Raw genomic sequence first — 57,671 nt, 5'->3', positions numbered from 1 at the left:
TCTTTAAATTTATCTATTTATTATTACTGAATGAGGTTGGCGTTTAAAACCTCAGCCATTATTACGAAAAAGTATGTGATTTGTTGGCTTGATCACTCATTCTTGGGTTCTAATAAAACTATTTTATATCCAAATTTGATAGCTGCAAGATCATAAATTATAGGTTGCTTTAACGTCTTTTGAATAAACAATGTGTCTTGTTTTATAAATACACTATCAACAGAACCGTCATTGGCCTCAAGTATCCGTTCAACCTTATTCCGGCTTTTATCAATGATGTCAATAAATTGATGGATTGTGCTTATTTCACTTACTCTATACTTCTCAACACGTATTTCTTCGTTTTCTATGGTTGTTGTATCTAGCTTTTTATCACATGATGTAAGTATAAGAAAAGGAAGCAATGCCAAAAAGCGAATTATCTTTTTCATTGTGTTTTTTTTAAGGCTGTTGCCAGAAGTTCGTTGTATTGGGGGAGCGTTAGCCTAATCTCCATACAAATATAAGAGGTGAGATGAATTTTATCGCATCCGCAAATTACTTCATTTTGTACTATTTTAGTTAGTGGGGCCAAGTTAATTGATTAAACTTAAGTAGATTTGCCCAAACGGCATACCTTTTAGTATAGGTGCCAAATTATTAGAAAGATAAATCCATGAATATAGAAATACGCAAGCTAACTATAGCTGATTATAAAGATTTGAGAGAGTCGATGGTACAGGCTTATGACGCTAGCGGAAATGGCATTTGGAGTAAGGCAAATATCCAAAACCTATTAAATATTTTTCCAGAGGGACAGCTTTGTATCGCGGTTGATGATAAAGTAGTAGCCTGTTCACTATCGATTATTGTAGATTATGGGATTTTTGGAGACGACCATACCTACGAAGACATTACGGGTAAGTATACATTTTCTACCCATACTTCCGGTGGCGATGTGCTTTACGGGATAGAAGTTTTTGTGCATCCCGAGCATCGCGGCCTGCGTTTGGGCAGAAGGATGTACGAAGCAAGAAAGGAGTTGTGCGAGCGCCTTAATCTAAAGAGCATTATAGCCGGTGGCAGGATTCCCGGTTACCATCAACACGACGCTACCTTAACCCCTCGGCAATATATCGATAAGGTAAAGGCAAAAGAATTGTTTGATCCTACCCTGACCTTTCAGATTTCCAATGATTTCCACGTTCGTAAAATACTGAAAAATTATCTTCCCGGAGATACGGAATCAAAGGAATATGCAACATTGATTGAGTGGAACAATATCTATTATCAGAACAATGATTCGGCACGGTCTGCAAAAACTATTAGAATTGGATTGGTGCAGTGGCAAATGCGCCTGTTCCCAAACATGGATAGTTTTTATGAACAGGTAGAGTTTTTTGTGGACGCGGTGAGTGGATATAAATCAGACTTCATCATGTTCCCTGAATTCTTTAATACTCCACTGCTTCAGCCTTACAATCACCTTCCGGAGATGGAAGCAATGCGTAAGCTTGCCGAAAAAACTGAGGAAATCGTGGCTAAGATCCAGCAATATGCGGTGTCTTACAATGTGAATGTCATATCCGGCAGTATGCCGATCCTTGAAGATAACAAACTATACAACGCCTCTTATCTGTGCCACCGTAACGGGCTAACGGAAGAATATAGAAAAATACATATCACACCGAACGAGCAGAAATACTATGGTATGGTTGGCGGCGATAAAATTGGTGTGTTCGATACCGATTGCGGAAAAATTGGCATACTGATCTGCTACGACGTTGAATTTCCAGAACTGAGCAGGATCTATGCTGATCAGGGAATGCAAATTTTATTTGTGCCCTTTTTAACAGATACCCAGAACGGATATACCAGAGTAAGGCGTTGCGCCCAGGCTAGGGCCATTGAAAATGAGTGTTATGTGGCTATTGCCGGATGTGTGGGCAACCTTCCAAAGGTGAACAATATGGATATACAGTTTGCTCAATCTGCGGTATTTACTCCATCTGATTTTGCTTTCCCCACCAATGCAGTAAAGGCAGAGACCACACCAAACACCGAGATGATGCTTGTGGTTGATGTTGATCTTCACCTCTTGGATGAGCTGCACCATTTTGGAACGGTTAAGATTCTTAAAGATAGACGAAAGGATTTGTATGAAGTTAAACTGTTTGATAAGGGTTCGAAGCCAAATTAGGAAGGAAGATAGCTAAGGTTGCGCGATAGTTCTATATCACTCAGAAAGTTTATAAATATATTCTTCAATCTCTTTTTGCCTGGCATTTGCATATCCTTTATCTTTTCCTATCCTTTTGAAGCCGCATTTCTCTAAAACTTTTTGTGAGCCATAGTTGTCGAATGCTACACCCGCGAATAGTGGTCTGGTGCTTTCCGTTTTTAAAAAGTGTTGAAGTGCAGTTGTAGCAATACCCTGACCCCAGAAATCCCTGTCGATCCAGTAAGTAATCCCAGCTTCGTTGTGCAGCATAAATTTTGCTATGCTACCAGCTATTACATTGTTTACTTTTATGGTCTGCATATTTATGGTAGGATCAGCTAAATGCTTGGAATACTTTTCAAGGTAAGCAACTTTGTCTGTTGGGTCTTTAGCGGTGAACGCGGCTAAAAAATTTGCTTCTTCATTAAGCTGAAATTGAAAAAAGGGGTTTAAATCCTCTATTTCTGTTTCAGTTAATGTGATATCGCTTTTTGTCATTTTATAAATTTATTGTAAGTAGCTATCCTGTTCTCAATGCCCGCCTTCGAACCCGTCTAATATTGCCGCTTGAAGTATATCAATGTTTATATCTTTCAGTGTTTTAAACTTAATGCAATACCCGGTTACACTTGCCTTCCCGAGGGTTTCTCCATAGGTTTTGGCTAAGTATGTTTTATCTTTGAGGCCTAGGATGTAAACAGAAATTCCGGTGGTGTTTGCACTTAAGCCAATTTGATAAAACTCTTTGGTTGTTCCATCCGCATAGGTTATGGTGTAAAGTCCATATCCTATATTAGGGTTAGAAACAGTTTTGCCTTTATCGTCCTTCCCGTCTAAGAACCACAGTTTGCACGCCGGTGAAACTTGAAGCGTTAGCTGGTGCAACGTTTGCATTTCACTTCGTTTTGGTTCAGGCTGACTGGAAATATAGTCTTTGATTTGTTCTTCTATTGTGGTTAATTTTTCTTCTGCCATCGAAGTATATTTTATGGTTAAATCATTTTCATTTTATGCAGCTCTATTAACTGGGTTTTGTTTCGTAATGAAGAGCAATTACTCCACAAGAAAATGTTTTCGTTTCTATAAGTTTTAGCTTTGTTGTTTCCTTCACATCTTTAAATAGCGGGATGCCCTCTCCAAGTAACACCGGATTAACAAACAACCAAAATTCGTCAATCAAACCTTCACTTAATAAGGAGTGAGAAGCGGTAGGACTTCCAAAAATTAAAATATTTTTTCCTTTTTGATTTTTTACCTCGTTTATGTTTTCTACAAGCTGGTTGCTAATAACTCTGGTGTTGGTAAGGCCTTTTTCGCTAATTGTTTTTGACAAAACTACTTTCGAAACCTTGTTGTACCAAGCCGAGTGCTCTTTATCGTGTTTGGATGCGTTTGGTTGTTCGCCGGCATCTGGCCAATAATTTTGCATCATTTCATAAGTTACACGTCCATAAAGCGCAGCGTCGGCTTTATCGGTCATCGTTCCCACAAAATCAAATAGCTCTTCGTCTATATTTATCCAGTTCATTTCTCCCTTCAATCCAGCCACAAAACCGTCAAGTGAGGTATGCATAAAAAATATTAATTTTCTCATTGGTTAATGTTTAACTATTACGGTCTTCCAACACCTATTGCGATGGAGTTAAGATAAAATTACTAAAAAACTAGAAAGGTGGAAATGGATTTTGTGCCGATGTAAGCCCCGTGGATGATCATGAAGAAATGGTGATCTATTCAACTCTAAACATTCCGGTTAAGCTGGTCTCACTAAGTATATGTCCTTTCATCGCATCCAGCAGTTCATCTTTTGTAATGCTCTGCGTTGGAGCCAACGTCATATCCAAGGCATATAATTTGAAAATATAATGATGAGTTCCACCTGGGGGGCAAGGACCATTGTATCCCTTTTCATTCCAACTATTTAAGCCATCTATTGCGTTAATTTCTGAGGCAATTTTTTTCTCTTCAAGGCTAGTAACTGTGTTAGGTATGTTATAGATTACCCAATGTACCCAGGTTCCCATTGGTGCGTCTGGGTCATCCATAATGATGGCAAAACTTTTCGTTTTTTCTGGAAATCCGGTCCAGCTAAGCGCGGGGGATACATTAGCGCCATCGCAAGTATATTTATTAGGAATAGGCTTCCCTTCTTCGAACGCAGAGCTGATTAGTTTAAAGTTACTGGCAGTTTGCGACTTTGATGTAGCGGCCATAACAATAAAAATCAATGAGATAAAAGTTGCTTTGAACTGTTTTTTAGTGGACATGTTGTATTTACTAATAGTTAAAATTACTAATTCTGGGGAGTTAAAATAAATTTACTAAAAAACTGGAAAGGGTTATTTTAGATATTCTACTGTTTTTGCAACATCCGGTGGATTAAACGCTTATTTGTCCGGCGCACTTTTCCATTCATGTTCTACATTTGTCATGAGTAGTGCATTGTCAAAAGTTACCGAACCTTTTGGAAAAATTTCTTCATTCTCAAAGAAACTTGATTTTACCTTCAACACCTCAAGTGGTTTAACTTCCCATTGGTATGCTTTTAATCTTAGGCCATCAAATTTGTCCTTATTAGGTGAATATCCAAGATCCCCATTTTCAAAAAAGTTGGATGCATCGGATAGTGTTTCAAAAATTGATTTATCGCTAAACACGTTTGTTTCCGTGGCATTAATTCCTATTTCGGTATTGTCAGAACTTTTAAAGGCAATATCATAATTTCCATTTTCCTCTTTAACACTAAATTTTGCGTGATGATGTCTGCCAGGAAATATTCGTCCGCCAACCAGTGCATTTAGTTTTAACGAAGTGTCCCTGCGGGGAATGTAAACTCCTGATTTTATCTCCCCATTTTCGTCCCATTCTACTGCAATTCGATGTGCACCATTTTCGGAGTTTACGCCTATAAAGTCTGGCCATCCTTTTGGTTTTATTTTCTTCAGTCTGATTAGGCAGATCCCAACGATAGCTTTATCCTTATAAATTTTGGGCCTAAAAGGAAACGGTACAATTTTCTCCACCGATTTTGGGTCAGCGGTGAAGTTGATCAAAATTCTTCGGTCTATATATCCGTGGATGGTTGGGATTTTCATTGATGAATTTTATTGTTTCGGATTCCAAGACCCCAAAGCTGAGCGACTTATGTTGCCTTGGGACTCACTTCTTTAACTTTTAAAGTTGATGACAGCTCTAAAAGGAGTAAACTTTATTTTATGCCCATGTCATTGGCTAAGGCATCCATTACTTCACTGTATGATTCTTTTATTCGTTGTGTAGAGGCAATATCTGAAGGTACATCGGTGAATAGTTTTTCCCATTCTGTTTTCCATTCCTCACCAAATGAACTCTTCCGTCTATCAAAGTCGGTCAATAACTTAGCATCTACACCCCAACCTTGGTGGGATTTAAAGCAATTATCAATAAAGGCCATTGATTTTGAGAAAAATGTTTCTGAAAAAATTGCTTTTGACAAATATATTTGCTTGTCTAAAGCTCGCTTCATTTTTACAATTTCAATAGGTTCACATTTTTTCCAGTCGCCAACGTAAGTATAATAACAAAGCATCGCATTAAAGTAAGGGGCAATCTGGTCATAGATTGCAATGCGCTTTTCAATCAATTTTTGATTTCGCCATTGTTTATGCTCAAATTGTTTAAGTTTTCGATTTAAAAAAAGCCCAAATAAAATAACAATAATTGGGGTTAAACCACCAATCAACAATTTCATTACTTCCAGCGAATTCCAAGGATTTTCATCCAAGAGTGTGGTCATCATGTTTAAATTTAAAAATATTTGCGTTAATCCCGAAATCGCAGTATTAATTTTTAGAAAGTTATTAAAAATTTTATCTTTGCAAGATACTGATAGATAGAATTTTACGAAAACTTACCCGTTATTTTTTTAAATTGAACACCAATTTATACTCTGCATAATGGATTTACGATCAAATTTCACAACGGATGATTTAATTGCGGCAAGTAAAGATATGTCAATCAGTCAAATCATGGAGCTATTTCATTATAAACTGTTGCAAATTCCAGATTTCTATTTTTTGAACAATCCATACACTCAGATACCCGGATTTTTTAGAGGAAGAAATCATAATCATGAACTTGGAATGCTTGGCAAAGAATTCACTACTGAAACTGAGTTTTGGAATCCTCCGATAGATCTTGTCAAAACCATGGGAAGATGTAATAACATTGGAGAAAGTTTTTTGTATTGCTCTAATAAATTGAGTACTTCTATAATTGAGACAAGGCCTACTGTTGGCCAATATATTACAGTAGCTAATTTTTCTGGAATAACTGATGAAAAGGGCGAGTTGAATGCATTAGATATCGCTCATGTAGGCGTTGATGATTTAAAAAAGATGGCCCCATTTGACGAAAGTTTGAGCGACATTGATCTGTCAGATCAGTCAGAAGAAAGCAAAGAGTTGGATGGGGTGATCAATGAAATTTTTCAGCATAAAATAGATTTGGGATACGAACATATTTACAAGCTAAGTATTGCCCTTACACGTTTTTATTTAGATATGTTTTCTGGGGAAATGCCTTTGCATGGTATGATTTATCCCAGTGTTTTGAGGGATAAAAAAAGCTACAACATTTTACTTTGGCCTGGAGTTGCTCAAAAAAACTTTATAATAACTGACGTGATTACCTATAAGGTTTTAGACCTTCATAAAAATGCAATTGATTTAGAAATAATACGAAGAGGTGAAATATCATCTGATTTTTCGCCGGGACAATGCTTTAGAAGAATTGATTGGGATCCAAAAGAATTTCCAACAACTAAAGTTCGCATTGAAATATTTGATCACCCAACTCGAGCCGATTTTTTTACTTTGTTGCAATAGTGATAGTCTAGAATGCTTATATAAGCGGAGACATTTACCTAGTAGCTGTGGGCAATATTTGGGGAGGTAGCACAAACATTCCTAAACTAAGTTTATTGAACGTGTCGATTTATGCGATAGTTCATTCTCATACCAATTCCTAAACTAAGTTCATTGAATGTATCGATTTTGTAATAGTTCAAGAAACAAATAAATTTTTTGTTTCCACCTACGATAGAGGCCTCATATTCGATTCTGTTTTTATAAAGAGAAGCCTGAACCGTTGCAGTCGGATGAAAAGGCATATTGAGATATTTTCCCAGGCCAACAAGCAGGCCAGGTAAATTTTCAGTATTGGCCTCGTCAAGTCTGTGAAGATTTAGATGGCCATATCCTGCGATCCATTTAATATTTTTAATATTTAAGTCTGCCTCAATTGAATTAGATCTCGTGTTCAGCATGTTTTTTGAAGACACTTGCTTATTGTTCCAAATGAAGTCGATATTAAGATCACAATTTGAAATGAAATGGCTTAATTCTACAGTAGTATGCTGAAAGTTGTTTTTTTGACCGTTGGTTTGATAACTATATGAGGCTTTAATAACTCCTCCAAAAAACACGTATGGAGAACTGATATCAAGTTGACCACCAAAGGGATTTGCAATAAGACCACTTTTTGCGTAGATATTTAATTCTTGGGCGTCGAAGAAATCTATGTTGCAGTCTTCTTTCATTGCGATGGAAAGATGTTCTTGTCCATTTAATTTATATTCCTGCGTTCTCATGCCAATGCCTGAGAATATTAACGTAGAATTGGGGTTAATCAGCTTTAGGGTAAAAAGGCCGTCCGCATTTGTTGTGGTTTTATTTGCTGTTCCCTTTTCTAAAATCCATATTCCGGGTATCGGTAAATTGTCAGATTTTAGAACAACAGTTCCATCAATAGTTGTTTGGCACCATGCATTAAAAAAAGAAAGGGCTAAAAATATCGTCGTAAATGTCAATTTTTTAGTAAAAATCATCTTATTTAATAACCTTCAACGAAATGTAAATATATGGATTTTTAGGTTTGGAACATGGTGGGTACGCGGCCTGCATTTACGCCCTAACGTTCCGGGGCTGGGGGACAGGGGGCTGTTAAGTTAAATTTGGTATACTACATAAAAGGTTAAAATTGCCTTAACAACTATTGGGATTCAACCAATTTTTACCGCCTAGCTTTCGGTTTTCAGCTCTGGTTCCAATCTTTTTTCGTGCCAGCTACAGGTCGATGTCTTCAAAAATTAATTTATTAGTTTTTTATCGATTTCTATTTTTCTCCAAATTGGTGCGTATCCTTTTCCTTTCGGTTCGAAAAGTTCTCTAATGAACTGGTCCTCTGTTTCATAATTTTTTATCCTTTTGGGGCCGATATAATAATTTTCGTCGTCGTTTACATAGCTTTCTGATTGATCGCCCTTTAAGAAATTAGAAGAATTTTTTATTTCATTTATAATTCTTTGTTTATCCTCTTCGCTAATGCTTAAGGTAAATGTATGATAATAATCACCAGGCGAAAATGTTGATTCGTTTTTCTCCAAATTGAAATTGTCTTTTAATTGGATGCCCTGCTCCATCAATAGTTTATGGGCATCTGATTTAGAGAAAAGGTCATCTTCAACGAATGCATAAGTAATCATTCCAGAAATGGATAGTGTTAAAAATATAGCGATATATTTTCCAGTTTTTGGATAACCCAGTGTCTTTAAGAGCCAATACGAAGAGTAGATAATGCCTAGTGTAAAGAAAATGAGTATTAATCCGATTGCAATCATTATTACGTTTGTGTTTTAAGTATTTTTTCTTCGCAAAGTATGCCACCAACTTCCCAGGGCCTGGAGATCCCGAAGCCCGTCTTTTTTTAAACTCAAAGGAGCCAGGATTTTTCAGAATTACATGCGAAAAGTAAAAAGACCGACTTGTTTAGAGATCGGCCTTTTTTAATAGAGAGAATTGCGATTAAACTTTTCCAAAGCTTTGCCGATTGTTAAGGCATGTTTTATTTACTTTTGGCACCACCGTAGATATCACTAAAATTACCTTTTCTCCAAGCCCTGTTATAAAAATCGTTGTTGAGGATGAACGCTCCGGTTCTCGTATCTAAAATTATCACCCCACTCTCGGTTACGGAGGTACTGAAGCGTCCATCTCCCTCTATATTACCATTTTTAAAACTGAACGCCACCATCATTAATGCTGCGCCAAAAAATCCGATCAAAACTGATCTAATGTCTACCTGAAATTTCATATGTTTTTAGATTTAAATGTGTGTAAAGCTAAAATACAAATTTGGGCGTTAATGCAGAGTAACAATTTGAAGGTATTAGTATTACCCCTAACGCCCCGAGGCTTGCCGACGTTGGTGGGCTTGCGTTAATTTCCGAAGCAATATAACTGGTTGAAGATGTCCCAATAGCTATCGGGATCCCAGCAATTTACTGGGCAGCTTTCGGCTTGCTGCCTCAGGTTGCAAAATCTTTAGTGTTGATTGACACTGTCTTAATTTTCTATTTTCAATTCTTGGTTTTAGCTCGGTTTAGTATTGCTTCTTTTAAAACTTCTAAATTAATATCCGTTATAGATTTAAAGGTGATGCCATAACTACCAACTTTAGCTTTACCTATAGTTTTTCCATAGGTGTCTATTAAGAATTTTCTGTCATCAATGCCCATTATATGAACTGCAAGACCTGTTGGATTAGCTAATAATCCGATCCTGAAAAAATCTCTAGTGCTTCCGTCTTTATAGGTTATCGTGTAATTACCATAACCAATGGTAGGGTAAGCTACTTGTTTCCCATCTTTATTTTTACCATCAAAATACCATTGTTTACAGTTAGGCATCAATTTAAGAATGAGATTATGCAATTCTTGCATTTCACTGCGTTTTGTTTCCAGCTGGCTATTTATCAGCTCATTGATTTGTTCTTGCGTGTTCATTTTTTTTGAAGGCACCAAATGTCCAATTTATTTTTTTTCGAGCCATTCATTAAGACACATCATTTCAAATCAGCTTTATATTTAGTTTTTATCTTAATAAATTTTACCAAGGCTCAGTAATTCAATAATTTTCTTCTCATTATTATTTACTTTGCATAAAGCATAGTCGGCAAAAACGCTTTTCACAGTCAGGTCCCCCTTACTATTCTCTACGTTAGGCTCATCTATAATAAATTCATAACCTTGGTTCACCCCATCGTTTGAGCCCCTGTTTATCTTTACAAATTTCGCTTCATCACCTTTTTTGTTTTTTTCGGTGATTTCGACAATTTCGCCTTTAATTGGAAAATTCCCTATTATGAATTGATGGATAGGGTCTTTTATATAATATGATATTAGGTCTCTGTTTGCTTGGATTTTCGTGGGAAATCCCTTAGATAAAATGCTATAGTTTGAAATGGAGTAACTATTTGTATAAAGTACGCTCTTTTCTTTTGTAGTAATTAGAGAAATACTTAGAACTGCACTGGAAAAATATGTAGGTGCATCATTTCTAATCATTTCCTTATAGGCTACTTTAGCCTTCACAATTAATTCGACACTTTCATTGGCATCTGTCAATGTTGAGTTGGATAATCTGTTTGTAGCCGAAAAGACCTCAAGAGTTTTCTTTTGGAATTCTGAAATGTTGTTTAGCTCATCTTCAATTTTGATATCTGCTATTTTTATAGCATAATTTTTATTATCATAAAAAAATAGTCCTTTAAACTTGGAAAAGTCTACAGCCTCATTTACAATTGGTGGAGGGGGAGGAGGTGGTGGAGAAACTTTTACCGGGTTCTGTAATAGTTGGACACCCCTATCCGTGATAGTCTTGATATCATAATTGCTAAAAACGTATCCATTGTCTGAATCTGTAAACTTTGCAGTGCATCCAAATGTAAAAACAGATCTTGCGGGAATAAGTTTAGTTTCATAAACAAATCTTTCACCAGACGCATAGAGGTCAGGTTTTGTGTCATAATAACTGAACCGCGTACTCCAAAAACCTGTCTGTGAATTTCCCTTCAGCCAAATATCCCGAAGTACTTGTATAGTAAAATCGAAATCAATCTGATAAATGGATTGGCCGTTTACGTTAAGTAGAACTCCGTTTACTTTTTTATAACTAATATATTTATAAGGTGCGGTACTTTTGAATAAATTACTGAAATACTTTTCTAACACTACTAATGCTGAATTTTTTTTCTCTTCATCTCTGTTAATTACAACAGGAGCAGGTGTAGGCGCAGATACAGGGGAGGTATTAAATACATCATTTGTGCCATTTTGGTACTTAATCATAAAGACATTCGCTTTCAATTCCGTATAACTTGGCCCGTCGAGATTACTATATTTTTTATACTTTACTTCGTTTACAGAAACTTCGGTCACTTTTGCTTTTACCTCATCACCATTTTTTAAAACAATGATATCTTGAGCATTGGCAGAAATTGATATTAAAACTGGCAAAAGTAAAAATAGTAATGGAAGAGACTTCATAGGGCGTTAAGGTTATATTAGGTTAATTGAAGTTATGAAAATTTTAAATAACATCTTATTTTTTCCACCAATTGTTCAAATCCTTGGATATCAAAATATCATCTTTGCTTTTATAGAAAAGATGTGTCACATCCTAAATAGCTATACATTGAAAAAGTTATACGGAACCAAAATCCATTACAAAAAGCAGTACGTTCTGCTTCTTTTCGACCTCGAAAAGTCTTGCGGCTAGCGGGTTTAAATGTTTTAAAAAAACGCGAAAGTCCCAAAATCTAAAAGAGTTAGGTTCAATACCCCCTGCAAAAATCATCCAAGAATTCCAATCTACAAACTTGTACATGCGGTGCATGTGAGCCAAGAAAACTAAAACTCGTAGATGGGAACGTCGGCTTAAAGTCTCACTACATTTAGTTGTTCATCCAAGAGCTTGGGTAAAGGAAGAAAGTATTTATGATTATGTTCCACAGATTCGATTGGTTGGACACTGGTTAAGGAGCCCGCTTTTTGACGCCGGCCAATACCTGGTCATTTCAGCGAAGAAAGGAAAATTGATAATCGAAGTTGAGAAAGCCTAAATAAAAAACTGTAGCTATCCTCATTCTTTTCCTTCCCTTTTAACAATTAATACCTCCGTTTCACCCAAACTTAAGTACCCATATTCATAGCAAAAGAAATAGGTGGAGCCATTTTTAGTAAGGTAGGTATGGGTATGGTGGTCAAAGCTAAATCCTCTTCTCAGCAATTGGGCTCTTTTGATTTTTATTTTTCTTTCTCCGCTTTCTTCTTTCAAAATCTTACGGTTTTTTTTAAGAATCTGGTTGATCTTTTTCAGATAGCGCAGCTCTTTGGCGATTTTTGAATTGTTAAAATTAGCGCGACAATTATCATCGCAAAATTTTTTGTCGGCGCGACCATTTACTTGCTTTTGGCAATCTAAGCATAAACGTTCCATAGGTTTTTTTAGACTTGGTGAGAATGATTAAAGCTACACGGAATGGATTTAGATTTTGGGCCTTCAAACGGCATTTTTGTTCGTTTAAAGGTTTAATTAGTCTTATTCGTTTATACTCGGATATATATGTTTAACATCCGACTAATTTCTACCGTTCAATGCACCTTTGTTCTGTCGGCAGTCGTGGTGATTGCTGTTCGTTAAATATTTAGATACCTAATTTTTAAGATTATGGAAAATGTAGTAAACAAAGTATTATTAAGTGGTTTTGCTGGCAACGATGCGGAAGTAAAAGTGATCTCAGACAGTTTAAAATTGGCCCGTGTTAATTTAGCAGTACACGAGAGTTTCATCAACTCAGCCGGGGAGGATGTAAAAAAGACGAATTGGTTTACTTTAACCTTTTGGAATGCCAAAGCAGATATTGCTGAAACGCAGATCAAAAAAGGAACGCGGTTTTCGATCGAGGGTAAGTTACAAACCAACAACTATGAAGCGAAAGACGGTACAAAACGTTACGCTACAGAAATTGTGGTTAACGAAGTAACCATCGCGAAGAAAGAACTGGAAGCAACTGTTTAATAGTAGGAGATTATTACAAGCTATTTTTATGTGCCTAATGGTTAGTCTAACCGTTAGGTATGTAAGAATGGTTGAGCAATTTTCAGTTGACAGTTTTCGGTTTAACCGCGTCAAGAGGGTCCGTTTTTTGGGGATACAAGTGGAATCTGAGGTCTTATAGTTCCTTATATGTCTTATATAGTTAATAATTTTAGCTGTTCTAACATGTCTTATCTTCCTCGTCGGCAGGCAGGATGGTTAAAAAATCAACCACAAAGGTCGCGAAGATCGCAAAGCTTTAATTCCTCAATGCTTGAGATCTTACTTTTCTGAGGTATCTTACCTGTCTCGTCGCGAGGCATGGAGGGGTAAATGTGTTAAACGCAAAGGCCGCAAAAGATTTCTCAAAGAACGCAAAGCACCGAGGCATCTTGGTGAATGTTTAAGCGCAATTGCCGCAAAGGTAGCGAAGAACGCAAACACTAAGCTGTCCTAAGATGTCTAAGCTGCCTCGCCGCAGGCAAGGGATGGTGAAAAGCAATTTTTCTTAGGTTTCTTAGGTGGTTAAAATAACTGCAAAGGCCGTGAAGATTGCTAAGCTACGAAGCGAATGGACCTTATAGTCCTTATATCTCTTATATGTTTAATTTTAACTTTTTAAAATGTCTAACCTGCCTAACCAGCAAGCAGGGGTGATTAAAATAACCGCAAAGGTAGCAACGGCCGCAAAGACTATACGGTTAACAAACTTAGCCGTTCTCAGATGTCTAAGATGGTGAAAAAAAGAAAAGCACTAAGATGTCTAGCCTGTCCCCTCAGCAGTTAGGGATGGTGAGAATAGCCGCAAATACTATACGGTTAACAAACTTAGCTGTTCTAAGATGTCTAAGCTGGTGAAAAAAAAAGAAAAGCACTAAGATGTCTAGCCTGTCCCCTCAGCAGGTAGGGATGGTGAGAATAACCGCAAAGACTATAGGGTTAATAAACTTAGCTGTTCTAAGATGTCTAAGATGGTGAACAAAAAAGAAAAGCACTAAGATGTCTCGCCTGTCCCCTCAGCAGGTAGGGATGGTGAGAATAACCGCAAAGACTATACGGTTAACAAACTTAGCTGTTCTAAGATGTCTAAGATGGTGAAAAAAAGAAAAGCACTAAGATGTCTAGCCTGTCCCCTCAGCAGGTAGGGATGGTGAGAATAACCGCAAAGACAATACGGTTAACAAACTTAGCCGTTCAAAGATGTCTAAGATGGTGAAAAAAAGAAAAGCACTAAGATGTCTAGCCTGTCCCCTCAGCAGGTAGGGATGGTGAGAATAACCGCAAAGACTATACGGTTAACAAACTTAGCCGTCTCAGATGTCTAAGATGGTGAAAAAAAACGCAAAGCAATAGGATGGCTAACCTGTCCACCGGCAGGCAAGGATGGTGAAAAAGTAGATTGCTTCTTAGGTGTCTAAGGTGGTGAAAAATTCCCCGAAGGCCGCGAAGACCGCAAAGTTACGAAGAAAAATAGGCCTTATAATTCCTTATATGTCTTATATGTTTTAAATTTTAGCTGTTCTAAATTTCTAACCTGCTCGGCAGGTGGGACGGTTAAAAATAGTTTACTTGGGTTTTTGAGGCATCTTACCTGCCTGTCGGTAGGCAGGGGTGGTAAAACAGCTACAACCTAACACCGAAACCCACACTATAATTCCGTTTAGCCGAGGGATTATAATACCTATTGTTAGCCGCATTGAGATCATTTCCTAAACTGTAATCCTGATCAAAAAGATTGTTAACCCCAACAGAGAATTCTATGGTGGTGCTGCCAAGAGGTAGTTGTCTTAAACCCAATTTTAAATCTACCAAATGATATTTTTTTGCATAAACTGAATTTGCATCATTTAATGGAATAGCCGATGTATAATTATGCTGCGCGAATAAGAAAAGTCTGGTTTTTGAAACTAATTCTAAACTGCTCACCACAGTGTAGTTGGGCACACCGGTTAATCGGTTTCCAGAGTAATCTTGGGCAGCATTTTTAAAATCTTCAAATTTGAAGTGGTAATAGGTTAAGCTGCTGCTCACCTTTATTCCATCTAAAAGCTTTTTTTGCTGAGGTTCTAGTATCCATAATGAGGTTTGTATTTCGGTGCCCAATTGCTTAGTCCCGCCAGCATTTACAAAATACTCTGCATCGTTTGTGGTTAACCTTCTTACAATGGCATTCTTTAGATGGAAATAAAATAATCCACCATCAACAGTAAACCTATTGTTTCTTGTGCGGTAATTGAATCCGGTTTCGTAATTCCATCCAGCTTCTGCCTGAAGATCGTTATTAATGGTATTGTCCGAAGCTCGGACCTCGGCTATAGTAGGGGGAGAGTAACCTTTGCCAATTGAACCCCTGATGTTAAGCCCTTGAATAAGACGGTAGGAAGTGGCGAATTTGGGCATCAGTTGAGTCTTAAAACTTCTTTTTTGCTTATCTATCGCTATGGGAAAATAACTTTTATACCTGTATCCAAAGAAGTTTAAGCTTGTGCCTAGCTCAAGTATTAACTTACTATTTAAATCAACATTGACCTTTAGAAAAGCGAAATCCTGTTTGGCATCCAGATCATCACTTGCCAGCAATGCAGAAGGTGTTCCTTTATCGTTTCCATAATTTCGAAAAGCTGTTGAGGTGCGCGAACTTTCCATTCCCAAATTTATATTGTAACTACTAGTTGGCCCATCAGTTTTACTATAGCTGATAAAGCTTCTCACACCCATCGTGTTTTCCTTGCGCTTTTCGTAATTGGTAATGAAAGGATTTCTAAAATCGGTATGGTTTCCAAATGCAGCAAGTACAAATTGGAGATCTTGGGTTAATTCATAATTAGTTGATAATCCGCCGAAAAAGGTTTTATTATAAATCCCAGCTTGTTGTGTTATGGCACTTGGAAGCGTTGGTGTAGCGGGCCTGGCCAATTTAGGATTAGCCAAAAGTTGCGCTTCGGTTAAGCCCCCTGGGGTTAAGTAGGCCAGATCGCTATAGAAAGCGAAAGCGGTGAGGGATCCTCTTTCATTATATTGCCAGCGATGTGAGGTTTGGATATATTTTCGTTTCAACGTACTATTTTCCCGATAGCCTTCACTTTGTTGATAACCTTCGGCGATACTAAAACTATAATCTTTAACGGTTCGATTAACTTTTCCGGTTTGATGAAATAAGCCATAAGAGCCCGCGGTTAAACCTATTTCGTTTGAATTGTTCAAATAATCATTGGTGCTTACCAAAATAGCCCCACCGGTATTGGCCCCAAAGATACTTGCTTGTGGACCTTTTAAAATAAATATCGAATTGATCAATCCCGCATCGATTAGATTTAAATAGGTATTTCCACCGGCGTCGGTTAAGGGGAATTCATCGAGATATATTTTAACATTTCTGATGCCAAAAGGCGAGCGTAACAAACTTCCTCTCAACGATAATCTATAGCTGCCTGGAGAACGCTCTTCCATGCGCACTCCAGGAGCCGTATTCGCAATTCCAACAAGCGAATTTTGCTGTTGGTTTTTAATGTCGGTGGTATTAATGAGATTTTGTGCGCTGGTTGCTCGCGACAAATCCCGCGGGAAGAGAGAGTATAAGGTTACCTGAACCTCACTCAACATCTTTACCGAATCAATTTGCTTAACTTGAGGAAAAACCGCAAGCCAGCTCATTGTAAAAAGTAAAACAAGGGCTTTTTTCAAATGAAATCTATTTAGCTCCAGTTATTTTGCGGCAACACGCCAGATGATTCCGCTTACGTCATCAGCAACCAACAAACTTCCATCTTGTGCCACAGCTACGCCAACTGGCCTTCCGTACACTTTGCTTGCATCTTTATCAGCAACAAAGCCAGTTAAAAAATCTTGGGGTTGGCCATTCATCTTACCTTGTTTAAAAGGTATAAAAACTACCTTATAGCCAGATAATTCTGATCTGTTCCACGAACCGTGTTGCCCAATAAACACCCCTCCCTGATAAGTTGATGGAAATTTGTTAGCAGTGTAGAAAGCTAGACCTAAAGAGGCGGTATGTGCACCAACAGGAATATCGGGAACTATCGTATTTTTAACCAGTTCTGGATTTTGTCCTGCTAACCTCGGGTCTTCATTTTGACCAAAATAAGCATAAGGCCAGCCATAAAAGGCACCATCTTTAACACTTGTAATATAATCTGGCACAAGATCATCACCTAAACCATCGCGTTCATTCACTGCAGTCCACAAAGCATTTGTTCCTGGTGCCCATGCCATCCCAACCGGATTGCGTAACCCGCTTCCAAATATTCTTTCACCACTGCCATCCGGATTTATCTCTAAGATATTAGCCCTTCTTTTTTCATTTTCTATGCCATGTTCTGCCACATTACTTCCTGATCCAACAGTTACATAAATCTTTGTTTTGGCTTCGTTTACAATCAGGTTCCTTGTCCAATGGTTATTGTAGCCACCCGCTGGCAAGTCTAAAATTTTCTTTCCCGATCCGGTAATCTGTTTAGCTCCGTTTTGATAGGGATACATCCAAACCCCATCCGTATTAGCCACGTAAAATGAGTCATTAATAAATGCAGCGCCATAAGGTTGGTTTAATCCAGTTAAAAAAGTGCTCACGATTTCGGGTTTCCCATCTTTATCAGCATCTCTGAAAAGCATTACTGTATTTACGCTTTTTCCCTGTACTTCTGAACTTGCTTTGCCCGTAACTGCATTAACCACTTGTTCTGCTTTGGTTCGCTGCGAATTGGATAGCACCACAATCACATCACCATTTGGAGCAATCACAATATTACGCGGACTTTTCATCCCTTCTGCAAACTTGGTTACTGTAAAACCTGCGGGTGCAAGAGGCATTTGACCCTCTGGCCAAGGTATTACCTTACTAAAATTAGTTTTGCTTGCTTTTGTATCAGCTGCGGGAAGTTCGATGGTTTTACCACTGCCAGTTTTTACTTTGATTTTTGGAGCGGTCTGCTGACCGTTTGAATTGGTTTGGCAACCAAATAAGAGAGCAGAAGATAGAATTAAGCTACTAAGAAGCTGATTTTTCATAATTAAGAAGTTATGCTTTTTAAACAGCCGAAACATAGAGTTGTTTTGGAGATTAACCCTTAATGTATAATATTGCTATAAAGGATATCGTTTATAGCAATCAATGATTTAATTATATTGGTTTCTGCTAAAGTAATGGCTTTCGCTTAGCTTTAATGGATTAGGTCCGAACCATTTAATGAAATTATCCCATTTTTCTTGGTTGGAACTCCTCCATTTAATAAATTCGTTTTCATCGCCCTTCATCAAGATCCAATAGTTATACGCTTCTAGATGACCTTGTTTTTCTATTTCTTTTTGATAATCAAATAAGACATTAGAATATTTTTTTTCGAAACCTTTTTCATAGTAAAACTTAAGAAAGTTAGAACGCAGTGAATTTAAGCTGGATAAGCGTATCACCCTGTCCTCTCCTTTAGCAAGCGCTAAGTTCATGCTTGCCAGTGAAGTGGTCATTTCATAAGCCATGCCAAATGGGATGCCTTTCTTCGCCATGTTTTTAACATCATCCAAGCTCATCACGTTTTTATAGAGTGATATGTTTAAAGAGGTATCGTTCTTGAATGTTATTTGTGATTTATAGGTGTCGAAGAGCAATTTGCCTATCTCCTCTGTACGTTTAGAATTTCGTTCCAAGTTCATGAAGATTTCACCATATAGTAAACCCCAAACCTCATTTTCGGTCGCTAAAAATATTTTAGCGGCACGATAATAATTGGCTGTTGATTTTGGAGATATCTCAATTCCTTTTTCGTAATACTTAACCGCGTTGGTGAAATCTTTTTTATTGAGATTCATATTACCGAGCTCAGTGTACAAAACTCCTGATTTTGGAAACTTTGTTAATCCTAATTCATAGGTAGCAATAGCCTTTTCGCTATTTCCATCATAATCATAGGCATTTCCTAATGCCTGATAAACCTGATCATAAACATCTTTGTGGGTTAATAATTTTTCTAACACCTCAATCGCTTTTTTATATTCTTTTTTGGCATCATAAGTATACGCCAGTTCATAAGGATAATCGATATTTTCTGGATCTAATCGTTGGGCTTCTAAAATCCGCTTGAGTGCTTCGTCGTATTTGCCCTGTTCATCTTCCAGTTTAATGGCTTCTTTTAGCTTTTGTTTTGCTAATTCTTTGTTAGTTTGCGCGATGGCAAGATTTCCTGCCAATAGAAAAAGGCAGATCAGATTTAGGCTTTTAGTCATGATGATAGCGTTAAAAAAGGTATGAATTGAACATTAGGTAATAAAATCTCTTCTAAAAATTAAATCCCTAGTTAAGAGATGCACGATAAATAGGTGATTCCATAAAAGCGAGTTTAAAAATCAGCTGGATATAAGCTGAAGATTCAATTTTAGTTTTTATGATCATGACTACTCTTTAATTTTTAATCTCCAATTAAATATCGTTTCATCCTCCCCAACTTTTTCAAACTGATTTCTTATTAATACCGCAAATGAAGCAGGATTATCCTTGGCTGTTTGTGCAAAAATATATTTAACATTATCCTGGAATTTAACCCATTCTAACAAACATGCCACCGCTTCTTTCATGTAGCCCATGCCTCTAAAAGCTTCATAAGTGCCATATCCGAGTTCTATTTCTCCATTTTCATCGGGTTCGCCTACAAAACAAATGTCGCCTACCATTCGGCTTTCGGATTTCAAAATGATGGTCCACAAGGTATTATAAAGATGATTTTTTCCAGCGTCGGCAACATTTGGTAAAATCGTTCCCTCCAATGCTTCTCTTAATTCAGGAGAAATAACCTTTGAAGTAGGATTTAATTTGAGTTCAGCTTCCAACGAATCATCATTTTTGATATATTTAATCAATTGGCTGTAGGTTAAAGGCTTTAGTATTAATCGCTCGCTTTCAATCATGATCTAAATAAAATCAATTAAAAATTCCTTAACTATACCAGCAAGAAAAAAGCAAACTGCGGAAGCCAGAATTGTTTTTACAAAAATCACCCACTTTGGTTCATGGCGGAAGAAATTCTTATTCGTAAACCAATTGTAGCATAAAATGATGGGTAGTTCGATATACTCGGTATTAAGTTCTAAAAACATAAACTTGAGTGGCTGTAAGAGGCTAGAGATTAATACAAGAAAGGAAAGACTATATAAAAGAAGGACAAAGATTTCTGCATAGTTAAATTTTGATCTTATAAAAAACAGATAGGTGATCAGGGTATAGATAGGCAACATCAGAATGGTTAAGATAACCATGTATTGATGAAAAAATTGAACATTTTCTACATCACCTACCTTAAAATGGTTATACAGAACCAAATTTGTCCAATAATAGATCAATGCAGAGATCGTTGCGCACAAGAAAAACATCGAAAAGGGTTTCTGGTGTTTTGCCCGATGTCCTTCAATATATTCTAGCTGCGGCTTGCCAGGGGCGATGATCAGTTGCCTTAAGGTATATAAAATACCTTTGTCGAGATGCGAAAAGAAATGGAAAATCTCGTGGACGATAGTGGAAATTGTAATTCTTTTAACCGTGTAAGCTTGGCCACAATTGTTGCAATAGTTACCAGAACCATTTTTTCCGCATTGTTTGCAATTGTGCTCGGTTATACTGTAGGACATACCTGATGCAGGATTTAAAAGATCTAAATCAAAAATAGAAATATTTCGGATAACTCAAGATTAATCTTTAAGCATATCCGTTTACCTTAAGGGGATATATTTAAGCGTTGGTAGGTTAAACTTTTTTTATAGTTCAATTAAGCCAAATCTACAATTCAATGTCACAAAATCCATCTGATTATTTTATCTTTAACCGATTTTAACCGGATGGGCGTGATTGGACTTAATGTTTTAAGTTGTAATGTTTTATTTGCAATGTTCAACTTCCATCCTTTAACGTTCAACCTTCCAACCTCATCAGTAATAATAATATAACTTACCTATATGTCAACTACTTCAAAGATCATCTATACCAAAACAGATGAAGCGCCAATGCTAGCTACCTATTCACTATTACCTATTGTACAGGCTTTTACTGCATCAGCAGGTATTGATGTTGAAACAAGAGATATCTCACTGGCAGGAAGAATTTTAGCTAACTTTCCAGAGTACTTAAAAGACGAACAAAAAATTGGTGATGCACTAACAGAATTAGGTCAATTGGCCACTACACCTGAAGCAAATATCATCAAATTGCCAAATATATCAGCTTCTATACCACAATTGGTAGGGGCTATAAGCGAATTACAATCACAAGGTTATGCCTTGCCAAATTATCCTGATAATGCGCAGAGCGATGAAGAGAAAGCAATAAAAGCCAAATATGGAAAAGTATTGGGTTCTGCTGTAAATCCGGTACTCCGTGAAGGAAATTCAGATCGTAGAGCTCCAAAAGCCGTTAAAAATTACGCAAAGGTTAATCCACATTCGATGGGCAGGTGGTCTAGCGATTCGAAAACTCGAGTATCGAGCATGACCGAGGGCGATTTTTACGGTTCAGAGAAATCACTCACCCTAGATGAAGCCAGCCAGTTTAAAATAGAATTTGTTGCTGAAAATGGAACTACTACAGAACTCAAAACCTTATCGCCACTAAAAGCCGGCGAAGTGATTGATTGCTCTGCGTTAAGCTTAGCCGCACTAAAAGCATTTGTTGCTAAGGAAATAGCTGCCACTAAAGCAGAGGGAACCTTGTTATCGGCACATTTAAAAGCTACGATGATGAAGGTTTCCGATCCATTGATATTCGGTGCAATTGTAGAGGTCTATTTTGCGGATGTATTTGCAAAATATGCTGATGAATTTAAAGCACTAAACATAGATACAAGTAATGGTTTAGGTGATATATATGCGAAAATTGCTGGCAGTCCAAAACAAGCTGCAATTGAAGCTGATCTAGCCAATACAATTGCAAATGGACCAGCACTTGCTATGGTAAATTCTGATAAGGGGATTACAAATCTGCATGTTCCCTCAGATGTAATTGTTGATGCTTCTATGCCCGCTATGATCCGTACTTCAGGTCAAATGTGGAACAAAGAAGGTAAGCCTCAAGATACCACGGCCTTAATTCCGGATCGTTGTTATGCTGGCGTTTACACTGCTACAATAGATGATTGTAAAGCAAACGGTGCCTTTGACGTGAGCACGATGGGCTCAGTGCCGAATGTTGGCTTGATGGCCCAAAAGGCAGAAGAATACGGCTCACACGATAAAACTTTCCAAGCAAAAGATAAAGGCACAGTTCGTGTAACCGATGCAAACGGTAATGTTTTCTTTGATCAAGCCGTAGAAAAGGGAGATATCTTCCGAATGTGCCAAACCAAAGATGCACCAATCCAGGATTGGGTAAAATTAGCCGTAAATAGAGCTAGATTATCGGCCACTCCAGCCGTATTCTGGTTAGATGAAAAAAGGGCACATGATCGTCAGATTATTGCCAAAGTAAATAAGTACTTAGCTGATTTTGATACCAGTGGATTAGATCTTCGAATACTCGCACCAATTGAAGCTACCAAGTTTACATTAGAAAGGATTCGCAAAGGTTTGGATACTATTTCGGTAACTGGAAACGTATTGCGTGATTACCTTACCGATCTATTTCCCATCTTAGAACTGGGTACGTCTGCGAAAATGCTTTCTATTGTTCCGTTAATGAATGGAGGTGGATTGTTTGAAACTGGAGCAGGAGGTTCGGCACCAAAGCATATAGAGCAATTTATCGAAGAAGGATACCTACGTTGGGATTCGTTAGGGGAGTTTTTGGCGCTTCAAGCTTCGTTAGAGCACCTCTCGCAAACCCAAGGAAATGCAAAAGCCCAGGTTTTGGCTGATGCACTGGATGAAGCTAATGCAAAGTTCCTTGCAACAGACAAATCGCCCGGAAGAAAATTAGGAACCATTGATAATCGTGGGTCACACTTTTATTTAGCTTTTTACTGGTCCGAAGCATTAGCAGCGCAAAACAAAGATGCTGAACTTAAAGCTAGGTTTACCCCTTTGGCAAAAGCTTTAACTGAAAATGAAGATAAGATTTCTGAAGAGTTAATTGGTGCACAAGGTAAACCACAACATATCGGAGGCTATTATCATCCAAATGATGAGCTAGCCACTAAAGCAATGCGACCAAGCGAAACGCTAAATGCTACACTGGCATCATTGTAATCTATTCATTTAATAAATAATTTAGCCCATTTGCTATGCAGATGGGCTATTTTGTTTAAAGAATCCATTGAGGTGTCAGGCTGAGCGTAGTCGAAGCCTTATTTAATCCGATCGTTTCTTTTCCACTTCGACTACGCTCAGTGTGACACATTTTAAAGTCTTTCTCACGAAGTTATTTATGTAATCTTTTTAATACCACCTGCCAGCAGGATAGGGCTAATCATCCGCGAAGCGTAATTAAGGTTGGCAGTTACCAGTATTGCCAGTTTTAGATGCCTAAAGATATCTGTGTAATCTTTCTCCCGGTAGCTATCGGGACAGTGTAATCATCCGCGAAGCGTAAAAATCGGTGTAATCAATTATCCAAAAACAATCTTTAATCCCAAGCGTTTTATTCTTATAAACCGATATATTATGAGCACAGATTCAAATTCCAATAAAGCTGCAGATAAACTTCATCCAAGTGATCTTGGAGAGACCAAAGATTTTAATGATTTATCTTTTAATGAAGATAAACAGAGTTATGAACTTGATGTAAAGGAAGCAGATTCAGATTACGATCACCCGATGCCCTATGACACTGTTGCCACTGGGGCCGTTGATGATAATTCGACCTTTGATGAAGCGAACCCGTATGTTGGTGATGAGTATGCCGACAAGGAAGAAGTGGTAGAAGAAGGTCTAGGAGAAATGGGAATGCATCTAGACAATGGAGAAAGTGTAATTTTAAGTCCAGAAGACGAACTTTTAGCACGCACCCCCGAAGATGATCGCGATGATTTAGATGAAGAAGGGTATCCCATTAATGATAGTCCTCAGTCTTGAGTCAGTAGTACTTAGTCTGAACAGACTAGTGACTTGGGACTATTGACTTAAGACTAATTTACGGATTAATATCCAAATTAAACCTCCGTCTCATATCATCGAGCTGGGGGTTTTTATCAACTAGGTAAGCGTATTTATCTTTATTGGTATAAATTCTTTTTTGTTGGGTATTTTCTGCTCTTTTTGAAACGATCTGAAGGTCGAAATTCTTAAGTGCCGTACGCAAAAAGTTGAGCAATTCTACTTTTTCATTTTGTAGGGTGCTTTCTAAAGCAGAATTTTCTACCAATACCGTAATTTGCGTTCCTTCTAAAATAGGATCATTATTCATCAGCGTGTAGAGATGGATTTTATCCTCATCGTTCGCTTTCTGTGTATATACTTTCCACAGTTCAAAAAATTGCTCAGGAGTAAAATCTTGTTTCTCGTTACCCGAAATATATTGCGGACCTTTATCTTCCTCTCCCGCCGCCACACGTTCCAGATCTGTTAAAGATGGAATTAAGGATGTTAAGTTACCTGTAACCGGTTGGATCTTGATAGAGCCCGAAGAAGATGTATGAATGTTACTAGAAGGGGCAGGGGCAGATGGTGGTATCGTTGGTAAGGGAATATCTAAATGATCCGGTAAATCTTGAAGCTCTTCCTTTTCGATAAAATCTTTGAGATCAGCTAAAGTTGCGGTAGAAATATGGTGTTCAGTTTCTGGATTCTCTTGACTTTTGGACTTTTGGACTTCTGGACTATTCGGACTTTCGGCCCCGATAGCTATCGGGCTTCGGACTTCTTCACTTTCAGCTCGGATTACTGTTTTTTTTTTATCCTGATCTAAATCAGTTGCTTCGGTTTGATGTGGAAGTGTAGCTAGTTTGATCACCGATGGGATATGGCACATTTTTATCAACGAAAGCTCAACCTGTAACCGTTGATTTTTGCTGTTTTTATACACCAAATCGCACTGATTGGCGAGGTTCAAAGCCGTTAATAAGAATCCTAAGTCGGTAGATTTGCTTTGCGAAAGGTATTTTTGTTTGATATTCTCGCTTACTTCAAGCAATTGGATGGTTTGTGCATCTTTGCCAACCAATAAATTTCTAAAGTGACTAGCAAGGCCATTGATAAAATTATTTCCATCAAATCCATTGTTCAATATTTCGTTAAACAATAACAGGGCTTTGCTCACCTCGCCATTGCATAAGTAGTCTGTTAGCTTAAAATAGTAATCGTAATCTAGGATGTTCAGATTGTCGATCACCGATTTATAGGTTACATTTTTATTGGTGTAGCTTACGATCTGGTCGAACATTGAAAGTGCATCACGCAACCCGCCATCTGCTTTTTGTGCGATGATGTGCAAGCCATCACTATCTACCAAAATATTTTCACGAACAGCGATGGTATTTAAATGGCTGGCAATATCTTCTACCTGGATCCTGTTAAAATCAAAAATCTGGCAACGCGATAAAATGGTTGGCAAAATCTTGTGTTTTTCGGTGGTCGCCAAAATAAAGATGGCATAGGAAGGGGGTTCTTCTAGCGTTTTCAAAAATGCATTGAACGCATTTGCCGATAACATGTGAACCTCATCTATGATGTAGATTTTATATTTTCCTGCTTGTGGAGGAATTCTAACCTGTTCAATCAAGCTCCTAATGTCGTCTACCGAATTGTTAGAAGCTGCATCTAGTTCATGGAAATTGAAAGAATGACCTGTCTGGAAAGAAACACATGACTCGCAAGTACCGCAGGCCTCTAATTGGGGCGTAAGCTGCGTGCAGTTAATGGTTTTTGCTAGGATCCTGGCACAGGTGGTCTTGCCAACGCCCCGCGGACCGCAGAATAAAAACGCTTGGGCAAGTTGATTGTTCTTAATGGCATTTTTTAAAGTTCCCGTAATATGCTGTTGCCCCACTACGGTTTCGAACGTAGCCGGACGATATTTACGTGCTGAAACAATAAAATTTTCCATCGCAACGAAAATAGGAATTTTTGTTGAGGTTGAAATGTGGGAAGGGTAGAATGTTGAAAAGTCTTTCACCACCTTAGAAACCTAAGTAATTTATTTTTCCACCATCTAAGATGCCTTAGGAACCTAAGTAAACATTTTCACTATATAAGACGTATAAGGCTTCGCGACCATCGAGACCTTGCAGTTATTTTTTCACCATCTTAGACCATCTAAGATTTATAACCTAAGGCAAATAAGAAAGATATGGCTTTGCGTTCTCTGCGTACCTCTCTGCGGTCTTTGCGTTAATTTTTTCACCATCCCTGCCTGCCGGCAGGCAGGTTAGACATCTTATTACATCTAAGATTAATTAGTCCCATTAGGAACTTATGGCTTTGCGTTCTCTGCGTACCTCTCTGCGATCTTAGCGTTAATTTTTTCACCATCCCTGCCTGCCGGCAGGCAGGTTAGACATCTTATTACATCTAAGATTAATTAGTCCTATTAGGAACTTATGGCTTTGCATTCTTTGCGACCTTCGCGGTAAACTTTTTATACCATCCGCGAAATACTCCGCGTCTTTGGGTTAAAACTCCCATCTCCCAACTCCAACTACTTCATAATCGTTTTCAATTCTTTCCTGTATTGTGAAGCACTTTTACCAGTAAATTCTTTAAACAGCGTGTTAAAGTGACTAAAGTTATTAAATCCGCTTTCATAGCAAATGTTCGAAATACTCATTTGTTTTTCTGCTAAAAGCTTAACAGCATGTACCAATCGATATTCATTTACAAATCTTGTAAACGTTTTTTTCGTAATTTTTTTGAAATACCTGCAAAATGAGGGTATCGTCATGCTCGAAAGGGACGCAATTTCAGCCAAACTAATCTCTTCTAAAAAGTGATCCTTCACGTAGTTAAAGATCATGTTAATCCGATCATTATCCTGAACCTGCATTTCCATTGAAAACCCAGTTGCATTTAAGATCTTATAGTCGTTGGATTGTTCTAGAGTTTTTAAAACTTTAATCAGCGACAATAATCTTTCGAATGGCGGTTGATTCTCCATCTGCTCAATTTTATTGCCTACAGCACGCTTTGTTTCCTCGCCAAAAGCTATTCCTCCCTTTGCTTTGTCGAATAGCTGCGCCATAAAACTGATTTCTTGTAGATCTAAAAAGCCACTTCCGAGAAAATTCGGTCTCATTTGGATCACGGTTTCATTTTTATTGCCCGTATGGGTATCAGTAAAACCACAATGCGGCAAGTTACTGCCTATCAAAATTAGATCGCCATTGGCATAATAAGAAACATGGCTGCCGATTTGCCGCTTTCCCGCTCCGCCATTTACAAAGACCATTTCAATTTCTGGATGGTAATGCCAAAGGTGAGCTTTGTTGTTCGCATTCTCCTGATATTTTGAATAGTAAAAAGAACTACCAAAAGAAGGTTCAACAATCTCAAAACTTGGACTAGCTTTTTTCATTTAACCAAAAGTAGCCAAAATACTATGCCTTATTGTTAAATTAACGTAAACAAATTAGTTTAAAGGGTAATTTTGCATAGACATATGGGAATTGTCAATACGTTTTGCGTGAAATTCCCTGGTAGTTTTGCTTATCGGTAAATCATTAACTCTTAAACAATTACATCATGAAAAATTTCCTAAAAATTTGTATCGTAGCAATGATATTGCTTAGCTCTTCAATTACTTTTGCTAACGATGAAAACATTTCCTTAAAAATTAAAAGCGATAAGGCTGTTACGTTCTACATTGAACAAGCTCAAGATTTAGATTTTTCAATTTTTGGTTCAGACAACGAATTGTTGTACACACAGAAAATACGCACTAAGGCTCCCATAGCAAAAACATATAATTTAGAAGCTTTTCCAGACGGAAGCTATTTGCTGAAATTGGAATCAGACTCGCAAATAACCGAATACCAACTACAAATTGAAAATGGTAAAGCAACTGTAGCCAAGCCATTGATTACTGAAAAAATGAAACTGGTATTCACCAAAGAAAATGGATTGATTACGCTTAATCTTGGAAATGCACCCCAAGGAACTGTAGAAGTTAAAATTTTGAGCGCTGTAAATGATGAATTGTACAGTAAAACTTTTTTAGCCAAATCAAACTTTACAAAAACATTTGATGTGGCTAAGGTTGATGCCAAAGAATTAACATTTATTGTAAGAACTAATAATCAAGAGTACATTCAGACCCTCCAACTTAACTAAACTCCCTAAATAATGCTGATAAAAGAGATGGCCCATAAAGCGATCTCTTTTTTTGTGCCATCGGATATCTCCCTTTCCTTTTCTTGTAACTTAAGTAGGATTGTCTCGGTCTAAAGCTGAAATAACCTTAAACCACATGAAAAGATTTCTAACTACAGCTTTAATGCTACTGGCATTACAACTTGGAGCCCAGGCACAGGTTGATACCATAAATGCCAAGAACAACAAATTGATTATTCAAAACCTAAAGGAGGGCACCACAGACTACTTAGTTTACTTTACAGATTCAAGCGGAAAGAGAACTATTGGAGATCTTTGGCAAAGAACCACTGCTTTTACCACCTTCAAAAATCAGCCAGTAGTAGAATTTAAGTGGAAGTGGCTACACAACGATACTTTATATGCTACTATTCTCAATATCTGTAATCGTAAAACATTAGCCCCTATCTACAGAAATGGTAATTATAAAGGTCGTGGTATCTTAGCGTATGATTATCATGATGATTTTATGCTTCCATCAGATACAGTACTGAATAATATGGCGGTTAAGAGACCAAAGGTTGCCCTAACCATACCTATTATTAGCTGGGAGCTAGATCTAGAAACCTATCCCTTATTGCCAATAAAAAAAGTAGGGCAGCTGTTTGATATTTCATTCTTCGACCCAAATGAAAAAGAGCCTAAATATCACCGATACGAAGTAATTGGCAAAGAAGACCTGCAATTAAATCAGGATACGAAAGTAAAATGCTGGTTGCTTAAAATTAATTATGCCACAGATAGCTACGCCACTTTCTGGCTTACCGAAAAATCAAAAGAAGTGATCAAGATGCAAGAATACTTTAAGGGAAGGTATAGGGTTAAGGTTAAACAATTTTAATTAGCTAATTAACTAATTGGTGAATTAGCTAATTTTTTCCTCTCAACTCTTTGATTTAATGATTATTCTAACTACATTTGCATCCCGTTTTAATAGCGGAAAATAAATTATTAATCAATTAAAAAACAACAATGAATCAGTACGAAACTGTTATCGTTCTTACCCCATTGTTATCAGAAGATGTTGCGAAAGAGGCATTAGCCAAATTCAAAAAGATCATTACTGATAACGGAGCCGAAATTGTCGCAGAAGACAGTTGGGGTTTGAGAAAATTAGCGTATCCGATTGAAAAGAAAGCAAGCGGATTTTTCCACCTTACAGAATACAAATCTGAAGGGGAATTAATTAACAAGTTAGAGCTAGAATTAAAACGCGACGAGCGTGTTTTACGTTTCTTAACTGTAAGATTAGATCGCCATGCGATTGCTTATAGCGAGAAAAAACGCAGCGGTGCTTTTAACAAAAAACCTAAGAAAGAGGAGGCTGCAGCATAATGGCAAAAGATCAAATACAATATGTTACCGCTCCAAAAGTGGACGATAACAGAAAGAAATATTGCCGTTTCAGAAAAAACGGAATCAAATATATTGATTACAAAGACGCAAACTTCCTGTTAAAATTCATCAATGATCAAGGTAAAATTTTACCTCGCCGTTTAACTGGTACTTCATTGAAATTTCAACGTAAAGTGGCCCAAGCGGTTAAACGTGCCCGCCACATCGGTTTGTTGCCTTTCGTTACCGACCAATTAAAATAAGCGCAGGAAATGGAAATTATTTTAAAACAGGATATCAAATCACTAGGTGAAAAAGACGATATCGTTACAGTAAAACCAGGTTATGGTCGTAATTATCTAATTCCTCAAGGTTTTGGACAATTAGCTACGCCATCTGCAAAAAAAGTATTGGCAGAAAACTTAAAGCAAGCAGCTTTTAAACAAGATAAAATTAAGAAAGATGCTGAAGGCATTGCTGAACGTTTAACTGATGTTAAATTGAGCATTGGTGCTAAAGCAGGCGAATCAGGTAAGATTTTTGGTGCTGTAAATACCATTATGATTGCTGATGCTTTAAAAGCTAAAGGCTTTGAAGTAGATCGTCGTCGTATTACTTTCGAAACTGAACCTAAAATGGTTGGCGAGTATATCGCTAACTTAAACTTGCACAAAGAAGTGAAAGTTAAAGTTCCTTTCGAAGTAGTAGCAGAATAATAAGTTGTCACCCTGAGCCTAGTCGAAGGGTTAACATTAAATTAAAATACAAACCCTTCTTGAATTTTCAAGGAGGGTTTTTTTGTGCGGTTTTGTGAGTCCGGATCCTTCATCGGGACGAAGCAACCTCCTTCCCGGCTTATTCGGCAGCAAGGAGATTGCTTCGCGAAAAGCTCGCAAAGACGACAAGGGGAGGTCAGATGTTACATAGATTGAAATTATTAGTTTATTCTACCATCCTCAACCACTCTCTAATCACCTGTTGTAGATCTTTCTCCTTCGCTTTTAAATCAGTTAGATCCTCTATTGTGATAATCTTTCTCCCATCAGGATAATCTTTTCCTTTTAAGTTATCGCTTACTTTTGAACCCGTGGGGAAAACTAGCATAATCTTACCACGGTGAACATTACAGACTACAATGTCTCTTTTGTAAGTTTTTGGATCGAAAGGCTTCATCACGCCAGTATAATAGAAACTTGCACTATTCCACTTCACTTCCTCGGCAATTAATGGGTCAGTTTTTAAAATGAGTTCCCTTAAATAGACAATGGTTTCTTTTACAGGTGAATCTAAGCCAGAAATCAATTCCTCAACCTGTGCCGTGTCGTTTAATTTTGATTTTGCCATTGAACTGTGGATTTCTTTAATCATCTAAAATAAGAAATCAGCTATACATAAATACTTACTTATCCTTTTTATTTACCTTTGTCAAATGGCCAAAATAAAAGGGAAAAGTACTGCTAGCGCAAAACCATCAAGGTTAAAACGCTTTGCCATAGCGGCGGGCAAAGTTATTCTTTGGTTTATATTAGTTAGTGTAATTTGGGTTCTTGCCTATCGATTTATAAATCCACCCATTACCTTGTTAATGATACAGCGTAATTGGGAACGTAGCGCTGCTGATAAGCCCCATAAAATGATGAAGAAGTGGGTAAATTTTGAGGATATTTCCGATAACATGAAACGTGCTGCGGTATCAGCCGAAGATGCTTCTTTTTTAAATCATATGGGTTTTGATATCAAAGCAATTGAAAAAGCCTATGCCAGTAACGCGAAGGGAAAAAAGATCACGGGTGGAAGCACTATTTCGCAACAAACCGCAAAAAATGTATTTCTTTGGCCTGGAAGATCATTTATACGCAAAGGTTTTGAAGCTTATTTTACGTTATTGATCGAATTACTTTGGAGCAAAGAAAGAATTCTTGAAGTATATTTAAATGAGATAGAGATGGGAGATGGAATTTATGGTGCCGAAGCAGCCTCACAGACTTATTACGGTAAATCATGCAGCAACTTAACAAAAAGTGAAGCCTCATTAATCGCAGCCTGTTTTCCCAACCCACGTAGATGGACACCGAAAAGGCCCACCAGTTATATCAGGCACAAACAATATCTGATCTTAAAGAATATGAGAAGGTTGGGACCGTTAGATTTTTGATGTAAGATGTAAGATGTAAGAGGGAAGATGTAAGAGGGAAGACGGAAGAGGGAAGATGGTTGGGTCCATTTTACATTTTACTCTTACTCATGTTCCTTATTCCACTTAATCTTCAGCTTTCCTTCTTCGTCTACTGCTTTTAAATGGAGTACTATACCTTTCATCCGCGCTAATTTTTTTTCTTCCTTATCAGCGTTTTCATCTTTTTTTGGATTTCTAAGCGGAATATCCATCGCGATGTTGGTGCCATCATTTACCCCATAAATGCCTGTCATGTTAAAATTTAGCACGCTAGTGTTTACCTGCATTGGGCTAATGGCAATTTTATCGCCCATTAAGGTAAACGTTCCATCTAGTTTGTCGATGGCAATGTTAGAAAAATCTCGATTGGCAAAAGCCAGTTTTTGAACTTTTTGAAGTGGTTCAAATCCGATGAGCGCCGCATTGCTAAGGTTAAAAATAACCTCCCCATACATAGCCCTAGAAACGATATGGCCTTTATCGGTCATGCTCCCAGAAGCATTTACTTTGGCAGACAAATACCCTTTTATGTTTTGGTTGGTGATGGACGTTTGTCCGAAATTTTCAAAAGCATAAAAGAATTCCTTCACATTTACCCTACTGATTACAGAATTAATGGTAAACTTATTAACCGCCCCAGATTGCTTTATATTCCCACTGAGGCTCAGGTTTCCGCCCGCATGGCTCACATTTATTTTGTTAAAGTAAATTCCATCGTTCAATAGCGAAATGTTGGCGCTGAGATTGGTGGCCACAAATCTATTGTAAATGGCCTGATTAACCTTAAGGTTGATTTGAACCTTTGCAGCGGCTAACACCGTACTTAGCTGGTCTGTAACCTCTTTAACCGCATTTTTTTCGGGAATGGTTTTCTTAACGATTTTTCGCTGACCTAAAAAGCCAATAAATTCGCCCAGATTTAGCTGTGGACTGCTCATATTAAGATTTACCAAGATCTTACTTGGGTCTGTATAATAGAAGTTGAGAAAATTCTGAATAGAACAGTTCATATTTAATACACTTTTCCCGATCTGAAATCTACTATTGGTTATATTTAAGTCTTTTTGATTAAAGTTTAGGGTCAATGAACTGTTTACCAGTTTCATGTTCCTTGGAATATAGGTGATATCCGCATTTTTGATGACTACATTTCCCGAAAGTACTGGCCGTGTGAATCTAAAATTATCAATATCAGCTTTACAGTAAAGCCTCAAATCGGCTGTGCCATTTTTAAAATTGAAGGTAGAACCTCCTATCGAACTGTTCAATTTTTCTAATGGAAACTGTGCCGTAACAAAGCCAGCTGCTAATGGTCTAGCTAAATTGGCGATGGTAAATGTGTCTATTTTAATGGGTGCATTGTAGTAATCGGCAGAGAGCGCATAAAACTTGATTGCCGAATTTTCATCGCCTATGGCTTTGCTAGCGGTGTCTTTGTTGGTAAATGTTCCCGTGAAATTGCATTTCGTTAATTGCCCAGAGGGGATGTTAACCGTATTGTCCTTAACGTTCATCCTAACGTTGATCAGCGGATCCCTTTCTTTTTTGTTCCCGTTGTCTACTATCTGTCCTACCACGCCAATAGGTTCTGCGATACTAAATTTTAATAATTTTGAAGAAATATTTGGAGATAATAGCAGGGCGATGTTTTTATATAGGATTTCATCAGCCCTTACATTTATTGCAAATGCGGATTCGTTCTTTGCAAGATCAATCTTAGCACCGATGATAAATTTATCATCACCAATATTTAATGGCTCTTGATCAATGGTTACAGCTTTTGATGTATTGTTATAATGCGCAACTAATGTCCCTTCAAGTGTTTTATCTTTTAAGAAACTCCCTTTTTTTGTATTAAAAGCAAAGTTTTTAACTATGGTTTTCAATTTAATATTACCATTCCATCCCGAATCTGGATAGTCGATTTTTCCTTTTAGTTCATCAATCAGGAAATGAAATAACTTAAATCTTCGCTGATTGTCTACGATCAGGTCTACCTGATTAAAATCAACCCTTTTAATCTCAAAAGCCTTTTCTGCCGATTTGGATTTGGGCTTATCCTTATCTTTTGATTTAAACATGCTTGTGTTGCTATATCCCGCACTATCGGTATAGATATAGATATTAGCATGATTGATGGTTATTTTGTTGATATTCACGTCGCCAGCAATGAGGGAAAAAACATTTAGGGAAACCTCAATATCACCGGCGTTTAATAGTTGATGCTTGTGGCTTTCGTACAAACTATCTTTCAGTTCTACTTTTTTAAGCGAAACAGATACACCCGGAAAACCTCTTAAAAGAGTGGTCTCCATGCTTCCAACGGTAACTTTCCCGTTTACATTGGCATTTAATTGCTTAAGAATGGTTCCTAAGATAGCCTTATTGTTATGGTTGATGTAATACGCAGCACCCAACCACACCAGTACAATCAGGACGAAAATTCCGGATAGGATTTTAAGAGAAATTTTGAGCCAGCGAGACATAGGATGCATTTTGTGTGTTATGAAGATAACAATTAAAATGGACTTATGTTTAACGGTTCATTGGTTCATTGGTTCATTGGTTCATTTGTGCATGTCGCCTATGCATCCTGCCTAATGAACAAGTGAACTATTGAACAAGTGAACTATTGAACTGCTAACTGTTCGGCAAAAATCATTTTATGCCAACTATTTTCAATTGGCACTTCCCATTTCTGCTGATATTCTTCGAGGGTTTGCACAAGATTGTTGAATACTATAGTTTGTGGGGTAATTTTTTTAATGCTGATCAGGGTCTCAAAATCTTCTTTCGTATTTACATGAACCTCATCATCTATTTTATAGGCCATATTAAAGCGATCGAACAAGTCAACTCCATATTCCTGCTCAATTTCCTTGATTATCCTAACGGACGAATCTATCGAACAACCTGTTGCCGATGCAGATTCCTGATCCACAATCAGCACAATAAAAAAATGGTAAGGGAGTTCGGCTTTTGCTTTTAATTGATGACCATGAGCTGTCCATTGTGCGGTAAAGGCATCCAGTTTCTGTTGAATTTCTTCAGCTTCTGTTGCTGTAAAACGACGGTTGCTTTGGTAGATCCAAACTTTAGAATGTGGAGAAAAAATCATAATCAAATTTATACTTTTATTTAATTTACTGGAGCTAAAACTTATCACTAATGAAAAAGTTTACATTGAACTTAAAAAAGTTCGTTTTCATTTCTGCCTGCCTATCTTTTCTGCTTTTTTCCGGTTTCGATTTACGAGAGGAGCAAACCGTTTATATACAAAGTATACTAACCAAATACTATGATAACGACGTTCAAGGTAAGGAAATTAAGCGTTATGAAATCAATGTTACTAACACTGGGTTTTGTAGATATCGTAAAATTTTTACAAACGGAAAAGAAGAATACTTTGCTTTTAATCTGTCGCGTTTTAAAAGCATGGATTATTACGGAAATTCAATCAAAGGCGAACTTTATCTGCGTACGCAAAATGACGATGTAGTGGTTCAAACCCGTAATGATAGAAATGGCGAAATCGATTCGACTGGAACATTTGTTGTTATTCCCTTAAAAAATATTGATGAAGTGCAACTGAATCAACTGGCCTTACATTTAAAGAAAGTTAACGAAGCACTACAGGCGGCGAATAAGTAGGGAAGATGTAAGAGGTAAGATGGAAGATGGGCTGGGTTACATCTTTCATTAATAAGTAAGGTAGGATGTAAGAGGTAAGATGGAAGCTGGGCTGGGTTACATCTTTCATTAATAAGTAAGGTAGGATGTAAGAGGTAAGATGGAAGATGGGCTGGGTTACAACTTTCATTAATAAGTAAGGTAGGATGGAAGAGGTAAGATGGAAGATGGGCTGGGTTACATCTTTCATTAATAAGTAAGGTAGGATGTAAGAGGTAAGATGGAAGATGGGCTGGGTTACATCTTTCATTAATAAGTAAGATAGGATGTAAGAGGTAAGATGAAAATGGGTGTGCTCCATCTTCCATTGTCCATTTTACATTTTACATCACAAACCATTCGCTCTCGCCGTAATCTCTGCGATATCCAACACCTTAACTTCTTGGTCCATATCTTTTAATTTTACCCCATCACTTAACATGGTCATGCAGAACGGACAACCAGCAGCTATTACCTGTGGCTGGGTAGCTAAGGCCTCCTCAATCCTTTCGATGTTGATGTCTTTAAATCCAGGTTCAGGTTCTTTAAACATTTGGGCACCGCCTGCACCACAACAGAGGCCATTGCTTTTGCAGCGTTTCATTTCTACTAGTTGTGCATCTAAAACCTCTAAGGCTTTGCGTGGGGCTTCATAAACATTATTTCCTCTGCCGAGATAACATGGATCGTGAAAAGTAATTTTTTTGCCTTTGAAACTTTCACCTCCTTCGGCTTTTAATTTACCTTCGTTAATAAGGTCCTGGATTAATTGGGTATGATGGATAACTTCATAGCTGCCGCCCAAACCAGGATACTCGTTTCTAATGGTATTAAAACAATGTGGGCAACCAGTTACAATTTTTTTTACATTATAACCATTTAGCACTTCGATATTGGCCATGGCCTGCATTTGGAAAAGAAATTCATTGCCAGCTCTTTTAGCGGGATCGCCGGTGCAACTTTCTTCGGTGCCCAAAACAGCGTATTTGATCCCTACATGATGTAGGATCTTGCAAATATCACGGGTTATTTTCTGTGCTCTTTCATCATAACTTCCTGCACAGCCCACCCAGAATAATATTTCAGGCTCTTCGCCCATAGCCATTAATTGGGCCATTGTTGGTACTTTGAATTCCATTTCTTTTCGTATTGCGTTAAGCGCTTAGCGTTTCGCGAACAGCATAGTGCATTCTGTTATTTCTTAATTTTTGTTCGTAGTAAGTCCATCATTGCCGATGTACCTTCAAATGTTCCTTTATAATATTCCTCATTTTTAAAATTTGGAATAAAATATTTTTCAATGATCGCTTTAGTTTCTTTATCTGATACTATCTTTTCAATTCCATATCCATTAGCGATTCTAATTTTACGGTATCCACGTGAGAATCCAATTATTACGCCATTATTTTTTTCTTTTTTGCCAACACCCCATTTATTCGCAGTGGCTAACACATAATCTTCTAATTTTTCTTTACTTACCATGGAGGTGTCAACCGTAAGTATGCAAAACTCTATAGTAGTTTCTTTTTCAAATTGGTTAACTAAGCTGTCTAGCGCTTTTGTTTCGGCAACATTAAAAACTTTCTCATAATCATTAATCCACCCAAGAGGTTTTTTGATACTAACTGTATCAACACCATTTATTTTGTCTCTATTACTGCTTTTACCTTCACTGCATGCACCGAGGAAAAACAATCCTGTTAAAAAGGTAATTAATAAACTAATTTTTATTTTCATCATTAAATATGCTGTAGTTGATTTAACTCCCAACTCCCAACTGAAAACCGCTAACTGCCTTCCGCCCAGTTCAATCTATCTGCTGGCGAATATTTCCAAGGTGCCCCGTTATTTTCTACGTTGCCCAACATCGTGTTGATACTTGATGGCGCATTTGATTCTTCCATCACTGCAAATCTTCTCAAGTCAACAATGATGGCTAAAGGATCAATATTAATTGGGCAAGCTTCGGTACAGGCATTACAACTTGTACAGGCCCATATTTCTTCTCTGGTAATATAATCGTCTAATAAAGCTTTTCCGTCTTGGTAATCGGTCCCATGTTTATCCCTATTTTTCCCCACCTCTTCCATTCTGTCCCGGGTATCCATCATTATTTTGCGGGGCGATAATAATTTTCCTGTTAAGTTGGCCGGACACACGGATGTACACCTTCCACATTCTGTACAAGTGTAGGCATTCATTAAATTGATCCAACTCAGATCGTTCACATCTTTAGCACCAAACTTGCCTGGTGCCGTTTCTGCCGGAACAAATGAGGGATCGAGCATTGCTTTTACTTCATTGGTAACGCTTCCCATATTGTTAAACTCGCCTTTTGGCTCTAGATTAGAGAAATAGGTGTTGGGAAATGCGAATAAGATATGGAAGTGTTTGGAGTAAGGTAGGTAGTTTAAAAAAGCAAGAATACCGATAATATGGAACCACCAACATACTCTTTCAATGATAATAAGACTACCAGCGGCGCTCGGCAATAGATTTTGGAGGTAAGCACTTACGGGAAATGCACCTGCACTAATATAATGCCCTTCTCCTAATGCCTGTAATTTTGCATCTGCGGCATTCATTAGCAAAAAGGCGGTCATTAATAAGATCTCCGTAATCAATATGTAATTTGCATCAGACCTCGGCCATGATTTCATTTCGATGCCCGTAAAACGCTTGAGCTTTAAAATATTTCTTCTGATGAGAAAAACCGCACATGCCAACCACACACCGATGGCTAAAAGCTCGAAAGAACCGATCAGGAAGTTGTATAAACCACCTAATCCGGCAAATACCCTGTGGCTACCAAAAATGCCGTCGATCATGATCTCCAGTACTTCAAGGTTAATGATTACAAACCCTAAGTAAACTACCAAATGAAGTAAAAATGGAATTGGTCTTTTGGCCATTTTCGTTTGACCGAAAGCTACTTTAAACATCGTTAACCATCGCTTTGTGGGCTGATCATTACGTTTTGCCGGCCTGCCAATTTTAATATTGCGAATTACTTTGCGCACATTAAAGCTAAAAAGCGCAATTGCTGCAAGCGTAATGATGCCGAAGATAAGCTGTGATGCCATAATTTGTTTGATGTAATGGTTTGACTAAGTTAAAAGATTTAATTTTAAAAAATATTACTATGCATGCATAAAGTTTAAAATTTAGAATCGATATGAATAGTTGGGCGCATAGCGATGAACGGATGGCGTTAGAGAACTCATAGTATCAATGGACTTTTGGTCTCTGGACATTTAGACTACTATTTTATATTTTCTTCTCCGTGTAATTCGCTGATTTAGAGTTAAAGTGCCATTGTGTTTCAATAACCTAAAAGAAATATTAAAAAATTTTAGCAGCTTTCAAAAAAAGACACTACATTTGTCCCTCCGAAACGGGGAGCCCTTTGGGCCAATCCCAAACTGGAAGTAGGTACGGTAGCTCAGTCGGTAGAGCAATGGACTGAAAATCCATGTGTCGCCGGTTCGATCCCGGCCCATACCACTTTAAAAGCCCTAACTAGTTAATAGTTGGGGCTTTGTTATTTCATTACACTAATCAGAGGCCGTCGGTCAATACGGTAATTTCCCTGATTACCTGATCCAGATCTTCGGCCGCTTTTTTAATCATGGGAATGAGTTCGGCATTGGGAGAATCATTTGGGTCGCAAAGTTGGACAAGCCCCAAGATATTGGCTACCTGTGCGCGGACGCGGTGAGATTGGATCCATGCGATCTCTCGCAGGCGCTTGTTCTGGTTTTCTATTTTATGTAGGTACTCTTGCGAATTGGTGATGTCACGCAGAAAGCAATTGACACCAATGACCTGGTCATGTAGGTCACGGATGGGGTTAAAGCTCAATTCCTCGTAAACCTGCCTGCCGTCGAATTCCCGCTGTCTGACGATACTGAAGGCTTCTCCTAGAAAGCCTCGCTCGTAGCTTTCGAAAAAAACTTTGAGCCTTTCCTGCACAAAATCAGCTTGGGTCACCTCCTCTTCATTTTTCCCCGTTAGTTCTTTTAAGCGGTCCCAGAAAGCCTGGTTTCCGGTGATGATGTGGGATTGCCTGTCTACCGACCATATCAAGTCGCGGGTATTATTGATGATCGCTCGAAGATTCTGGCCATCATTGTAGATCTTTTCCTGGATCTTTTTCTGTTCGGTGATATCCACGAAATAGACTGCGATACCATTCTTGGTCGGATAGACGTTCATCGATCCCCAGACGCCCAGGGGTGCATAGAGTTCTTCAAAATGCACACTCACCTTATCAGTCATAGCCCGCTCATATTCGGAATAGAAACGGCCTTCCCGAGAGCCAGGAAAAAAGTCCCACAGGTTTTTGCCCATGATTTCCTCCCTTGAGCAGGACAGCGCCTTTTCCGCCGCTTTATTGATGAAGGTGACTTCCCAATCGCTGTTCAGCGCGTAAAAACCGTCTGTGATGCTATCGAGGATATTCTCTAGCTCGGCGGATTTTTCAGTCACGATCTGCTCGGCACGCATCTTTTCGTCGATATTAACAATTAGCACCTGACGGGCTCCGTTGCCTTCAAAAACGGTATAATGGGTATACACACTAACATAGAACCGCTGTCCTGTCTTATTGACATGTAGCCAGCGGCCCGCATTAATGTGCCCCTCTGGGAGAGTTTCATGGAATTTGATCAGGGTAGGGACTTCTTCTGGGGGGCGAATATCGGTAAGCTTCATTTTAAGGAACTCATCCTTGGTATATCCATATTGCTCAAGGGCGGCATCATTTACCGCTAGGAAACGAAAAGTCCGATCATCATAGATATACATCGGCGTGGGTATGCCATCGAATAGATGCTTGTAATCCTCCGAGCTATCTTTTAGGTTTTGCCACTGTTTTCTTAGCTGGAAATAAAGCACCAAACCAATGATGACAATCAAAGCCGATGCAGCGAGAGCGACCTCCATAAGGGTAGGATAAAATGGGTAATTAGGAATGTAAGGCAATTTAGGTTTTTTATTTGGTATCCTGTAAGTTTGTAAGGGTGCACCAAGCGTCATTTTTTGACAGGGGCTTACTTGGTTTCCGTAATATTCATAATTAGTAATTCATACCGCACATTATGACAGTAGATATTTTAAGGTCGCTCTTTAATAGAGATTTGCTAAAGCTAAATGCGGAGATAGAATTGTACCGGGATGAAACGAATATGTGGAAGATTGAAAAGGATATTCTTAACTCGGCTGGTAATTTATGCCTGCACTTAATAGGTAATCTGAATGCGTATATTGGGGTAGGGCTAGTTAAAACCGATTATATAAGACGTCGCGATCTTGAATTTTCCCTATCTAATGTTCCAAAATTAGAACTGATCCAAAAAATAGAGCAGTTAATAATTGTAGTTGATACGGGCTTAACCAATCTTGATGAAAATAAATTGAACGAAAATTTTCCCATTTCGATCTGGGATAAACCCAGCCAAATGTTATATACATTAATTCACTTGCTCACCCACCTAAATTATCACCTTGGGCAAATAAATTACCATCGAAGATTATTGGATAATTAAAACCTATCTACCACGTATAATGCTTATTTTTTGCCTAGTCGTAAGAGATCTCTGTCGCTCTCTGCCCTCTGCCCAATGCTTCAATTGGAAAGCTAACCAGCTTTAGTATCCCTAAATTTAACCTTAACTTTCAAAATGTTTAATTTAATTACTTTAAATTAATATTGAATTTATATACAAATACAACTAATACTGTAGATTTGTGGCTCCAAATACGCGCTGAAAGGCTTTTTATAAAATATTAGGGGTTTTATTTGTTTTATTTTAATTTTAATTTGTATTTCAAAAGATTTTATTTAGTTTTGATATAGAGTTATATTGTTATTATTTATTTCTTTTACTTTCATAATCGTAACAAATTAATTTAGTGTTAAGGATGGTGCTCAAGGCGATGATAGGATTTATAGGAGCATTGGGGCAAGTATAGATCGTCTTGCCAATAGGAAGAAGTCTAACCATATAAATAATTATAATTAAACCTATTTTAAATGAAAACTTTTAAAAGAACGGGCCAAAATTTCTCTTGGCCAAAAACCCCATCCTTTTTTTCTGTTCAGGGCTTATCCCTCGCTATTCTAATGTTAATCTTGTTCGGCTGTGAAAAGGGCGTCGAAAATGCAATAAATGGATCTTCTGATAAAATTGCCGGAGCAGAAGATGCGGCAAAAGTGGGTTCCACTAATGGACTTGCTACAGATGAAACCTTTTATATAGCAGTTATTCCAGATACTCAATATTATACCGATCCAGGAGGAACGCACGCTGGTACGATGCAGATGTTTACTAATCAGATTGATTGGATTATGGATAATAGAGCATCTCTAAACATACAGTATGTTGCTCACCTTGGTGATATCACCGACAGTGGCGATCGACCTGGGCATGATTACGAATGGGTAAACGCAAATAACCAAATAACTAGGATGCATAATGCAAATCTGCCATATGGTTTGGCCGTTGGTAACCATGACCAATGGTGTAATGGTGATCCAGGGTCGGGTGCAACCAATAATGGCTACGGTACTCGTTTCGGGAAAGATCGCTTCATGGGAACAGCTCCTTATTACAGCACCCCAATACCGAAAAAACCTTGGTATGGTGCCCCTTATGGCAGTTCAAACAATAATGATAACCACTATGACACATTTACTGTTTTTGGCCAAAAATACATGGTGCTGTATATCGAATATAATGAGCCAAATAGCTTAACTGATAGTGATTACCCACCAGATTGTCCTCATTCTAGCACTATCTCGCCTTATAGCTCTACCATAGAAGACAACGTAACCGCTTGGGCCCGAACCATGATCGATGCCCATGCCGATCATAAAGTGATTATCGTTAGCCATAGTATTCTAAAGCCACATAAAACTACCGATGCTACACATAATCTAACCCATACTACACACTTAAATGAGGCTACAGAAAATTCGTACGGTGAATTTACCGAACAGGGAAAAAAGATTTATAATAGAATTGCATTCGATAAGCCAAATGTATTCTTGATGCTTGCTGGCCACGTTACTGGAGAGGGATATCGTGTTGATAATAATGCAGGACATATTGTTAAAACCATGTTGTCTGATTATCAGGGGAGATATCATGGGGGTAATGGCTATATGCGCATCCTAAAGTTTAATAAAACCGCTGGTACAATAGAGGTGCGAACTATACAGCCATTACCAGGAGCTAATGGACCAGAGGAAGTTGATAAAGACAGCAAGTTTACAGTAAGTATGTACAACTAATAATTAAAAGGCCATTTCGATAGCATTCGGAATGGCCTTAAATTAATTGATATGAAAAAAACGGTTACTTATTTGTTGGCAATTTCTACGCTGATGTTAACGGCGTGCTCTGAATATAAAAAGGGCAAAGGTGATTTACAGTATAAAATAATAGAAGATAAGAATACCCCGGCTATTGGAAAAGTATCGGCGGTATTTTTAAGCTATACCGAGTCTACCGAGGATGGCAAAGTATTATCTGCAACCGGAACCTTTGATCAAAGGCCGCTAGAAATTTATGGTATAGTGCCCAAATTTATAGGCGATCTGCAAGATGCATTCCCATTTTTAAGCGAAGGCGATAGTGCTGTGGTGAAAGTAAATATGGATTCGATTAAACGGATCAATAAATCGCCCATTCTTGCTAAGGATACGTCTAAATACCTCATATATACACTCAGAATTCATAAAGTTATTAACCAAGAAGGAAAAACAGATCCTACATTTATATCGCGAATTGACGACTTTAAGCAACAAGAACTCAATAAACAACAAATAGCTGAGCCAAGCAAGATCAAAAAATATTTAGCGGCCAACAAGCTCGACTACAAAGCCACATCAACGGGATTGCTCTATCCGGCTTATCTAAAAACTGTAAATAATACAGGAAAAGAAATTTATGTGAGTTACACCATCACATCCCTAGACGGACAGGAATTTTCGACAAAATACGAGAAAATAAAGCCAGAACAGGCACGATTTCCAGGATTAAGAGAAGCCTTAACCCTTATTCCAAAAGGTGTGCGGAGCAAAGTGATTTTTCCATCCAACCTAGCTTACGGCTCTACAGGAGATAACTATAAAATGCAACCTTATACGCCACTTATTTGCGATCTCACTATACTCAATAAATAAATCAAAAACCAAAAATCAATTATGAACATTTTTTTACTAAAATTTTTTAAGGGCAAATGGCACTATCTTTTGGGTCTCATGTTGCTTATCACTAACATCAGCTATGCTCAGCAAACTGTGGTAACGGGCGTGGTTAAAGATGAAAAAGGAGTAGTGTTACCTGGTGTAGGCGTTAAAACCAAATCCGGCACAGTTTCTACTGTTACCAATGGGGATGGAAGGTTTTCGATAAACGTTTCTAGCACAAATGAAACGCTTGTTTTCACCTATATAGGTTACAAATCAACCGAAATTGCCCTAAATGGGAAATCCGCGATCAATGTAAACCTCATTTCAGATGATCAAAAACTCAGTGAAATTGTAATCGTAGGTTATGGTACGCAGAAAAAAGTAAACCTTACAGGTTCGGTTTCAGTTGTTTCGGCAGAGGATATTTCAAACAAAACAGCAGCCAACACGTCCACTGCATTACAGGGACTAGCTCCTGGTGTTACGATAACACAATCATCGGGTTCACCGGGAAGTACGGGAACCATACGCATCCGCGGGATTGGAACTTTAGGGAATGCTGGGCCTTTGATTTTAATCGATGGTGTTGAAGGGGATATTGATAATATTGACCCCAACTTGATCGAAAATGTATCGATTCTTAAAGACGCCGCATCTTCCTCAATTTATGGCTCGAGGGCAGCAAATGGAGTAATTTTAATAACTACTAAACGCGCAAAGGCAGGTCAGCTTTCTGTTAATTACAGTGGATACACGGGTTGGCAAACTCCAACCAATCTTCCTGATAAGGTGGATGCGCTTGACCATATGACTTTAACAAACGAGGCTTATGTAAATACTGGAAAGGCCCAGCTTTATAGCGATGCGCTACTTGCACAATATGCCGCCGGAATGGCTACTAATCCAGACCTTTATCCCAATACAGATTGGCAAAAAGAAGTACTGGTTGGTTCGGGATTTATGCAGAGCCATTTTTTAAGCCTTAATGGTGGTGGAGAAAAAATTAAGTTTCTTACTTCGGCCGGAATTGTTGATCAGAAGGGGATTATCCAAAATTCAAACTTTCAACGGATTACCCTTCGCACAAATGCAGATATTGCCTTTTCAGAGAAATTTTCGATGAGAATGGACTTACAAGTGGATAACAAACTGACAAATGAACCTGGTAGAGGCAACGAAGCAGTTTTTTATCAAATGAACCGTATCCCTTCAAATGAAGCATTTCTATATGCTAATGGGAATTGGGGTGTTGGGTGGAACGGAAATAATCCAGTTGCCTACAGCGGCGATGGTGGGGGTATCCTTAGAAATAATCATCCAGAGATTTTCCTAAATGCATCGTTTACGTATAAGCCTTTCGATTGGCTTGAAGCAAAGGTTACCGTTGCCCCTAAATATGCACAGTCTTTAGATCATAATTTTGTGCAGGCCATCTCAACCTATTATTATGATGGAACTAAAGCGTATACTCAACCCGCTAAAACCTCCCTCACAGAAGCAAACACACGCTCTTTTTATAATACTTTTTTTGGTACCCTTACATTTAATAAAAAACTTGGAAACAATACATTTGGTGCATTACTGGGCGTTTCTAGAGAAAATTTTAGCACTAAAAACGTTTCTGCATTCCGTGATGGTTTTATTCTTCCAGATTACCCTGTGCTTAATACCGGTTCTGCAGAAAATCAGCAAAGTTCCGGTGGTGGCTCCGAATGGGCATTACAATCATTTTTTGGTAGGATCAATTACGATTTCAAAAGTAAATATCTCCTTGAAGTAAACGGCCGCTATGATGGTTCATCGCGATTTGCTTCTGGTAATAAGTATGGATTTTTTCCTTCTTTTTCTGCTGGATGGAGAATATCAGAAGAACCTTTTATGCAATCTGCAAAAAAAGTAATAAACGAACTGAAATTGAAAGGATCATGGGGTAGATTGGGTAATCAGAACATTGGAACGTATCCTTTTACTTCACAGCTCTCATTTGGAAGTTATACTTTCAACAAACAGATCGTAGATCTAGCCGCACTTAATACGATGGCCAATACAGACATTTCGTGGGAAACTACCGAAGAGACTAACCTTGGCTTTGAAATGAGATTATTTAATAATTTATCAATTGATGCTGCCTATTTTATGAGAAAAACTAGCGATATCTTATTGACCTTGGATGTGCCGATTATCGGTGGATTAAATGCACCATTTCAAAATGCAGGAGTGGTTACCAATAAAGGATGGGAGATTGCGGCCACCTATCACGGAAAAATTAATGAGTTCAAATACGATATCGGCTTTAACCTTTCTGATGTGAGGAACAAAGTGGTTGATCTTCGCGGAGTTGCCCTAACCGGAGTTACAGTTAACAGAGAAGGTTATGCCATGAATTCTATTTATGGGTATCAATCTGAAGGATTGTTCCAATCGGATGCCGAAGTTGCCCAGCATGCTACTCAATTTGGTAACGTAAAAGCTGGTGATATCAAATATAAAGATCAAAATGGCGATAATAAAATAGATGCAGCAGATAATGTAATCATTGGCAGTACCATTCCAAGATATACGTTCGGCGCTAATTTTAACGCTTCATATAAAGGATTTGATCTCAATTTATTTGTTCAGGGAGTAGGCAAGGCCGACGGATTTTTATACGAAGAAACCATTATGCCGTTTTTCCATGGCGGAACAGTTCAAGAACAACATAAAGATCGCTGGACACCTCAAAATCCTAATGCAACTTTCCCACGACTTGCGTTTAATGAGGTAAATAATGAAGCGAACTCTAGTTTTTGGCTAAAAGACGCTTCATATCTTCGTCTAAAAAATTTACAGATAGGGTATAATATTCCTGCCAAGATTACACAAAAAGTAGGCGTTACAAATGCCAAAATTTATATAAGCGGAAGAAACTTATTTTCGGCCGACAATTTTTGGGATGGCCATGATGTAGAAACCCCAGTTGGAACAGGGCACGATTATCCACTGGTTAAAGTCTATAGTTTAGGTCTTAATGTTAAATTCTAAAAAGAGCAATCATGTTAAATAAACTAAAATATTTGGTACTAACAGTTGGTGTAATACTGTGTGCCTCGTCTTGTCAAAAAGATTATTTGGATAAGGTCCCTTTAAACGGCCCATCATCGTCTTCGTTTTATAGTAATGAAGATGAATTGAAACTGGGATTAGCTGGATGTTATAAATCGATTAACTTCAATATTAATGGTGAACCACGTACCTGGATCTCAATTCTGGATATGACAAGTGATATCGGTTGGAACAGAAGTAGTTCTGATGTTCAGACAATGGGCAATGGAAGCCTAACTAGCCAAACCAAAGCCATCACTCAACTCTTTACAGGTTTTTATGAGGGCATTGGCCGATGTAATTTTCTGCTAGACCACATAGATGACCTCAAAAGCAAAATAAGCGCTACCGTGTATGCGCAAACTAAAGCTGAAGCGCGTTTTATTAGGGCATTAAACTATCATTACCTTGCTGAGATGTTCGGTGGAGTTCCATTGGTTACTAAAGTATTAAAATTGGAAGAGCTTCAAGTTGCCAAAAGCACAAAAGAACAGGTTACCGACTTTGTTATCTCAGAGATGGATGAGGCCGCAAAAGACCTTCCCAACAGTTACGGAAGTCTAGATGCTCAACATGGCCGCGCCACCAAAAGTGCTGCATTAGCAATAAAGGCGAGAACAGCCCTTTACAATGGTAAATTTAATGAAGCTGCCGCTGCGGCAAAGGCAGTTATGGATTTAAAGCAATATAAATTGGATACCAGTTTCCCGAAATTGTTCAACTACGATGGACAAGCTTCTCCAGAAATTATTCTTTCGCTCCAATTCTTAAAAGGAGTGATTACTCAAAATATTCCTAATTATTACGGATCGCGCCTAGGAGGTGGTGTTTCTAATGAGGTTCCACCTCAAAGCATGGTCGATTCGTATGAATGTACTGATGGAAAGACAATCGATAAATCGCCACTTTTTAATCCGGCAAAACCTTTTTTAAATCGTGACCCACGACTAGGCTACTCTATTGTTTTACCAAGCTCAGTTTACTTTGATGTACAGTTCGAAACACATCCCGATAGTTTGAAGGTATGGAACTACGCTGTTACCCCAGCTACACGAATTAATAATACCGATGCTACGAATGCCTTTGCTACATTTACGGGTTATTTATGGAGAAAATATACCGACATTAGAGATAAAGCAGATGATACACACTCTGATATTAACATCATCCTACTTCGCTACGCAGAAGTACTTCTAATTTATGCTGAGGCAAAAATTGAGGCTAACCAGATAGATCAATCGGTTTATGATGCCATTAACGAAGTAAGACAACGTCCAGGTGTTGGAATGCCGCCGATAACCACGGGCAAAACCCAGGCCGAACTTCGTTCTATCGTTCGTAGGGAGCGCAAATGTGAACTAGCTGTAGAAGGCCTTCGACTGTTTGATATCCGTCGCTGGAAAATTGCCGAACAAGTGATGAAAGGGCCTTTTTTGGGAAGAATAAAAACTGCATTCCTTTCAAATGCGCCAGTAATTGATGCTAATGGAACAGCTGATTACACAAACGTTACTAATAGAAGCCAAATGAGGTTAATTGAAACCAGAAACTTTAATCCTGCCAAAGACTACTTATGGCCACTGCCGAATATCGAAGTATTAACAAATAAAAATTTAGTTCAAAACCCAGGTTGGTAATCGATGCAAATAAAGCGGAGAAATAACTTCGCTTTATTTTTTTATTTCTGAGCAATTGTGCATTATTGATTATTATACAACCACTAACTAACATGTCATCACCCCTCAAGCCCGAATCTCGCCGTTGGTTTATTATAGCGATAATTTTTTTAGCTATTGTTTTTAATTACTTTGATAGGCAGATTGTTTCGATCTTAAAGCCCACACTAAAAGACGTTTATAAAATAGATGATCGTGGTTATGCATACATCATCAATATTTTTACTTTTTGTTATGCCATTATGTATCCGGTATCGGGTTGGCTGGTAGACAAGTACGGCGCAAAAAAAGTAATGTTTTTTGGCATCGTTGGCTGGTCTCTCGCTAGCTTGGGCGGCGGTTTTGCTCGTACTTTAGGGCAATTCTCATTTTTTAGGGGGATGCTTGGCGCTGCTGAACCTACCAACTTTCCTGCGCAATTGCGGGTGGTTACCATATGGTTTCCTGGTAAATTAAGGGCCACTGCAAATAGTTTATGCGTAGCCGGAAGTTCAATAGGGGCCATTATTTCGGTGCCATTGGTTACTTGGCTAGAGTTAAGTTTTGGATGGCAAATGGTGTTTGTGGTTGCGGGAACAATGGGTTTGGTAATTGCCTCGCTATGGATTTTGGTTTACCGCGATCCCCCCGCACATATCCTTCAAGAAGCTACTGAAAATGATAATGCAATAGAAAAGCCGGGATTTATGTGGAGCCAATTATGGGCAACGAAAAGTTTATATGGCATATTATTGATCAGGTTTGTAACAGATCCTGTTTGGTATTTCTGCTTGATGTGGCTGCCGGGGTACTTAAGAGAATCGTCTGGACTTTCTAAGATTGAGGTGGGTAAATATGGATGGATTCCGTTTCTTGTGGCCGATCTGGGTGCTATCGCCACAGCCGCATGGTCTGATTATTTGGTGCGCAAAGGACGTAAGCCCTTAAATGCCAGGAAAATAATGCTCAGTGCTATTGCTTGCCTTTCGCCATTATGTGTATTAACGCCCTACTTGCCCTCGGCATTTTCAACTATTGCTATATTCAGTCTTGTTGCTATCGCCTGTCTAAGCTGGCTGTTTACCATTAGCGTTGTAGTTGCCGAATCGTTCCCGAGTAAAAACGTAGCTAGTGTTTTAGGTATTGCTGGCGGATGTGGTGCGTTGGGAGCCGTGATTTTTAACTATTTTGTTGGACAAATGATGGGTACGGTGGGTGCCGAAAAAATATTTATCGTAATGGCATTTTTGCACCCAATTGGCGTTCTTATTTTATGGACAATGATCAGGCCCGAAAAGCCCGCCCTAATTCCAACAATTCAACAATAAAACAATATAACAATTCAATAATATAGTTTAAGATGCAAACAATAACAGAACCCGCAAAAGAGCTTCCAATAAGAGCCAGTGTAGATGTACTAGTGGTAGGGGGAGGCCCCTCTGGGATAATAGCTGCCCAGGCGGCGGCAGAGGATGGACTAAATGTTACGCTAATAGATAGCAGAAGTTTTGTAGGTGGCAACCTTACTATAGGCTTGCCAATTTTAGGTTTTTTAGGTCAAAAAGGCAATCAGATCATTAAAGGTTTGCCTCAAAAATTTATGGATAAGCTTAAGGAACGTAACGCGGCAAGCGAACATCGGCCCTGCCCTTTACACATGAGCTTAACATTGGTTGAACAGGAGGCCGTAAAAACCGTTGGACTAGAAATGTTGAATGCGGCTGGGGTTAACGTGTTGTTATACGTGTTTTTTGCGGGAGTAATTATGGATGGAGATACCATTAAAGGTGTAATCATCGAAAGTAAGGCAGGAAGGGAAGTGATCTTGGCAAAAACCGTAATAGATTGTACGGGAGATGGAGATGTGGCATTTAGAGCGGGTGTAGAGTGCGAATATGGAAATGATTTGGGCGGCGTACAGCCACCAACACTGATGTTTTGCATGGGAAATGTAAATACAGAAAAATTGCGCTTAAGCATTGCACAAGAACCAAGAACCTATTTAACCGACTTTATTCCAGCAGAATATTTTGGTCAGAATAACCAATTTATCGTGGTAGGTATGAGAAGTTTGATGGAGAAAGCCCGCGAAAATGGCTTTGACCTTCCCGTAGAAAGAACAATTATCATTACCGGTTTGAGGGAAGGTGAAGTTTGGATAAATATGACGAGAGTAAATGGCGTTAATGGAACCGACCCCGCAAGCTTAACCTTTGGCGAAACAGAAGGAAGACGACAGATCACTGATATCCAGCGGTACCTGATTGATTATGTGCCCGGATTTGAAGAGGCTCATTTTACAAAAATGGCTCCATTTATTGGGATCAGGGAAACTAGACGCATCGTAGGCAAATATGTATTAACATCGGATGATATCTTGGGCTGCAAGAGGTTTGATGATGCGATTGCCGTTGCAAGCTATCCCCTTGATATTCATCATCCAGAGGGAGGTGGCTGCACCTTAACCTGGTGTGGCGATTGTTACGATATCCCATACCGCTCGCTCGTTCCACAAAAAATAGAAAATCTGCTCGTAGCCGGAAGATGCATCTCTACCACCCACGAAGCCATGTCGGCTATTCGGGTTATGGCACCATGTATGGCCATGGGAGAAGCAGCGGGACGAGCTGCGAAAATGGCGGTACGCGAAAATATTTTTCCTTCTGCAATAGATGTAGAAAAATTAAGAGAAGAATTGAGAGCCACTGGAGCTTATCTTAATCCAGTACAACTAACGGAAACAGCATAAAGATGAAGAAATCAGGATTTTCACGGAGAAATTTTTTAAAAAGTGCTAGTGTTATTGCCGCACTTCCATTATTCCCAAAAGTTGTAAGCGCTTCAAGTTTTCAGTTTGATAGCAGGGCCTACAGTACACTAAAAGTGCTTACCTGCAACATCAGGGTTGCCCTGCCAGAAGACGAGACTGCGGGTGTAGGCTGGGAAAAACGTAAAAAATTATGCGCAACTGTAATTCGTAAACAACAGCCAGACATTTTCTGCTTACAAGAAGTGCTAAGGGTACAAAATGAAGATTTGAAAAAAGAGTTCAAAGATTATTTCTCTTTTGGCTTTGAAGGACCAGAAATGGACAAATTTAAGGAGGGTTACCATGGCATCGCAAAAAACCCCATTTTCTTTTCGCTTAAAAGATATGAGCTCCTCGCTGCGGGAGGATATTGGTTATCTGAAACTCCTCTTGTTGCAGCAAGTGCCTCATGGGATACGGCAAGAGCCAGAAATGCGAATTGGGTAAGGATAAAAGATAAGAAAACAGGTATGGAAATGAGGATAGTTAACCTTCACCTCGATCATAAAAGCCAACCGGCCCGAGAAAAACAGGTAGAAATTGTGCTCGATGATGCGAATCAATATTTAGCTGAACTTCCGCAGATCTTTACCGGCGATTTTAATGTTTCATCACAGAATAAAGTATATGATCTGGTAATAGCAAGAGGCTGGTCTGATACCTTTAGGGCAATTGCTTCAAATACGGAAACGGCTACAACGCACGAGTTTTTGGGAGAGAAAGATCCAAAAAAGGACAGCAGGAAAAAAATCGATTTTATTTTTACCAAAGGAAATTTTACTGTGCTCGATTCCAAAATTATAAAGGATAACGAAAGCGGTTTTTACCCAAGCGATCATTATTTTGTTTCAGCAACTCTCCAACTTCTATCCTGATAGCTATCGGGAGAAAACTGCAACTCACCTAGGCTACAATAACCTTCACGCCACGTTCTTTCATCGCCTTCACGTTAGCATCCGAAACTTTATTATCAGTAACGATATAGTGAACTTGGTCTAGACCACAAATTCTACCTAAACCCCGTTTGTCAAATTTTGTACTGTCGGCCAAGAGTACTACAGTTTGGGCGGTGTCAATCATTTTCTGGTTCAGTGATGCTTCGGCCAGATTAGAGATTGAAACCCCAAAATCGAGATCAATTCCATCAACTCCAATAAACAATATGCTACAGGATATCTCGTCTAAAATGCGCATCGCATGGGAGCCTGCAACCGAAGATGAATTTTTTCTGATCATTCCTCCAAGTAAGAGCACATCTACGTTTGGGCGATCGCTTAACTCCAATCCAACTTTTACAGCAGGAGTAATTACGGTTAAAGATCTTGATGGATAAAGTGCCTTTGCAAATTCGTACGCAGTAGTACCAGAACCAATCATGATCGAATCCGTATCGCCCACCAATTCGATGGCAGATTTGGCAATCCTTTTTTTCTCGTCAGAATTAATAAACTCTTTTTCATTAATAGGCCTGTCTATAGCATACGGATTATTAACAGAACCTCCACCTCTAGTGCGGAAGAGAAGATTTTTATCCTCCAAAATTTTCAGGTCTTTTCTGATCGTAACACCAGAGACCTGCATTTCTTCGATGAGCTCCAAGATATTTATCTTTCCATCTTGCTTTAATTTTTTTAAGATAAATTGATGTCTGTCGGTAATGTTCTTCATGATCTTCTTTAAATCTAAGATAGCGGAAATTGATTACTCAAAGTTAATTTTTTTTCAATGAATTAAACCATTCAGAAAAGTTTAAAATTTATTAACCTGTTTCCGTAAAACGATTTACTTTTAACTAGTCAACATTAAATTTTTATCGATTAGCTGGCTTGGGAAGGGTATTTATGGGATAATTAATTAGATAATGGTTTTAAATTAGTTAGCCGCATAATGATACTCGAGCATTTAAAAATAAGATGATATATATAAATTGTAAGATTATTTAATAAAAAAAAAGATATTTTAATTATTTATAAATAAAATTTAATTATTTTTATAGTATTAATACCCATTTATAATTGAAATTTCACCGCATCAACTCCTGAATAGAATGAAGATATTGATTACAGCGCCATATAACAAAGAAGGACAGAAAGAATTACAAGAAATTTTTGGTGAAGTGGTTTACAAAGAATGGAAAGGAAATGAAAGGGCTTTCAACGAAAAAGAGCTCATCGACCTATTGTACGAGACAAGGGCAGACGCCTTGATTATCGAGCATGATGAGGTAACTGCTAATGTGATCAATAAGTTCCCTAACTTGAAATTTATTGGAGTATGCCGAGGAACCCCCTCTAATGTAGATGTAGACTGCGCAAACCGGCACGACATTCCTGTTTTTTATACTCCCGCTCGTAATGCGCAGGCAGTGGCCGAAATGTTTATTGCCAATGTGGTAAACCTGATGCGCAACACGATACCAAGCCAACAATGGTTAACTGCCGAGAAATGGGAAGCGGGCGAACATACTTCTTACCTGCAATTTAAAGGCAATGAACTCGCTGGAAAAACAATTGGGATAATTGGTTTTGGTGCCGTCGGAAAAAGAATTGCAGAAATGTTAGTGTCTTTTCCCTGTCCTATCAAGTTCTATGATCCTTTTGTTGAGGATGCAATGCCGGCATACGAAAAAACTTCTCTTGAAATGATTTTTGAGAGCTGTGATATCGTTTCTGTACATTTACCTGTAAACAGCGAAACCATTGGGATAATTGATCGGTCATTGATCTCTAAAATGAAAACAACTGCTATTTTTGTAAATACAGCAAGAGCCAGTGTAGTTAATCGGGATGATCTGCTTTATGCAATTGAGAATTATAAGATAAGAGGGGCGGTATTGGATGTTTTTGATCATGAGCCACCAGACGAAAAGGATTATAGACTAATCCATCATCCCAATGTTTTGGCAACACCTCATACTGCTGGAGCTACTTTTGAAGTGGAAGATCACCACGTGAAAATATTAAATCAGAAAATACTGGCATGGCACGGTGAAAATCAACTCATCAATAACCAAAAAAAAGCTGTTTAATCAATGTCGGAAGCATATATTATAATTGACGTAGGAACGGGAAACCTGAGGGTTGCGGTTGCATCCATTGACGGACAGATTTTAGGACTTCAGCGCAGCGATATTGCTTATATCAAAGACGAAGATTATCCTGATTCTTTATATTTTGAACCAGAAAAACTATGGGAATCTATAATTACTTTAGCTAAAAATGCACTAAAGCAAGCCGGCGAGGTAAAGATTATTGGTTTAACAGCCACCAGTCAGCGTGAAGGTATCGTATTATTAAACCAATCCGGAAATGCACTTATCGGTTTGCCTAATATTGATTTTCGAGGTCGGGAATGGGAGGGAATAGTAAATGATAAAGATTTAGTCTATAACTTAACAGGACGCTATCCAACAGCTCTCTTTTCTGCCTTTAAATTAATTGGAATTCGCCATCGGAAACCAGCAATATGGGATCAGTTTTCTACTTTTTTAAGCATCAGCGATTGGGTAGAGTATCAATTGAGCGGAGTGTTGCATTATGAGCATTCGCAGGCATCAGAAACGTTGCTCTATGATATTGTTCAGAAAAAATGGTGTAAAAAGCTCAGCGATATTTTTGATTTCAATGTTTCCATCCTACCAAACCTGGTCTCTTCTGGAACCATCCTTGGCTCCATTATTAGTGAACAAGCTCAAAAATTCAATATTGCGGCAGATGCCCAAATCATAGTAGGGGGCGCAGATACGCAGCTTGCAGTAGTGGGCACGCAGCCTGATAATAATGATGTGGTTGTTGTATCGGGCACCACTACTCCGATCATTAAAATAACGGAAAAATATTCGTTGGATGATAAACAGCGCACGTGGACAGGAAGACATGTGGATGAGGATAGCTTTATGTGCGAAACCAATGCAGGGGTTACAGGTTTAAACTATCAACGATTAAAGGAAATCTTCTATCCTAATGAGAGTTATGATGTAATCGAAAGGGAAGTTAACGCCATGACCCATAGGTCTTGTGTAGCATCCTTGGGCTCAGTTGTGTCTAATGAGAAAGGTTCGATAACAAGGGCCGGTTTTATCTTCGATGTTCCTGTTTGTCAGGAAATTTCTAGGGCATCCTTTATTTACGCAACACTTTGGGACATCGCCTGTAGTATTAAAGAAAATTATGATACGCTACGAGAAACCGCATCACATCATAAAGATTTTATTTGGGCATGTGGAGGAGGGTTCCAAAGCCAGCTATTAAGGCAATTTATAGCGTCGTTGATTGGTAAAAAAGTGCTGATTAGAAAAGGGTACCAACAGTCGTCTGTATTAGGGGGAGTTATGATATGCAACAAAGCCCTCTCAAAGAACCCCTTAATACTCGAGACCATAGAAACCATTTCTTCTTTAACAAATGAGGAGTGTTTGACCCAGTATAACACGTGGAAAAAAACAAGAAAATTAATTAAAGAAACATTTAATTAATGAATGCTTATTTTATTGGTATCGATATCGGGACACAAGGCGCCAGAATTATTTTATTAGATCAACGTGGCCATCTGCTGGTGTCAATAGAAGAGCCCTTTCACTTAACAAGCACGTCAAGAATAGAGCAGTCGCCACTAGTATGGTGGGAGTTTTGCTTAAAAATGTTAATGAAGCTGGTCCAAGATACAGATAGGGAGATAATCAGAAAAATAGTTTCAATAGGCGTTACCTCAACTTCTGGTACTGTAATCCCCTTGGATAAAAATAATGAACCTTTGCATAATGCGATTATGTACAGTGATACTCGCTCTGAAAGTGTGGCAGAGAAATGTACAAAAGCTGCACTAAAATCTCATAAAAAAGGATTTACGGCCTTCAATTCGTCTACTGGTTTGGCAAAAATGGTATGGTTTGTAGAAAACCATCCCGAAAAAGTAAGCAAAATTGCCAAATGGATCCATGCTGCAGATTACCTTACCGGAAAGCTGAGCACCGTTTGGGGCGTTACGGATTACACCAATGCATTTAAATCGGGCTTCGATGTTACCAATTTTCTTTGGCCCGATTACTTATTTAATGACCTTCCTTTAAGGAAAGAGTGGTTACCTGCAGTTTATCCTTCTGGAAATATAATTGGCGAAATTGATAAAGAATTGGCATTGAACTTAGATTTGCCTAATACGATAAAAATTACTACCGGCATTACAGACGGTTGTGCCTCACAGATTGCATCGGGCGCTATGAATTTAGGCGATTGGAACACAACTATCGGTACCACCTTGGTTGTAAAAGGCGTAACCAAAAACGAAGTACTAGATCCTTTAGGTAGAATTTATAGTCACAGGCATCCCGAGGGATACTGGATGCCGGGCGGAGCTAGTAATACAGGGGCAGATTGGGTAACTGCAGAGTTTGCTGATGATTTGGTGAAATTAAATAAAGAAGCCGAAGAATTATTTCCTACAGGATACATGAATTATCCGCTGCTGCAAAAAGGAGAGCGCTTTCCGTTAAATGCACCCCAAGCTCGGGGTTTTACTGAAGGTGGAATTAGCAGAGCGGAAGAGTTTACGGCAAATATGGAAGGTGTAGCCTACATAGAGCGGTATGCTTTCGAATTGATTGAAAAATTATCCCATGAAAAAGTGCACAGAGTGTTTACTGCGGGAGGAGGGAGCAATAGCGAAATATGGCTCAAAATAAGGGCTAATGTGCTAAATAAGCCAATCTTTAAAATGAAGCACGTTTCTGGAGCAGTGGGGGCGGCAATCTCGGCATCATCCAAAACCTATTTCCTTAATCTAACCGAAGCAACGCAAGCACTTACTGTTGTTGAAAGCAAAATTTTACCCGAGAAAGAACTGGTTCTGAAATATGAGATCCTATATTTGAAATTTATAAACCTATTAAAGGAAAAAGGATATTTAACCCCTAATTAAATGCTGACCGTTTATTTATTACGTCATGGCGAAACAGCCTATAATGCCGATGGGAATCGTTATTGCGGCCGCACCGATATCGAACTAACACCAAAAGGCTTAACGCAGGCCGTTGAAGTCTTTGGACTACTTAAAGAAAAAAAAATCGACGCTGTGTATTCGTCACCATTAAAAAGGGCTAAACGTACGGCCGAAATAGCTACTGGAAGAGAAGTTAGCACTGATAACAGATTAATTGAAGTAGATTTTGGAAATTGGGAAGGGAAAACCAAAGATGAATTCGTAAAGGAAGATCCTTATTCATGGCAGCAATGGATGGAAAATCCTGCTTCCGCTGCTGCGGGAACAACAGGAGAAAGCGGTAATGAAATACTAGAAAGACTGACTTCATTTTTTAATGAAATGATGATCAAGCACATTAATCAAACCATTGTTGTAGTTGCCCATAATGGCGTTAATCGATTGTATATGGCCAATCAATTAGGA

The 57,671-nt window shown here is 38.3% G+C and carries 54 protein-coding genes and 1 tRNA gene (1 of these 55 running past the window's edge); 26 read left to right on the top strand and 29 right to left on the bottom strand.

All coding sequences use genetic code 11. The features are described from left to right. Positions 1-92 precede the first annotated feature (92 nt). On the bottom strand, positions 93-431 hold the full coding sequence (locus AC6H0V_RS10735) for a hypothetical protein (RefSeq protein WP_497560180.1): 339 nt from the start codon (positions 429-431) through the stop codon (positions 93-95). 224 nt (positions 432-655) lie between these two features. On the opposite strand from AC6H0V_RS10735, the gene AC6H0V_RS10730 reads away from it, so the two are divergent. Next, a complete protein-coding gene (locus tag AC6H0V_RS10730) occupies positions 656-2,179 on the top strand; it encodes a GNAT family N-acetyltransferase (RefSeq protein ID WP_497560179.1) in 1,524 nt (507 codons plus the stop codon). 36 nt (positions 2,180-2,215) lie between these two features. Here AC6H0V_RS10730 and AC6H0V_RS10725 read toward each other — a convergent pair whose 3' ends face one another. The 6 genes from AC6H0V_RS10725 to AC6H0V_RS10700 all read right to left on the bottom strand — a co-directional run bounded on the left by AC6H0V_RS10725 (position 2,216) and on the right by AC6H0V_RS10700 (position 5,963). Beyond that, on the bottom strand, positions 2,216-2,698 hold the full coding sequence (locus AC6H0V_RS10725; protein ID WP_497560178.1) for a GNAT family N-acetyltransferase: 483 nt from the start codon (positions 2,696-2,698) through the stop codon (positions 2,216-2,218). A 33-nt stretch (positions 2,699-2,731) separates the two neighbouring features. Next, complete coding sequence (locus tag AC6H0V_RS10720; RefSeq protein ID WP_497560177.1) at positions 2,732-3,175, bottom strand: hypothetical protein; 444 nt, start codon at positions 3,173-3,175, stop codon at positions 2,732-2,734. A 46-nt stretch (positions 3,176-3,221) separates the two neighbouring features. Next, positions 3,222-3,794: a dihydrofolate reductase family protein gene (locus AC6H0V_RS10715; RefSeq protein WP_497560176.1), complete on the bottom strand. Its 573-nt coding sequence runs from the start codon at positions 3,792-3,794 to the stop codon at positions 3,222-3,224. 136 nt (positions 3,795-3,930) lie between these two features. Continuing rightward, positions 3,931-4,467 carry a YbhB/YbcL family Raf kinase inhibitor-like protein gene (locus tag AC6H0V_RS10710; protein WP_497560175.1) on the bottom strand — a complete coding sequence of 179 codons (537 nt, stop codon included), beginning with the start codon at positions 4,465-4,467 and terminating at the stop codon, positions 3,931-3,933. Positions 4,468-4,587: 120 nt separating this feature from the next. Next, positions 4,588-5,295: a DUF2071 domain-containing protein gene (locus AC6H0V_RS10705; protein WP_497560174.1), complete on the bottom strand. Its 708-nt coding sequence runs from the start codon at positions 5,293-5,295 to the stop codon at positions 4,588-4,590. Between the two features lie 113 nt (positions 5,296-5,408). Beyond that, positions 5,409-5,963 carry a hypothetical protein gene (locus tag AC6H0V_RS10700; protein ID WP_497560173.1) on the bottom strand — a complete coding sequence of 185 codons (555 nt, stop codon included), beginning with the start codon at positions 5,961-5,963 and terminating at the stop codon, positions 5,409-5,411. A 172-nt stretch (positions 5,964-6,135) separates the two neighbouring features. Between AC6H0V_RS10700 and AC6H0V_RS10695 the strand changes: the two genes are divergently transcribed. After that, entirely contained in the window at positions 6,136-7,065 is a 930-nt protein-coding gene (locus tag AC6H0V_RS10695; RefSeq protein WP_497560172.1) for an RES domain-containing protein, read from the top strand. 92 nt (positions 7,066-7,157) lie between these two features. On the opposite strand, the gene AC6H0V_RS10690 is transcribed toward AC6H0V_RS10695, so the two are convergent. The 5 genes from AC6H0V_RS10690 to AC6H0V_RS10670 all read right to left on the bottom strand — a co-directional run bounded on the left by AC6H0V_RS10690 (position 7,158) and on the right by AC6H0V_RS10670 (position 11,564). Further along, the gene (locus tag AC6H0V_RS10690; RefSeq protein WP_497560171.1) at positions 7,158-8,066 is read right to left on the bottom strand and encodes a carboxypeptidase-like regulatory domain-containing protein; all 909 of its coding nucleotides are present in this window, start codon (positions 8,064-8,066) and stop codon (positions 7,158-7,160) included. Positions 8,067-8,327: 261 nt separating this feature from the next. Beyond that, positions 8,328-8,858 carry a hypothetical protein gene (locus tag AC6H0V_RS10685; protein ID WP_497560170.1) on the bottom strand — a complete coding sequence of 177 codons (531 nt, stop codon included), beginning with the start codon at positions 8,856-8,858 and terminating at the stop codon, positions 8,328-8,330. A gap of 224 nt (positions 8,859-9,082) precedes the next feature. Further along, a complete protein-coding gene (locus AC6H0V_RS10680; protein ID WP_497560169.1) occupies positions 9,083-9,331 on the bottom strand; it encodes a hypothetical protein in 249 nt (82 codons plus the stop codon). A gap of 265 nt (positions 9,332-9,596) precedes the next feature. Then, the gene (locus AC6H0V_RS10675; RefSeq protein WP_497560168.1) at positions 9,597-10,022 is read right to left on the bottom strand and encodes a hypothetical protein; all 426 of its coding nucleotides are present in this window, start codon (positions 10,020-10,022) and stop codon (positions 9,597-9,599) included. A 93-nt stretch (positions 10,023-10,115) separates the two neighbouring features. Further along, positions 10,116-11,564 (bottom strand): hypothetical protein, encoded by a 1,449-nt coding sequence (locus AC6H0V_RS10670; protein WP_497560167.1) that lies wholly within the window; start codon positions 11,562-11,564, stop codon positions 10,116-10,118. 446 nt (positions 11,565-12,010) lie between these two features. Here AC6H0V_RS10670 and AC6H0V_RS10665 point away from each other — a divergent pair, with 446 nt between their 5' ends. Further along, complete coding sequence (locus AC6H0V_RS10665; RefSeq protein WP_497563377.1) at positions 12,011-12,139, top strand: SymE family type I addiction module toxin; 129 nt, start codon at positions 12,011-12,013, stop codon at positions 12,137-12,139. 20 nt (positions 12,140-12,159) lie between these two features. Here the strand turns inward: AC6H0V_RS10665 and AC6H0V_RS10660 are convergent, their stop codons facing one another. After that, positions 12,160-12,516, bottom strand: coding sequence for a hypothetical protein (locus AC6H0V_RS10660; protein ID WP_497560166.1), 357 nt, complete (start codon positions 12,514-12,516; stop codon positions 12,160-12,162). A 231-nt stretch (positions 12,517-12,747) separates the two neighbouring features. Here AC6H0V_RS10660 and AC6H0V_RS10655 point away from each other — a divergent pair, with 231 nt between their 5' ends. Then, on the top strand, positions 12,748-13,098 hold the full coding sequence (locus tag AC6H0V_RS10655; RefSeq protein ID WP_497560165.1) for a single-stranded DNA-binding protein: 351 nt from the start codon (positions 12,748-12,750) through the stop codon (positions 13,096-13,098). A 1,641-nt stretch (positions 13,099-14,739) separates the two neighbouring features. Here the strand turns inward: AC6H0V_RS10655 and AC6H0V_RS10650 are convergent. The 5 genes from AC6H0V_RS10650 to AC6H0V_RS10630 form a co-directional block, all read right to left on the bottom strand. Next, complete coding sequence (locus AC6H0V_RS10650; RefSeq protein ID WP_497560164.1) at positions 14,740-16,800, bottom strand: TonB-dependent receptor; 2,061 nt, start codon at positions 16,798-16,800, stop codon at positions 14,740-14,742. A 21-nt stretch (positions 16,801-16,821) separates the two neighbouring features. After that, on the bottom strand, positions 16,822-18,144 hold the full coding sequence (locus AC6H0V_RS10645; RefSeq protein WP_497560163.1) for a PQQ-dependent sugar dehydrogenase: 1,323 nt from the start codon (positions 18,142-18,144) through the stop codon (positions 16,822-16,824). A gap of 108 nt (positions 18,145-18,252) precedes the next feature. Next, positions 18,253-19,356 (bottom strand): tetratricopeptide repeat protein, encoded by a 1,104-nt coding sequence (locus tag AC6H0V_RS10640; RefSeq protein ID WP_497560162.1) that lies wholly within the window; start codon positions 19,354-19,356, stop codon positions 18,253-18,255. 168 nt (positions 19,357-19,524) lie between these two features. Beyond that, entirely contained in the window at positions 19,525-20,034 is a 510-nt protein-coding gene (locus AC6H0V_RS10635) for a GNAT family N-acetyltransferase (protein WP_497560161.1), read from the bottom strand. Positions 20,035-20,037: 3 nt separating this feature from the next. Then, positions 20,038-20,751, bottom strand: a complete 714-nt coding sequence (locus AC6H0V_RS10630; protein ID WP_497560160.1) for a DUF3667 domain-containing protein — start codon at positions 20,749-20,751, stop codon at positions 20,038-20,040. A 324-nt stretch (positions 20,752-21,075) separates the two neighbouring features. Here AC6H0V_RS10630 and AC6H0V_RS10625 point away from each other — a divergent pair, with 324 nt between their 5' ends. Continuing rightward, positions 21,076-23,295, top strand: a complete 2,220-nt coding sequence (locus tag AC6H0V_RS10625; RefSeq protein ID WP_497560159.1) for an NADP-dependent isocitrate dehydrogenase — start codon at positions 21,076-21,078, stop codon at positions 23,293-23,295. A 414-nt stretch (positions 23,296-23,709) separates the two neighbouring features. Continuing rightward, positions 23,710-24,120, top strand: coding sequence for a hypothetical protein (locus AC6H0V_RS10620; RefSeq protein ID WP_497560158.1), 411 nt, complete (start codon positions 23,710-23,712; stop codon positions 24,118-24,120). 58 nt (positions 24,121-24,178) lie between these two features. On the opposite strand, the gene AC6H0V_RS10615 is transcribed toward AC6H0V_RS10620, so the two are convergent. Then, positions 24,179-26,089, bottom strand: coding sequence for a DNA polymerase III subunit gamma/tau (locus AC6H0V_RS10615; RefSeq protein WP_497560157.1), 1,911 nt, complete (start codon positions 26,087-26,089; stop codon positions 24,179-24,181). A 591-nt stretch (positions 26,090-26,680) separates the two neighbouring features. Then, positions 26,681-27,553 carry an AraC family transcriptional regulator gene (locus AC6H0V_RS10610; RefSeq protein WP_497560156.1) on the bottom strand — a complete coding sequence of 291 codons (873 nt, stop codon included), beginning with the start codon at positions 27,551-27,553 and terminating at the stop codon, positions 26,681-26,683. Between the two features lie 167 nt (positions 27,554-27,720). Here AC6H0V_RS10610 and AC6H0V_RS10605 point away from each other — a divergent pair, with 167 nt between their 5' ends. The 5 genes from AC6H0V_RS10605 (at position 27,721) to rplI (ending at position 30,398) form a co-directional block, all read left to right on the top strand. Continuing rightward, positions 27,721-28,308, top strand: a complete 588-nt coding sequence (locus tag AC6H0V_RS10605) for a hypothetical protein (protein ID WP_497560155.1) — start codon at positions 27,721-27,723, stop codon at positions 28,306-28,308. 136 nt (positions 28,309-28,444) lie between these two features. After that, positions 28,445-29,188, top strand: coding sequence for a hypothetical protein (locus AC6H0V_RS10600; RefSeq protein ID WP_497560154.1), 744 nt, complete (start codon positions 28,445-28,447; stop codon positions 29,186-29,188). Positions 29,189-29,319: 131 nt separating this feature from the next. After that, positions 29,320-29,682, top strand: a complete 363-nt coding sequence (gene rpsF, locus AC6H0V_RS10595) for a 30S ribosomal protein S6 (protein WP_497560153.1) — start codon at positions 29,320-29,322, stop codon at positions 29,680-29,682. Then, positions 29,682-29,945, top strand: coding sequence for a 30S ribosomal protein S18 (rpsR, locus tag AC6H0V_RS10590; RefSeq protein WP_055132310.1), 264 nt, complete (start codon positions 29,682-29,684; stop codon positions 29,943-29,945). The genes rpsF and rpsR overlap by 1 nt, the downstream gene beginning before the upstream one ends. A gap of 9 nt (positions 29,946-29,954) precedes the next feature. Beyond that, the gene (gene rplI, locus AC6H0V_RS10585; RefSeq protein ID WP_497560152.1) at positions 29,955-30,398 is read left to right on the top strand and encodes a 50S ribosomal protein L9; all 444 of its coding nucleotides are present in this window, start codon (positions 29,955-29,957) and stop codon (positions 30,396-30,398) included. 226 nt (positions 30,399-30,624) lie between these two features. Here rplI and AC6H0V_RS10580 read toward each other — a convergent pair whose 3' ends face one another. After that, the gene (locus AC6H0V_RS10580; protein WP_497560151.1) at positions 30,625-31,026 is read right to left on the bottom strand and encodes a DUF1801 domain-containing protein; all 402 of its coding nucleotides are present in this window, start codon (positions 31,024-31,026) and stop codon (positions 30,625-30,627) included. A gap of 85 nt (positions 31,027-31,111) precedes the next feature. Here AC6H0V_RS10580 and mtgA point away from each other — a divergent pair, with 85 nt between their 5' ends. After that, positions 31,112-31,837, top strand: coding sequence for a monofunctional biosynthetic peptidoglycan transglycosylase (mtgA, locus tag AC6H0V_RS10575; protein WP_497560150.1), 726 nt, complete (start codon positions 31,112-31,114; stop codon positions 31,835-31,837). Positions 31,838-31,920: 83 nt separating this feature from the next. On the opposite strand, the gene AC6H0V_RS10570 is transcribed toward mtgA, so the two are convergent. Both AC6H0V_RS10570 and AC6H0V_RS10565 read right to left on the bottom strand, forming a co-directional pair. Further along, a complete protein-coding gene (locus tag AC6H0V_RS10570) occupies positions 31,921-34,344 on the bottom strand; it encodes an AsmA family protein (protein WP_497560149.1) in 2,424 nt (807 codons plus the stop codon). Positions 34,345-34,487: 143 nt separating this feature from the next. Beyond that, complete coding sequence (locus AC6H0V_RS10565) at positions 34,488-34,976, bottom strand: ABC transporter ATPase (protein ID WP_497560148.1); 489 nt, start codon at positions 34,974-34,976, stop codon at positions 34,488-34,490. 50 nt (positions 34,977-35,026) lie between these two features. Here AC6H0V_RS10565 and AC6H0V_RS10560 point away from each other — a divergent pair, with 50 nt between their 5' ends. Next, the gene (locus tag AC6H0V_RS10560) at positions 35,027-35,509 is read left to right on the top strand and encodes a hypothetical protein (RefSeq protein ID WP_497560147.1); all 483 of its coding nucleotides are present in this window, start codon (positions 35,027-35,029) and stop codon (positions 35,507-35,509) included. Here the strand turns inward: AC6H0V_RS10560 and AC6H0V_RS10555 are convergent. From AC6H0V_RS10555 to AC6H0V_RS10540, 4 genes are read right to left on the bottom strand one after another with little or no spacing between them, the layout of a single operon-like run. Next, positions 35,478-35,849 carry a hypothetical protein gene (locus AC6H0V_RS10555; protein WP_497560146.1) on the bottom strand — a complete coding sequence of 124 codons (372 nt, stop codon included), beginning with the start codon at positions 35,847-35,849 and terminating at the stop codon, positions 35,478-35,480. The two genes, AC6H0V_RS10560 and AC6H0V_RS10555, sit on opposite strands and share 32 nt — an antisense overlap. A 27-nt stretch (positions 35,850-35,876) precedes the next feature. Continuing rightward, positions 35,877-36,665 (bottom strand): (Fe-S)-binding protein, encoded by a 789-nt coding sequence (locus tag AC6H0V_RS10550; RefSeq protein WP_497560145.1) that lies wholly within the window; start codon positions 36,663-36,665, stop codon positions 35,877-35,879. Between the two features lie 56 nt (positions 36,666-36,721). Further along, positions 36,722-37,267: a TPM domain-containing protein gene (locus AC6H0V_RS10545; protein WP_497560144.1), complete on the bottom strand. Its 546-nt coding sequence runs from the start codon at positions 37,265-37,267 to the stop codon at positions 36,722-36,724. Between the two features lie 47 nt (positions 37,268-37,314). Beyond that, positions 37,315-38,610 carry a 4Fe-4S dicluster domain-containing protein gene (locus tag AC6H0V_RS10540; protein ID WP_497560143.1) on the bottom strand — a complete coding sequence of 432 codons (1,296 nt, stop codon included), beginning with the start codon at positions 38,608-38,610 and terminating at the stop codon, positions 37,315-37,317. A 348-nt stretch (positions 38,611-38,958) separates the two neighbouring features. Between AC6H0V_RS10540 and AC6H0V_RS10535 the strand changes: the two genes are divergently transcribed. Then, a tRNA-Phe gene (locus AC6H0V_RS10535) sits at positions 38,959-39,031 on the top strand. A gap of 54 nt (positions 39,032-39,085) precedes the next feature. On the opposite strand, the gene AC6H0V_RS10530 is transcribed toward AC6H0V_RS10535, so the two are convergent. Further along, positions 39,086-40,471 (bottom strand): PAS domain S-box protein, encoded by a 1,386-nt coding sequence (locus AC6H0V_RS10530; RefSeq protein WP_497560142.1) that lies wholly within the window; start codon positions 40,469-40,471, stop codon positions 39,086-39,088. A 155-nt stretch (positions 40,472-40,626) separates the two neighbouring features. On the opposite strand from AC6H0V_RS10530, the gene AC6H0V_RS10525 reads away from it, so the two are divergent. The 8 genes from AC6H0V_RS10525 (at position 40,627) to AC6H0V_RS10490 (ending at position 52,144) form a co-directional block, all read left to right on the top strand. Next, positions 40,627-41,073 (top strand): DUF1572 family protein, encoded by a 447-nt coding sequence (locus AC6H0V_RS10525; protein ID WP_497560141.1) that lies wholly within the window; start codon positions 40,627-40,629, stop codon positions 41,071-41,073. Positions 41,074-41,561: 488 nt separating this feature from the next. Next, entirely contained in the window at positions 41,562-42,821 is a 1,260-nt protein-coding gene (locus AC6H0V_RS10520) for a metallophosphoesterase (RefSeq protein ID WP_497560140.1), read from the top strand. A 51-nt stretch (positions 42,822-42,872) separates the two neighbouring features. Beyond that, entirely contained in the window at positions 42,873-43,715 is an 843-nt protein-coding gene (locus AC6H0V_RS10515; protein ID WP_497560139.1) for an FKBP-type peptidyl-prolyl cis-trans isomerase, read from the top strand. Between the two features lie 21 nt (positions 43,716-43,736). Further along, on the top strand, positions 43,737-46,745 hold the full coding sequence (locus AC6H0V_RS10510; protein ID WP_497560138.1) for a SusC/RagA family TonB-linked outer membrane protein: 3,009 nt from the start codon (positions 43,737-43,739) through the stop codon (positions 46,743-46,745). An 11-nt stretch (positions 46,746-46,756) separates the two neighbouring features. Further along, entirely contained in the window at positions 46,757-48,442 is a 1,686-nt protein-coding gene (locus AC6H0V_RS10505) for a RagB/SusD family nutrient uptake outer membrane protein (protein ID WP_497560137.1), read from the top strand. Positions 48,443-48,534: 92 nt separating this feature from the next. Continuing rightward, a complete protein-coding gene (locus AC6H0V_RS10500; protein WP_497560136.1) occupies positions 48,535-49,788 on the top strand; it encodes an MFS transporter in 1,254 nt (417 codons plus the stop codon). Between the two features lie 32 nt (positions 49,789-49,820). Next, the gene (locus AC6H0V_RS10495; RefSeq protein WP_497560135.1) at positions 49,821-51,209 is read left to right on the top strand and encodes an FAD-dependent oxidoreductase; all 1,389 of its coding nucleotides are present in this window, start codon (positions 49,821-49,823) and stop codon (positions 51,207-51,209) included. Positions 51,210-51,211: 2 nt separating this feature from the next. Beyond that, positions 51,212-52,144 carry an endonuclease/exonuclease/phosphatase family protein gene (locus tag AC6H0V_RS10490; protein ID WP_497560134.1) on the top strand — a complete coding sequence of 311 codons (933 nt, stop codon included), beginning with the start codon at positions 51,212-51,214 and terminating at the stop codon, positions 52,142-52,144. A gap of 28 nt (positions 52,145-52,172) precedes the next feature. Here AC6H0V_RS10490 and AC6H0V_RS10485 read toward each other — a convergent pair whose 3' ends face one another. After that, entirely contained in the window at positions 52,173-52,937 is a 765-nt protein-coding gene (locus AC6H0V_RS10485; protein WP_497560133.1) for a DeoR/GlpR family DNA-binding transcription regulator, read from the bottom strand. Between the two features lie 379 nt (positions 52,938-53,316). Between AC6H0V_RS10485 and AC6H0V_RS10480 the strand changes: the two genes are divergently transcribed. The 4 genes in view from AC6H0V_RS10480 to AC6H0V_RS10465 are tightly spaced (at most 3 nt apart) and all read left to right on the top strand, a layout consistent with a single transcriptional unit that may run on beyond the window. Next, entirely contained in the window at positions 53,317-54,297 is a 981-nt protein-coding gene (locus AC6H0V_RS10480) for a 2-hydroxyacid dehydrogenase (protein ID WP_497560132.1), read from the top strand. Between the two features lie 3 nt (positions 54,298-54,300). After that, positions 54,301-55,743 carry an FGGY-family carbohydrate kinase gene (locus AC6H0V_RS10475; RefSeq protein WP_497560131.1) on the top strand — a complete coding sequence of 481 codons (1,443 nt, stop codon included), beginning with the start codon at positions 54,301-54,303 and terminating at the stop codon, positions 55,741-55,743. After that, complete coding sequence (locus AC6H0V_RS10470; protein WP_497560130.1) at positions 55,743-57,185, top strand: FGGY-family carbohydrate kinase; 1,443 nt, start codon at positions 55,743-55,745, stop codon at positions 57,183-57,185. Before AC6H0V_RS10475 ends, AC6H0V_RS10470 begins: the two co-directional genes overlap by 1 nt. After that, a protein-coding gene (locus tag AC6H0V_RS10465) for a histidine phosphatase family protein (protein WP_497560129.1) crosses the window boundary here: on the top strand, positions 57,186-57,671 show its 5' portion. 108 nt of this gene lie beyond the right edge of the window; only the first 486 of its 594 coding nucleotides appear in the window; it begins with the start codon at positions 57,186-57,188; its stop codon lies off the right edge, out of view.

This window comes from Pedobacter sp. NO84, assembly GCF_059703915.1.
Note: the sequence above shows the minus strand (reverse complement) of the source record. Positions and strands in the feature narration are given on the sequence as shown.

Excerpts from the sequence above, each read along its gene's own strand:
- AC6H0V_RS10480 (WP_497560132.1), top strand. The coding sequence starts at position 53,317 with ATGAAGATATTGATTACAGCGCCATATAACAAAGAAGGACAGAAAGAA.
- AC6H0V_RS10725 (WP_497560178.1), bottom strand. The coding sequence starts at position 2,698 with ATGACAAAAAGCGATATCACATTAACTGAAACAGAAATAGAGGATTTA.
- AC6H0V_RS10625 (WP_497560159.1), top strand. The coding sequence starts at position 21,076 with ATGTCAACTACTTCAAAGATCATCTATACCAAAACAGATGAAGCGCCA.
- AC6H0V_RS10495 (WP_497560135.1), top strand. The coding sequence starts at position 49,821 with ATGCAAACAATAACAGAACCCGCAAAAGAGCTTCCAATAAGAGCCAGT.
- AC6H0V_RS10525 (WP_497560141.1), top strand. The coding sequence starts at position 40,627 with ATGACAGTAGATATTTTAAGGTCGCTCTTTAATAGAGATTTGCTAAAG.
- AC6H0V_RS10655 (WP_497560165.1), top strand. The coding sequence starts at position 12,748 with ATGGAAAATGTAGTAAACAAAGTATTATTAAGTGGTTTTGCTGGCAAC.
- AC6H0V_RS10705 (WP_497560174.1), bottom strand. The coding sequence starts at position 5,295 with ATGAAAATCCCAACCATCCACGGATATATAGACCGAAGAATTTTGATC.
- AC6H0V_RS10580 (WP_497560151.1), bottom strand. The coding sequence starts at position 31,026 with ATGGCAAAATCAAAATTAAACGACACGGCACAGGTTGAGGAATTGATT.
- AC6H0V_RS10470 (WP_497560130.1), top strand. The coding sequence starts at position 55,743 with ATGAATGCTTATTTTATTGGTATCGATATCGGGACACAAGGCGCCAGA.
- AC6H0V_RS10560 (WP_497560147.1), top strand. The coding sequence starts at position 35,027 with ATGAAAAAGTTTACATTGAACTTAAAAAAGTTCGTTTTCATTTCTGCC.
- AC6H0V_RS10640 (WP_497560162.1), bottom strand. The coding sequence starts at position 19,356 with ATGACTAAAAGCCTAAATCTGATCTGCCTTTTTCTATTGGCAGGAAAT.
- AC6H0V_RS10485 (WP_497560133.1), bottom strand. The coding sequence starts at position 52,937 with ATGAAGAACATTACCGACAGACATCAATTTATCTTAAAAAAATTAAAG.
- AC6H0V_RS10500 (WP_497560136.1), top strand. The coding sequence starts at position 48,535 with ATGTCATCACCCCTCAAGCCCGAATCTCGCCGTTGGTTTATTATAGCG.
- mtgA (WP_497560150.1), top strand. The coding sequence starts at position 31,112 with ATGGCCAAAATAAAAGGGAAAAGTACTGCTAGCGCAAAACCATCAAGG.
- AC6H0V_RS10540 (WP_497560143.1), bottom strand. The coding sequence starts at position 38,610 with ATGGCATCACAGCTTATCTTCGGCATCATTACGCTTGCAGCAATTGCG.
- AC6H0V_RS10555 (WP_497560146.1), bottom strand. The coding sequence starts at position 35,849 with ATGGAGCACACCCATTTTCATCTTACCTCTTACATCCTATCTTACTTA.
- AC6H0V_RS10520 (WP_497560140.1), top strand. The coding sequence starts at position 41,562 with ATGAAAACTTTTAAAAGAACGGGCCAAAATTTCTCTTGGCCAAAAACC.
- AC6H0V_RS10605 (WP_497560155.1), top strand. The coding sequence starts at position 27,721 with ATGAAAAATTTCCTAAAAATTTGTATCGTAGCAATGATATTGCTTAGC.
- AC6H0V_RS10545 (WP_497560144.1), bottom strand. The coding sequence starts at position 37,267 with ATGATGAAAATAAAAATTAGTTTATTAATTACCTTTTTAACAGGATTG.
- AC6H0V_RS10510 (WP_497560138.1), top strand. The coding sequence starts at position 43,737 with ATGAACATTTTTTTACTAAAATTTTTTAAGGGCAAATGGCACTATCTT.
- AC6H0V_RS10515 (WP_497560139.1), top strand. The coding sequence starts at position 42,873 with ATGAAAAAAACGGTTACTTATTTGTTGGCAATTTCTACGCTGATGTTA.
- AC6H0V_RS10690 (WP_497560171.1), bottom strand. The coding sequence starts at position 8,066 with ATGATTTTTACTAAAAAATTGACATTTACGACGATATTTTTAGCCCTT.
- AC6H0V_RS10645 (WP_497560163.1), bottom strand. The coding sequence starts at position 18,144 with ATGAAAAATCAGCTTCTTAGTAGCTTAATTCTATCTTCTGCTCTCTTA.
- AC6H0V_RS10685 (WP_497560170.1), bottom strand. The coding sequence starts at position 8,858 with ATGATTGCAATCGGATTAATACTCATTTTCTTTACACTAGGCATTATC.
- AC6H0V_RS10720 (WP_497560177.1), bottom strand. The coding sequence starts at position 3,175 with ATGGCAGAAGAAAAATTAACCACAATAGAAGAACAAATCAAAGACTAT.
- AC6H0V_RS10735 (WP_497560180.1), bottom strand. The coding sequence starts at position 431 with ATGAAAAAGATAATTCGCTTTTTGGCATTGCTTCCTTTTCTTATACTT.
- AC6H0V_RS10570 (WP_497560149.1), bottom strand. The coding sequence starts at position 34,344 with ATGTCTCGCTGGCTCAAAATTTCTCTTAAAATCCTATCCGGAATTTTC.
- AC6H0V_RS10710 (WP_497560175.1), bottom strand. The coding sequence starts at position 4,467 with ATGTCCACTAAAAAACAGTTCAAAGCAACTTTTATCTCATTGATTTTT.
- AC6H0V_RS10505 (WP_497560137.1), top strand. The coding sequence starts at position 46,757 with ATGTTAAATAAACTAAAATATTTGGTACTAACAGTTGGTGTAATACTG.
- AC6H0V_RS10490 (WP_497560134.1), top strand. The coding sequence starts at position 51,212 with ATGAAGAAATCAGGATTTTCACGGAGAAATTTTTTAAAAAGTGCTAGT.
- AC6H0V_RS10615 (WP_497560157.1), bottom strand. The coding sequence starts at position 26,089 with ATGGAAAATTTTATTGTTTCAGCACGTAAATATCGTCCGGCTACGTTC.
- AC6H0V_RS10610 (WP_497560156.1), bottom strand. The coding sequence starts at position 27,553 with ATGAAAAAAGCTAGTCCAAGTTTTGAGATTGTTGAACCTTCTTTTGGT.
- AC6H0V_RS10715 (WP_497560176.1), bottom strand. The coding sequence starts at position 3,794 with ATGAGAAAATTAATATTTTTTATGCATACCTCACTTGACGGTTTTGTG.
- AC6H0V_RS10530 (WP_497560142.1), bottom strand. The coding sequence starts at position 40,471 with ATGGAGGTCGCTCTCGCTGCATCGGCTTTGATTGTCATCATTGGTTTG.
- AC6H0V_RS10565 (WP_497560148.1), bottom strand. The coding sequence starts at position 34,976 with ATGATTTTTTCTCCACATTCTAAAGTTTGGATCTACCAAAGCAACCGT.
- AC6H0V_RS10675 (WP_497560168.1), bottom strand. The coding sequence starts at position 10,022 with ATGAACACGCAAGAACAAATCAATGAGCTGATAAATAGCCAGCTGGAA.
- AC6H0V_RS10670 (WP_497560167.1), bottom strand. The coding sequence starts at position 11,564 with ATGAAGTCTCTTCCATTACTATTTTTACTTTTGCCAGTTTTAATATCA.
- AC6H0V_RS10730 (WP_497560179.1), top strand. The coding sequence starts at position 656 with ATGAATATAGAAATACGCAAGCTAACTATAGCTGATTATAAAGATTTG.
- AC6H0V_RS10550 (WP_497560145.1), bottom strand. The coding sequence starts at position 36,665 with ATGGAATTCAAAGTACCAACAATGGCCCAATTAATGGCTATGGGCGAA.
- AC6H0V_RS10695 (WP_497560172.1), top strand. The coding sequence starts at position 6,136 with ATGGATTTACGATCAAATTTCACAACGGATGATTTAATTGCGGCAAGT.
- AC6H0V_RS10635 (WP_497560161.1), bottom strand. The coding sequence starts at position 20,034 with ATGATTGAAAGCGAGCGATTAATACTAAAGCCTTTAACCTACAGCCAA.
- AC6H0V_RS10630 (WP_497560160.1), bottom strand. The coding sequence starts at position 20,751 with ATGTCCTACAGTATAACCGAGCACAATTGCAAACAATGCGGAAAAAAT.
- rplI (WP_497560152.1), top strand. The coding sequence starts at position 29,955 with ATGGAAATTATTTTAAAACAGGATATCAAATCACTAGGTGAAAAAGAC.
- AC6H0V_RS10600 (WP_497560154.1), top strand. The coding sequence starts at position 28,445 with ATGAAAAGATTTCTAACTACAGCTTTAATGCTACTGGCATTACAACTT.
- AC6H0V_RS10660 (WP_497560166.1), bottom strand. The coding sequence starts at position 12,516 with ATGGAACGTTTATGCTTAGATTGCCAAAAGCAAGTAAATGGTCGCGCC.
- rpsR (WP_055132310.1), top strand. The coding sequence starts at position 29,682 with ATGGCAAAAGATCAAATACAATATGTTACCGCTCCAAAAGTGGACGAT.
- AC6H0V_RS10620 (WP_497560158.1), top strand. The coding sequence starts at position 23,710 with ATGAGCACAGATTCAAATTCCAATAAAGCTGCAGATAAACTTCATCCA.
- AC6H0V_RS10680 (WP_497560169.1), bottom strand. The coding sequence starts at position 9,331 with ATGAAATTTCAGGTAGACATTAGATCAGTTTTGATCGGATTTTTTGGC.
- rpsF (WP_497560153.1), top strand. The coding sequence starts at position 29,320 with ATGAATCAGTACGAAACTGTTATCGTTCTTACCCCATTGTTATCAGAA.
- AC6H0V_RS10475 (WP_497560131.1), top strand. The coding sequence starts at position 54,301 with ATGTCGGAAGCATATATTATAATTGACGTAGGAACGGGAAACCTGAGG.